This is a genomic window from Nonomuraea sp. NPDC052116 (assembly GCF_040680035.1).
Classification (GTDB): Bacteria; Actinomycetota; Actinomycetes; order Streptosporangiales; family Streptosporangiaceae; genus Nonomuraea; species Nonomuraea angiospora_A.
This window is the reverse complement of sequence record NZ_JBFAWA010000014.1, coordinates 57,026-114,086: the sequence shown is the minus strand read 5'-3', so window position 1 is coordinate 114,086 and position 57,061 is coordinate 57,026. Positions and strand designations below refer to the sequence as shown.

At 70.9% G+C, this 57,061-nt stretch carries 50 protein-coding genes (2 of these 50 cut by a window edge); 28 read left to right on the top strand and 22 right to left on the bottom strand.

The annotated features are described in order from the left end of the window. The 3 genes from AB0L65_RS26645 to AB0L65_RS26635 all read left to right on the top strand — a co-directional run. Positions 1-499: the end of an FAD-dependent monooxygenase gene (locus AB0L65_RS26645; RefSeq protein WP_364250083.1), read on the top strand. The gene continues 980 nt to the left of window position 1, outside the view; 499 of the gene's 1,479 nt are visible here — the last part of the coding sequence; its start codon lies off the left edge, out of view; the stop codon is at positions 497-499. An 82-nt stretch (positions 500-581) separates the two neighbouring features. Beyond that, positions 582-1,124 carry a hypothetical protein gene (locus tag AB0L65_RS26640; protein WP_364250080.1) on the top strand — a complete coding sequence of 181 codons (543 nt, stop codon included), beginning with the start codon at positions 582-584 and terminating at the stop codon, positions 1,122-1,124. Next, entirely contained in the window at positions 1,121-3,403 is a 2,283-nt protein-coding gene (locus AB0L65_RS26635; protein ID WP_364250077.1) for a bifunctional polysaccharide deacetylase/glycosyltransferase family 2 protein, read from the top strand. Before AB0L65_RS26640 ends, AB0L65_RS26635 begins: the two co-directional genes overlap by 4 nt. A gap of 6 nt (positions 3,404-3,409) precedes the next feature. Here AB0L65_RS26635 and AB0L65_RS26630 read toward each other — a convergent pair whose 3' ends face one another. Continuing rightward, complete coding sequence (locus AB0L65_RS26630; protein WP_364250074.1) at positions 3,410-3,934, bottom strand: helix-turn-helix domain-containing protein; 525 nt, start codon at positions 3,932-3,934, stop codon at positions 3,410-3,412. 82 nt (positions 3,935-4,016) lie between these two features. Here AB0L65_RS26630 and AB0L65_RS26625 point away from each other — a divergent pair, with 82 nt between their 5' ends. Further along, positions 4,017-5,384 carry an MFS transporter gene (locus tag AB0L65_RS26625; protein WP_364250072.1) on the top strand — a complete coding sequence of 456 codons (1,368 nt, stop codon included), beginning with the start codon at positions 4,017-4,019 and terminating at the stop codon, positions 5,382-5,384. Positions 5,385-5,447: 63 nt separating this feature from the next. Here AB0L65_RS26625 and AB0L65_RS26620 read toward each other — a convergent pair whose 3' ends face one another. Then, positions 5,448-6,383 carry an NADP-dependent oxidoreductase gene (locus AB0L65_RS26620; protein WP_364250069.1) on the bottom strand — a complete coding sequence of 312 codons (936 nt, stop codon included), beginning with the start codon at positions 6,381-6,383 and terminating at the stop codon, positions 5,448-5,450. 294 nt (positions 6,384-6,677) lie between these two features. Between AB0L65_RS26620 and AB0L65_RS26615 the strand changes: the two genes are divergently transcribed. From AB0L65_RS26615 to AB0L65_RS26605, 3 genes are all read left to right on the top strand, one after another. Continuing rightward, a complete protein-coding gene (locus tag AB0L65_RS26615; RefSeq protein WP_364250066.1) occupies positions 6,678-7,901 on the top strand; it encodes an MFS transporter in 1,224 nt (407 codons plus the stop codon). 117 nt (positions 7,902-8,018) lie between these two features. Then, a complete protein-coding gene (locus tag AB0L65_RS26610; protein WP_364250063.1) occupies positions 8,019-9,386 on the top strand; it encodes an ATP-binding protein in 1,368 nt (455 codons plus the stop codon). Positions 9,387-9,517: 131 nt separating this feature from the next. After that, positions 9,518-9,718, top strand: a complete 201-nt coding sequence (locus tag AB0L65_RS26605; protein WP_350739375.1) for a hypothetical protein — start codon at positions 9,518-9,520, stop codon at positions 9,716-9,718. Here the strand turns inward: AB0L65_RS26605 and AB0L65_RS26600 are convergent. After that, a complete protein-coding gene (locus tag AB0L65_RS26600; protein WP_364250060.1) occupies positions 9,701-9,964 on the bottom strand; it encodes a hypothetical protein in 264 nt (87 codons plus the stop codon). The two genes, AB0L65_RS26605 and AB0L65_RS26600, sit on opposite strands and share 18 nt — an antisense overlap. Before the next feature lie 20 nt (positions 9,965-9,984). Between AB0L65_RS26600 and AB0L65_RS26595 the strand changes: the two genes are divergently transcribed. From AB0L65_RS26595 to AB0L65_RS26585, 3 genes are read left to right on the top strand one after another with little or no spacing between them, the layout of a single operon-like run. Continuing rightward, a complete protein-coding gene (locus AB0L65_RS26595) occupies positions 9,985-10,521 on the top strand; it encodes a TlpA disulfide reductase family protein (protein ID WP_364250057.1) in 537 nt (178 codons plus the stop codon). Further along, the gene (locus tag AB0L65_RS26590; RefSeq protein ID WP_364250054.1) at positions 10,518-12,305 is read left to right on the top strand and encodes an ABC transporter ATP-binding protein; all 1,788 of its coding nucleotides are present in this window, start codon (positions 10,518-10,520) and stop codon (positions 12,303-12,305) included. Before AB0L65_RS26595 ends, AB0L65_RS26590 begins: the two co-directional genes overlap by 4 nt. Next, complete coding sequence (locus AB0L65_RS26585; RefSeq protein ID WP_364250051.1) at positions 12,302-12,754, top strand: S26 family signal peptidase; 453 nt, start codon at positions 12,302-12,304, stop codon at positions 12,752-12,754. The genes AB0L65_RS26590 and AB0L65_RS26585 overlap by 4 nt, the downstream gene beginning before the upstream one ends. Before the next feature lie 55 nt (positions 12,755-12,809). On the opposite strand, the gene AB0L65_RS26580 is transcribed toward AB0L65_RS26585, so the two are convergent. Together AB0L65_RS26580 and AB0L65_RS26575 are read right to left on the bottom strand one after the other, a co-directional pair. Next, positions 12,810-13,292, bottom strand: a complete 483-nt coding sequence (locus AB0L65_RS26580) for a hypothetical protein (protein ID WP_364250048.1) — start codon at positions 13,290-13,292, stop codon at positions 12,810-12,812. A gap of 57 nt (positions 13,293-13,349) precedes the next feature. Then, positions 13,350-14,870 (bottom strand): serine/threonine-protein kinase, encoded by a 1,521-nt coding sequence (locus tag AB0L65_RS26575; protein WP_364250045.1) that lies wholly within the window; start codon positions 14,868-14,870, stop codon positions 13,350-13,352. Between the two features lie 118 nt (positions 14,871-14,988). Between AB0L65_RS26575 and AB0L65_RS26570 the strand changes: the two genes are divergently transcribed. Continuing rightward, entirely contained in the window at positions 14,989-15,420 is a 432-nt protein-coding gene (locus AB0L65_RS26570) for a hypothetical protein (protein WP_364250042.1), read from the top strand. Between the two features lie 39 nt (positions 15,421-15,459). Beyond that, a complete protein-coding gene (locus AB0L65_RS26565; RefSeq protein ID WP_364250039.1) occupies positions 15,460-16,188 on the top strand; it encodes a winged helix-turn-helix domain-containing protein in 729 nt (242 codons plus the stop codon). A gap of 3 nt (positions 16,189-16,191) precedes the next feature. Here AB0L65_RS26565 and AB0L65_RS26560 read toward each other — a convergent pair whose 3' ends face one another. The 7 genes from AB0L65_RS26560 to lepB form a co-directional block, all read right to left on the bottom strand. Beyond that, on the bottom strand, positions 16,192-16,854 hold the full coding sequence (locus AB0L65_RS26560) for a class I SAM-dependent methyltransferase (protein WP_364250036.1): 663 nt from the start codon (positions 16,852-16,854) through the stop codon (positions 16,192-16,194). 292 nt (positions 16,855-17,146) lie between these two features. Then, positions 17,147-18,085 (bottom strand): cyclase family protein, encoded by a 939-nt coding sequence (locus AB0L65_RS26555; RefSeq protein ID WP_364250033.1) that lies wholly within the window; start codon positions 18,083-18,085, stop codon positions 17,147-17,149. Between the two features lie 195 nt (positions 18,086-18,280). Beyond that, positions 18,281-20,629: a WD40 repeat domain-containing protein gene (locus AB0L65_RS26550; protein WP_364250030.1), complete on the bottom strand. Its 2,349-nt coding sequence runs from the start codon at positions 20,627-20,629 to the stop codon at positions 18,281-18,283. 598 nt (positions 20,630-21,227) lie between these two features. Then, positions 21,228-21,569 (bottom strand): hypothetical protein, encoded by a 342-nt coding sequence (locus AB0L65_RS26545; RefSeq protein ID WP_364250027.1) that lies wholly within the window; start codon positions 21,567-21,569, stop codon positions 21,228-21,230. A 745-nt stretch (positions 21,570-22,314) separates the two neighbouring features. After that, positions 22,315-22,986 carry an HNH endonuclease family protein gene (locus tag AB0L65_RS26540; protein WP_364250024.1) on the bottom strand — a complete coding sequence of 224 codons (672 nt, stop codon included), beginning with the start codon at positions 22,984-22,986 and terminating at the stop codon, positions 22,315-22,317. 504 nt (positions 22,987-23,490) lie between these two features. Beyond that, positions 23,491-25,566: an NAD-dependent DNA ligase LigA gene (ligA, locus tag AB0L65_RS26535; protein ID WP_364250021.1), complete on the bottom strand. Its 2,076-nt coding sequence runs from the start codon at positions 25,564-25,566 to the stop codon at positions 23,491-23,493. Between the two features lie 317 nt (positions 25,567-25,883). Then, a complete protein-coding gene (lepB, locus tag AB0L65_RS26530; RefSeq protein WP_364250462.1) occupies positions 25,884-26,465 on the bottom strand; it encodes a signal peptidase I in 582 nt (193 codons plus the stop codon). Between the two features lie 409 nt (positions 26,466-26,874). Between lepB and AB0L65_RS26525 the strand changes: the two genes are divergently transcribed. The 3 genes from AB0L65_RS26525 to AB0L65_RS26515 all read left to right on the top strand — a co-directional run bounded on the left by AB0L65_RS26525 (position 26,875) and on the right by AB0L65_RS26515 (position 30,848). Then, positions 26,875-27,645: a hypothetical protein gene (locus AB0L65_RS26525; RefSeq protein ID WP_364250018.1), complete on the top strand. Its 771-nt coding sequence runs from the start codon at positions 26,875-26,877 to the stop codon at positions 27,643-27,645. Positions 27,646-28,696: 1,051 nt separating this feature from the next. Next, positions 28,697-29,377, top strand: coding sequence for a hypothetical protein (locus tag AB0L65_RS26520; RefSeq protein WP_364250015.1), 681 nt, complete (start codon positions 28,697-28,699; stop codon positions 29,375-29,377). A gap of 235 nt (positions 29,378-29,612) precedes the next feature. After that, entirely contained in the window at positions 29,613-30,848 is a 1,236-nt protein-coding gene (locus AB0L65_RS26515; RefSeq protein ID WP_364250012.1) for a hypothetical protein, read from the top strand. Between the two features lie 333 nt (positions 30,849-31,181). Here AB0L65_RS26515 and AB0L65_RS26510 read toward each other — a convergent pair whose 3' ends face one another. Further along, positions 31,182-31,937, bottom strand: coding sequence for a hypothetical protein (locus AB0L65_RS26510; RefSeq protein WP_364250009.1), 756 nt, complete (start codon positions 31,935-31,937; stop codon positions 31,182-31,184). A gap of 493 nt (positions 31,938-32,430) precedes the next feature. Between AB0L65_RS26510 and AB0L65_RS26505 the strand changes: the two genes are divergently transcribed. Next, positions 32,431-32,745 carry a hypothetical protein gene (locus AB0L65_RS26505; protein WP_364250007.1) on the top strand — a complete coding sequence of 105 codons (315 nt, stop codon included), beginning with the start codon at positions 32,431-32,433 and terminating at the stop codon, positions 32,743-32,745. Between the two features lie 329 nt (positions 32,746-33,074). Continuing rightward, complete coding sequence (locus AB0L65_RS26500; protein WP_364250004.1) at positions 33,075-33,818, top strand: Sir2 family NAD-dependent protein deacetylase; 744 nt, start codon at positions 33,075-33,077, stop codon at positions 33,816-33,818. A gap of 99 nt (positions 33,819-33,917) precedes the next feature. Here AB0L65_RS26500 and AB0L65_RS26495 read toward each other — a convergent pair whose 3' ends face one another. Both AB0L65_RS26495 and AB0L65_RS26490 read right to left on the bottom strand, forming a co-directional pair. Beyond that, entirely contained in the window at positions 33,918-35,303 is a 1,386-nt protein-coding gene (locus AB0L65_RS26495) for an SPFH domain-containing protein (protein WP_364250001.1), read from the bottom strand. 114 nt (positions 35,304-35,417) lie between these two features. Then, positions 35,418-36,641 carry an oxygenase MpaB family protein gene (locus tag AB0L65_RS26490; protein WP_364249998.1) on the bottom strand — a complete coding sequence of 408 codons (1,224 nt, stop codon included), beginning with the start codon at positions 36,639-36,641 and terminating at the stop codon, positions 35,418-35,420. A gap of 181 nt (positions 36,642-36,822) precedes the next feature. On the opposite strand from AB0L65_RS26490, the gene AB0L65_RS26485 reads away from it, so the two are divergent. Together AB0L65_RS26485 and AB0L65_RS26480 are read left to right on the top strand one after the other, a co-directional pair. Then, a complete protein-coding gene (locus AB0L65_RS26485) occupies positions 36,823-37,470 on the top strand; it encodes a helix-turn-helix domain-containing protein (RefSeq protein WP_364250459.1) in 648 nt (215 codons plus the stop codon). A 171-nt stretch (positions 37,471-37,641) separates the two neighbouring features. Continuing rightward, positions 37,642-38,487, top strand: a complete 846-nt coding sequence (locus AB0L65_RS26480; RefSeq protein WP_364249995.1) for an SMP-30/gluconolactonase/LRE family protein — start codon at positions 37,642-37,644, stop codon at positions 38,485-38,487. A 123-nt stretch (positions 38,488-38,610) separates the two neighbouring features. Here AB0L65_RS26480 and AB0L65_RS26475 read toward each other — a convergent pair whose 3' ends face one another. From AB0L65_RS26475 to AB0L65_RS26460, 4 genes are all read right to left on the bottom strand, one after another. Next, on the bottom strand, positions 38,611-39,123 hold the full coding sequence (locus AB0L65_RS26475) for an NUDIX domain-containing protein (RefSeq protein WP_364249992.1): 513 nt from the start codon (positions 39,121-39,123) through the stop codon (positions 38,611-38,613). Between the two features lie 69 nt (positions 39,124-39,192). Further along, positions 39,193-40,293 carry a serine/threonine protein phosphatase gene (locus tag AB0L65_RS26470; RefSeq protein WP_364249989.1) on the bottom strand — a complete coding sequence of 367 codons (1,101 nt, stop codon included), beginning with the start codon at positions 40,291-40,293 and terminating at the stop codon, positions 39,193-39,195. Between the two features lie 212 nt (positions 40,294-40,505). Further along, positions 40,506-41,054, bottom strand: coding sequence for an NUDIX domain-containing protein (locus AB0L65_RS26465; RefSeq protein ID WP_364249986.1), 549 nt, complete (start codon positions 41,052-41,054; stop codon positions 40,506-40,508). Between the two features lie 357 nt (positions 41,055-41,411). Beyond that, positions 41,412-44,387: a tetratricopeptide repeat protein gene (locus tag AB0L65_RS26460; protein ID WP_364249984.1), complete on the bottom strand. Its 2,976-nt coding sequence runs from the start codon at positions 44,385-44,387 to the stop codon at positions 41,412-41,414. 133 nt (positions 44,388-44,520) lie between these two features. Here AB0L65_RS26460 and AB0L65_RS26455 point away from each other — a divergent pair, with 133 nt between their 5' ends. The 6 genes from AB0L65_RS26455 (at position 44,521) to AB0L65_RS26430 (ending at position 50,897) form a co-directional block, all read left to right on the top strand. Beyond that, complete coding sequence (locus tag AB0L65_RS26455) at positions 44,521-44,973, top strand: carboxymuconolactone decarboxylase family protein (protein ID WP_350726930.1); 453 nt, start codon at positions 44,521-44,523, stop codon at positions 44,971-44,973. Then, entirely contained in the window at positions 44,967-45,671 is a 705-nt protein-coding gene (locus tag AB0L65_RS26450; RefSeq protein WP_364249981.1) for an SDR family oxidoreductase, read from the top strand. The genes AB0L65_RS26455 and AB0L65_RS26450 overlap by 7 nt, the downstream gene beginning before the upstream one ends. A gap of 31 nt (positions 45,672-45,702) precedes the next feature. Further along, entirely contained in the window at positions 45,703-46,998 is a 1,296-nt protein-coding gene (locus tag AB0L65_RS26445) for an FAD-dependent oxidoreductase (protein ID WP_364249978.1), read from the top strand. Positions 46,999-47,011: 13 nt separating this feature from the next. Continuing rightward, positions 47,012-48,217, top strand: a complete 1,206-nt coding sequence (locus tag AB0L65_RS26440) for an SGNH/GDSL hydrolase family protein (RefSeq protein ID WP_364249975.1) — start codon at positions 47,012-47,014, stop codon at positions 48,215-48,217. 424 nt (positions 48,218-48,641) lie between these two features. Further along, positions 48,642-49,829, top strand: coding sequence for a cytochrome P450 (locus AB0L65_RS26435; RefSeq protein WP_364249972.1), 1,188 nt, complete (start codon positions 48,642-48,644; stop codon positions 49,827-49,829). Positions 49,830-49,910: 81 nt separating this feature from the next. Next, positions 49,911-50,897 (top strand): aldo/keto reductase, encoded by a 987-nt coding sequence (locus AB0L65_RS26430; RefSeq protein ID WP_364249969.1) that lies wholly within the window; start codon positions 49,911-49,913, stop codon positions 50,895-50,897. 18 nt (positions 50,898-50,915) lie between these two features. Here AB0L65_RS26430 and AB0L65_RS26425 read toward each other — a convergent pair whose 3' ends face one another. From AB0L65_RS26425 to AB0L65_RS26415, 3 genes are all read right to left on the bottom strand, one after another. Further along, positions 50,916-51,569, bottom strand: a complete 654-nt coding sequence (locus tag AB0L65_RS26425) for a haloacid dehalogenase-like hydrolase (RefSeq protein WP_364249966.1) — start codon at positions 51,567-51,569, stop codon at positions 50,916-50,918. A gap of 36 nt (positions 51,570-51,605) precedes the next feature. Then, positions 51,606-51,746, bottom strand: coding sequence for a hypothetical protein (locus AB0L65_RS26420; RefSeq protein ID WP_364249963.1), 141 nt, complete (start codon positions 51,744-51,746; stop codon positions 51,606-51,608). 142 nt (positions 51,747-51,888) lie between these two features. After that, a complete protein-coding gene (locus tag AB0L65_RS26415; RefSeq protein WP_364249960.1) occupies positions 51,889-52,605 on the bottom strand; it encodes a GntR family transcriptional regulator in 717 nt (238 codons plus the stop codon). A gap of 308 nt (positions 52,606-52,913) precedes the next feature. Here AB0L65_RS26415 and AB0L65_RS26410 point away from each other — a divergent pair, with 308 nt between their 5' ends. The 3 genes in view from AB0L65_RS26410 to AB0L65_RS26400 are tightly spaced (each overlapping or abutting the next) and all read left to right on the top strand, a layout consistent with a single transcriptional unit that may run on beyond the window. Beyond that, positions 52,914-55,220 carry a LuxR C-terminal-related transcriptional regulator gene (locus tag AB0L65_RS26410; RefSeq protein WP_364249957.1) on the top strand — a complete coding sequence of 769 codons (2,307 nt, stop codon included), beginning with the start codon at positions 52,914-52,916 and terminating at the stop codon, positions 55,218-55,220. Next, entirely contained in the window at positions 55,210-56,739 is a 1,530-nt protein-coding gene (locus tag AB0L65_RS26405; protein WP_364249954.1) for a sugar ABC transporter ATP-binding protein, read from the top strand. The genes AB0L65_RS26410 and AB0L65_RS26405 overlap by 11 nt, the downstream gene beginning before the upstream one ends. After that, positions 56,733-57,061 carry the 5' end (the start) of an ABC transporter permease gene (locus AB0L65_RS26400; protein WP_364249951.1) on the top strand. Its footprint extends 685 nt past the window's final position, so the window shows 329 of its 1,014 coding nt (coding positions 1-329); it begins with the start codon at positions 56,733-56,735; its stop codon lies off the right edge, out of view. Before AB0L65_RS26405 ends, AB0L65_RS26400 begins: the two co-directional genes overlap by 7 nt.

Below are 57,061 nucleotides of genomic sequence, written 5' to 3'. Positions count from 1 at the left end.
ACGCCACCCCGTCGGCGCCGCCGTCCTGCACAACACGCGCGCCCAGTCCGCGCTGTCATTGCCGGGGGAGCACGTGGCGGCCATGCGCGACATCGTGTCGGACCTGCTCGACCTCCCGGACGTCAACCGCTACTTCGGCCGGATGCTGAACGGGCTCGGCGCCCGGTACGCGTTCCCGTACCCGGCCACGCACCCGCTGACCGGCCGCGCCTGCCCGGACCTGCGGCTGGTGACGAGTCCGGGGGAGACCCGCACGATCTCGGAGCTGTGCGGGGGCGGGCGGGCGCTGCTCGTCCACGCGCCGTCGCAGCCGGAGGTCGAGCGGGCGGCGGGGCCCTGGCGTGGGGCGCTGGACGTGGTCGAGGCCACCGTGAAGGATCGCGACGATCTGGCGGCGGCGCTCGTCCGGCCGGACGGAGCGGTCGCGTGGGCGTCCGGCCCCGGTCCCGCCGACACGGTCACGCTGACGGCCGCCCTCGGCACGTGGCTGAGGCCCTGACTGGACATGTCTGGTTGCTTTGGGGTTGATGTCAAGAATGCCCTAGTTTCTCTAGTTTGCTCCCTGTCACTACGATTTCCGCGTGCCTCCTGAGCAACAGAACACGACAGCCGTCTTCGTCAACCAGAGTGGACGGCGTCGAAGGCTGATCATGATCGGCTCGATCGGCGCGAGCGTCCTGGCTCTCGCGCTGCTCGCCGTCGTGCTCGCCGGAATGTTCTCCAGCACCACCCTCTCGGTGAACGGCTGGCCGGGCGACCGCTCAGGAGCGGCGGACGGCACGGCTTCGCCGGATCGCACGCCGACGCCTTCGCCGAAGCGGTCCGAGCGGCCGACCCCCTCCGCGACCCGCCCGGAGACGACCCGCCCGCCGTCGCGCCGGCCGACCCCCAAAGCCACCGGCCAGGTCCGGCCGTCGGCGACGTCCGGGCAGTCCTCGCCGCAGCAGGCGCGGCCCACGCCACGGCCCAGCACGGATCCGGCGCCGAGCAGCGACCCCACCACGGATCCCGCGTCCGATCCCACAGCCGATCCCACCACCGGCCCCGCGGACAACGAGGCGCCCGGCCAGACCAAGACGCCGCCGGGACTCGATCCGAACCGGACGAAGGGCCCGAAGAAGTGAACGGCCCACCCTGGCACGACAAGCTGGTCTGGCCGGCCGCGCCGCTGCCCGCCTGGCAGGACCACACCGCCCGGCAAGGCGACGAACGGCCGCACAACCCGCCCGCGCCGACCGCGAGACCCCCGGCCGACCCCAAGGGCCACTGGTTCCCGCTCGCCGTCTGCATGCTGCTGGCCGCCGCCGCGCTGGTGCTCAACGGGTACGTGACCAACGTCGGCGGTGAGACCCAGGCGCCCCCGCCCTCCACGGACTCCCCGACCCCGGAGCTGGAGAAGGTCCGGCGCGGCGGCCCCGTCCTCAACATCACGGCGAAGGGGCCCGCCAGCGCCCGCCTGCCGGCCAGGACCATCGCGCTGACGTTCGACGACGGCCCCGACCCGGCGTGGACCCCGCAGGTGCTCGACATGCTGAAGAAGTACGGCGCCAAGGCCACCTTCTTCACCGTCGGCTCCAAGGTGGCGCAATACCCCGACCTGGCGCGGCGCATCGTCGCCGAGGGGCACGAGCTGGGCAACCACACCTACTCGCACGCCGACCTCGCGGCGCTGCCCGCCTGGCGGCTCAAGCTGGAGCTGTCGCTGACGCAGCGGGCGCTGGCCGGGGCGACCGGGCTGCACACGACGCTGGCCCGCCCGCCGTACTCCTCGACCCCCGCGGCGATCTCCGGGCCGCAGTGGGCCGGCATGAAGGCCCTGGCGGCCGAGGGCTACCTCGTCACGCTGACGGACCTCGACACCAAGGACTGGAGCCGCCCCGGGACGGCGAACATCGTGGCGTCCTCGCTGCCGGCCAGAGGCCGGGGCGCCGTCGTCATGATGCACGACTCGGGTGGCGACCGGCGGCAGACCGTCGAGGCCGTCGGGGCCGTCCTGCGGGAGCTGAACGGCAAGGGCTACCGCGCCGTCACGGTGACCAAGGCGCTCGGCATGCCCTCGGCGCACCAGCCGGCCGGCGGCGCGGAACGGTTCGCCGGCTCCGCGCTCAACCTGGCCCAGCGGGCTTCGGAGGCGTTCGCCGGCGTGCTGGCATGGGTGCTGCTGGCCGCGGGAGCGCTCACGGTGGGGCGGCTCGGCTTCTTCGCCGTGCTCGCCTGGGTGCACGCGGCCCGCAACAGGGGCGGCAGGCGGCGCAAGGGCCGCGCGCCCGTGTGGTCGGCGCCCCCGCCGGTGACCGTGATCGTGCCCGCCTACAACGAGGCGGCCGGGATCCAGGCGACGGTGCGGTCGCTGGTGGAGACCACGTACCAGGGCCCGCTCGAGATCCTCGTCGTCGACGACGGCTCGACCGACGGCACCGCCGAGCTGGCGCAGGCGCTGGGGCTGCCCGGCGTACGGGTGATCCGCCGGCCCAACGGCGGCAAGCCGGCCGCGCTCAACACCGGCATCGCCCAGGCCGCCCATGAGCTGCTCGTCATGGTGGACGGCGACACCGTCTTCGAACCCGCCACGATCGGCCACCTGGTCCGCCAGCTCGCCGACCCCACGGTCGGCGCGGTGAGCGGCAACACCAAGGTCGGCAACCGGCGCGGCATGATCGGGCGCTGGCAGCACATCGAGTACGTCATCGGCTTCAACCTCGATCGGCGCGCCTTCGAGCTGCTCGACTGCATGGCCACCGTGCCCGGCGCGATCGGGGCGTTCCGCCGTTCGGCGCTCGTGGCCCTGGGCGGGGTGAGCGCGGAGACGCTGGCGGAGGACACCGACCTCACCATGGCACTGTGCCGGGCCGGATGGCGCGTGGTCTACGAGGAGAAGGCCCTGGCCTGGACCGAGGCACCGACCTCGCTCGGTCAGCTGTGGAAGCAGCGCTACCGCTGGTGCTACGGCACCGTGCAGGCGATGTGGAAGCATCGGCGCGCCGTCCTCGAACCAGGCCCGTTCGGCCGCCGCTGCCTCGGCTACCTGGCGCTGTTCCAGGTGCTGCTGCCGTTGCTGGCCCCCGTCGTCGACCTCATGGCGATCTACAACACGGTCCTGGGCGATCCGCTCCCGGTCGTCGCGGTATGGGCCGGTTTCGTGGTGGTGCAGGCGCTGACGGGCTGGTACGCGCTCCGCCTGGACGGCGAACGCGCCTCCGCGCTCTGGGTGCTGCCGCTCCAGCAGTTCGTCTACCGCCAGCTCATGTACCTCGTGGTCATCCAGTCCCTGGCGACGGCCCTGCTGGGCGTGCGGCTGCGCTGGCACACCGTACGGCGGGAGGGCACGTTCAGCGACTCCGGGCCGGCGGCGCCGGCCCCGCACGGGATCGACGGCGCCGAGCGGTTCGCGGACGCGAGGTGAGACACGTCAGGCGGTGTGCGGCAGGGGTTCGAGCATGCGGTGCGGGCGCCGTAGGGCGCGGCTGACGGGGTCGTCCCGGAGGAGGTCGGCGCCGGGGCCGGGGCGTACCTCGATCTCGGCCAGCTCGGGGCGGACGCCGCAGGCCGGGCACATGCCGTAGCCGTCGATCCTGGTGTCGCAGGGCACGTGGCAGAAGATCCGCCGCGGCTTGCCCGACAGGTGGCGTTCGCCCCAACTGCTCAGGGCGAGGGCGGCCGGCCAGAGCTCCTGCCCCATCTCGGTCAGGACGTACTCCTCGCGCGGCGGCGACTCCTGGTAGCGGTGGCGGCGCAGGACCCCGGCGTCCACGAGCGTGGTCAGGCGCTGGGACAGCACGGCCCGCGGGATGTCCAGGTGGGCCAGGAAGTCGCCGTAGCGGCGCACGCCGTACAGGGCGTCGCGGACGACGAGCATCGTCCAGCGCTCGCCGACCAGCTCCAGGGAGCGGGCGAGCGAGCAGTCCTGGCCGTCGTAGTTCTTGCCGAGCGCCATGACCCCCAGGGTAATTCATTCATTGAACCTTGGCGTGTTAGCGTGTGCCTCAATAGTTCAATGAATGAACCAAGGAGACGCCGTGACACTCACCCGATCGGCTCCCGCCCCGGCGGCCCCGCACGCGGCGGGCACGGTGGCCGTGGCGGCCTGCGCCGCCGCGCTGCTCGCCTTGGTCAACTACACGGTGCCGATGGTCACGCTGTCCCAGGCCGCCGCCGACCTCGGCTCGGGCCCCACCGGTCCCGCCTGGATGCTGAACTCGATCTCGCTCGGCCTGTCCGCGCTCCTGCTGGTCGCGGGCGGGCTCGCCGACGACCACGGGCGCAGGCGCGCCTACGTCGCCGGCACCTGGGCGCTGGCCGCCGGAGCCCTGCTGGCGGCGCTCTCCGTGAACACCGTGATGTTCGTCGGGGCCAGGTTGGTGCAGGGCGGGGCGAGCGCGGCCATGCTGGCGGGCAGCCTGGGCATGCTCGGCCACGCCTACCCGGGCGACCCGGACCGCGTCCGGGTGACCGGCCGCTACGGCGCGATGCTGGGGCTGGGCATCGCTCTGGGGCCGCTGCTGTCCGGCTCGATCGCCGCCGCGTGGAGCTGGCGCGGCGTGCACGTCCTGATCGCCGTCGCCGGCGCGGTCCTGGCCGTGGCGGCCGGCCGGGTGCTGCCGGAGTCGCGCAGCGACCGCCGCCGCCCGCACGACCTGCCCGGCGCGATCACCCTGGCACTCGGCACCGCCGCGCTGCTCGCCGGGGTCACCGAGGGCCGGCTGGGCTGGAACCGGCCCGTCGTGTACGCGTCGTTCGCCGCCGCGGTCGTGCTGCTGGCCGCGTTCACGCTGATCGAGAACCGCCGCCGCGAACCCCTCATCGAGCTCGGCCTGCTGCGCCGCCCGCTCTTCCTGGTGGCCACCTCGGGCGCGTTCGTCACCGGGATCGCCGTCATCGGGATGATGAGCTACCTGCCGACCGTGCTCCAGGTGACCCGCTCACTCACCCCGCTCACCAGCGCCGTGCTGTTCTCGCTGTGGTCGGGCATGTCGTTCCTGGCCTCCCTGCTGGCCCGGCACCTGCGCGTCCACTCGGGCGTCCGCCTCGCGCTCGGCCTGCTCCTGTCCGCCGCCGGAGCCCTGCTCACGCTCGGGGTCGCGGACGCCGCCCCCTGGACGCGGGTCGTCGCCGGCCTGGTGGTGGGCGGCGTCGGCAGCGGGCTCATCAACGCCTCGCTGACCCATCTGGCCATCGAGAGCGTGCCGCTCGCCCGGGCGAGCATGGGGTCGGGCGCCAACAACACCGCCCGGTACGTCGGCTCCTCCCTGGGCGTGGCCGCCATGGCCACCACGATCGGCGCGCTCGGCTGGCAGCACGGCACCGACGTCACCACGGTCGCCTACGCCGCCATCGCGGCCCTCGCCGCCGCCCTCACCCTCACCCTCGGCCGCTCCCGCACATGAGCGCGTCGCGCCACCGGAGCGTGGCGGGCTCAGGAGGGGTTGCGCCGTCGGACCGTGGCGGGCTCAGGGGACGAGGACCAGGCGGCCGCGCAGGCCGCCCTTGGCCAGGCGGTGGTGGGCGGCGGCGACCTGGTCCAGGGGCAGCGCCTCGGCCACGCGGAGGGTGAGGGAGCCGGCCTCGACCAGCGCGACCAGGTCCGCGAGGCGGGCGCCGTCGGCGCGGATCCAGTGGTCGAACACCTGGGTGCCGCGCAACGGCAGCGGCGCCCCGCCCGCGACCAGCGCGGCGAAGACGCCGCCCGAGCGGACGGCGTCCAGGGCCGCCGCCCCGGTCACCGCGGCGTCCAGCGCCCCGTCCACGCCGCCCGGCACGAGAGCGCGTACGGCCTCGCCCAGCCGCGCCGTACGCGGCACGAACCACTCGGCGCCGAGCCCGCGCACCAGCGGCTCGTCCTCGGCGCCGGCCACCGCGACCACCCGCAGCCCGCGCGCGGCGGCCAGCTGCACGGCGAACCCGCCCACGGCCCCGGCCGCGCCGGTGATCAGCAGCGTCCGCCCGGCGGCCAGCTCCAGCCGGTCGAGCGCCTGCACCGCGGTGAGCCCGTTGAGCGGCAACGTCGCGGCCTCCACCGGCGAACGGCCCGACGGCGCGCGGGTGACCGCGTCCGCGTCGAGGACGACGTACTCGGCCTGGGCGCCGAGCGGCACGTCGAGGCGGTCCGACAGGCCGATCACCCGCTCACCCGGCACGACACCGGTCACGCCGGGGCCCACCGCGTCCGCGGTCCCGGCCACGTCCCAGCCGATGCCGATCACGTCCCGGGCGGGCAGCAGGCCCGCCTCGGTGAGCGCCCCGGACCGGGTGGCCAGATCGACGGGATTGACCGTCGCCGCCTCGACCCGGACGCGGACCTGCCGCTCCCGGACCACGGGCACCGGCACGTCCACGATCTCCAGCACCTCGGGCCCGCCGAAAGCGTGAATGACGACTGCGCGCATCGATAACTCCCTCATCAGGTTTCGCTGCAACAAACCTACGGAGAGCTGCTCTCCATCGGGAAGTGCGCACTTCAGGGTGCGTACCGCACGCGTAGGAGCGCGGCTCGGATAACCTTTCCAGCCGAACCGGCCCCCTCCAGCACCTGCTGATCATGGTCTATCCCCGACGCGGCGACCAGGTCACAGTCCTGAAAGGCGGATGACGCACAACCGGCGGTTGTCCATCGGGCGCGTCGGTTGTTTGTTTCCCGGGCGCTTCCGGGTGTTGGATCGCCTCCGGCAAAAGGGGGCGGAATGGCAGAAGACACCGGGCTGGGGCGGGATTTCGGGTGGTTGTGGCGGGCCTTCGCGGTCAGCAGCCTGGGGACGATGCTGGCGCTGGACGCGATTCCGCTGATCGCCATCCTCGCCCTCGACGTGAGCGCGACCCAGGTGTCCTGGATCGCGGCGGCCGGCGGGGCGGCCGGCGCCCTGTTCGCGGTCCCGCTGGGGCCTTGGGTCGAGTTCCGGCCCAAGCGGCCGCTGATGATCCGAGCCGACCTGCTGCGCTTCCTCGTCCTGCTGACGGTGCCCGTCGCCTACGGCCTGGGGGTGCTGGGCTACGTACAACTGCTGGTGGTGGCCGTGGTGGTCGCCGCGGCCGACATCGTCTTCGTCGGGGCCAGTGGCGCGCACCTGAAGGCCCTCGTCCCCGAGCGGCACCTGACGCGGGCCAACGGCCGGTTCGAGAGCGCCATGTGGATCTCGACGGCGATCGGCCCGCCGGCGGGCGGCGCGCTCGTCGGCATGCTGGGACCCGTCGTCACGACCGTCCTGAACGCCACCAGCTACCTGCTGTCCGCGCTGGGCCTGCGCGCGATCTCCGCGCCCGAGCCCGCGCCGCCCGTGCGCGGCGCCGGCGCGTCGCGCCTGGCCGAGGTCGTCGAGGGCTGGCGCGTCATCGCCACGGACCCCGTGCTGCGCCTGCTGTTCGCCAACAACGCGCTCGTCTCCGCGCTCATCATGGCGACCGCGCCGCTGCTGACGTACCTGATGCTGAACGACCTGCACTTCACACCCCTGGAGTACGGGCTCGGCTTCGGCATTCCCTGCCTGGGCGGCCTGGCGGGCTCCCGGTTGTCCGCGCCGCTGGTCCGGCGCTTCGGGCAGCGCCGGATCCTGCTCGGCTTCGGCGTGGCCAGGGCCCTGTGGCTCGTCGGACTCGCCTTCGTGGGGCCCGGCACGGGCGGGCTCCTCGTCGTGATCGCGGTCGAGCTGGCGATGATCTTCTGCATGGGCGTCTACAACCCGGTCTACGTCACCTACCGGTTGCGCAGCGCTCCGAACGACGCTCTGGCCCGCGTTCTCACCGCCTGGACCATCAGCGGGCGCGCGGTCACCGCCGCCGCCACGGCCCTGTGGGGCGGGCTGGCCTGGTTGACGAGCGCGCGCACGGCGATCGCGGTGGCCGGGATCCTGCTGATCGGCACCGCCGCCCTCCTGCCCTGGCGGGAACGCGCGATGGCCGGTCACGTCTGAACACGGAGAGTATTCGCAAGCGACCCGGTACCCGTATATCCGCAGATCAGCCATCATGTTGCTAAGGGGGTACACGGGTGAGCGTCACTCGTGGTGATACGGGGAGGCCGGAATGAGATGGTGAAACGGCTGTTTCCACGCTCGATCCGGGCGCGGCTGACCACGGTCGCGACACTGGCGGCGGCGGTCGTCTTCACCATCACGGCCGCCATCACGCTCGCCACCGCGCCCGTCAATCTGCGCGGGGCCGTGCAGACCAGACTGGAGCTGGCCGTCCGCCGGGTGGCCAGCGAGCTGGAGTCCGGAGAGTTCCACACGGTGCTGCAGACGCCGTCGCGGGTCCAGCTCCTGCAGGTGGTCTCGGCCCGCGGCAACGTGATCGCGACCAGCCCCGGCGTGAGCAACATCCCGACCCTGATGAGGTTCCGGGCGGACCAGCCCGAAAAGATCTACATGACCGAGCTCACGCTGTCCCCCCACCTCACCGAACCCGAGGCCCACTACCTGGTCATGGCCCTGAAGGTGAGCTCGCCGATCGGCGTCACCACGGTGTACGGGGCGGCTTCGCTGACCGACGTGGACAAGGCCATCAAGTGGGTGGAAGTCCTGATGTTCCTCGGCATCCCGCTCATCCTGCTGAGCGTGGCCGGCATCGCGTGGGCCGTGGTCGGGGCCGCCCTGCGCCCGGTCGAACGCGTACGGGCCGAGATGGCCGAGATCACCGGCCAGGACCTCAGCAGACGCGTGCCCGTGCCCGACACCGGCGACGAGATCACCGACCTGGCCACCACCACCAATCACACCCTCGACCGCCTCGAACGCACGGTCGAGACCCAGCGCCGCTTCGTCGCCGACGCCTCCCACGAGCTCCGCAGCCCCATCTCGGCCCTGCGCACCCAGCTGGAGGTGGCCAGCGCCTATCCCGACGAGACGGACTGGAGGGCCACCGGCCAGCAGGCGCTGGCCGCCGCCGACCGCCTGACCGGCATCATCGACGAGCTGCTGATGCTGGCCCGGCTGGACGCCGGCGCGGTCGGCGAGCGCCGCGTGGTGGACCTGGTCCGCGTGGCGGAGGAGCAGGTCAACCGCCGCGCGGGCGGCCGGGTGCCGATCGTCGCCGACCTGTGCGTCTCGGCGCCGGTCTACGGCTCGCCCCTGCAGCTCGACCGGCTGCTGACCAACCTGCTCGACAACGCCACCCGCCACGCCGCCACCCGGATCGACCTGGAGGTGGCCGTGGAAGGCGACAAGGTGATCGTCACGGTGACCGACGACGGCGACGGCATCCCGCCGCAGGATTGGGAGCGGGTCTTCGAACGGTTCACCCGCCTGGCCCCCGCCAGGGCCAAGGACAAGGGCGGCAGCGGCCTCGGCCTGGCCCTGTGCCGCGACATCGCCGCGGCCCACGACGGCACCCTCAGCCTCGCCGACCACTCACCCGGCGCCCGCTTCGTGGCCGTCTTCCCGGTGCCCAAGCGCTCCTGACACCGCTGTTCGGAACTTTTCGGAACACGGCGTATTCCTTGTTAGGCCCGGGCACCCGGGTCAAGGTGAAGGTCATCCAGGTTCCCGTACCTCCAGCCATCCGTGCAGAGCACAGGGAAGGAATCACCCCGATGACCGCGACGATCGCAAGACTCGCCGACAACCTGCTCCAGCGCCTGGTCCCGCGCGCCGAGGCCGCGGCGGCCTGCCCCGGGTGCGGCTCCGACTGCCAGACGCGCTGCTGCACCACGGGGGCGCGCGTCATGTACATCACGTGCTGCCCGAGGATCGGCAGCACCGGCTGCAACTGCTACTCACGCGGCGACTGCTGACCGACGAGGGCGACGGCCGTCACCCGTGCCCCGGGCTCGCCGGCTCGCGGTGATCGTCGTCGCCGCCGAGGCGCTGGTGTGCGTGCTGTGCGTGCCGGCCGCCGTCTCGGTGGCGGGGCTGGTGGCCGTACCGTACGCGACCGGCTCCCTGCCCGCGCCCGCGCTGGCCGTCACGGCCGCGACCGCCGCGGTCGCGGCGCTGATCGTCTCCCGTCTCGACGAGCTCGTGGAGCTCTTCTCGCCCACCCACAACGAAGGGGAACAGCATGACCGTGCTCGTCGTCGCCGTGGTCCTGGTGGCAGCGCTCTGCCTGCTGGATCTGCTGCTGACGTTCGGGGTGATCAGACGGCTCAAACAGCACACCGTCCACCTCGAGGACCTGCTGCAGCGCCGGTACCTCGGCCAGGACATCCTGCCGGTCGGCTCGCGGATCGGTGAGTTCGAGGCGGTGACGGCCGACGGGCGGATCGTGTCGGGTAGCACGCTGACCGGCAACACCGTGGTGGCGTTCTTCTCGACGGAGTGCGGGCCGTGCAAGGAGGCGCTGCCGGGCTTCGTGGAGGCGGCGCGGGGGACGCCGGGGCAGGTCCTCGCCGTCGTCGCCGGTGACGCGGAGCGCGCGACCGAGATGGCCGAGCGGCTGGCGCCCGTGTCGCTGGTGGTGGTGGAGGAGATGGGCGGGCCGGTCAGCCGGGCGTTCGAGGCCAACGCCTTCCCCGGGTACTGCGTCGTGGACGCCGAGGGGTACGTGATCGCGACCGGGCCCGACATCATGCGGTCGCCGGTCGTGGCGATCGGGTGAGGTCGACCGCCGGACAGGCCCTGGCGCTGGTGTGGCGGGCCGCCTCCGGCACCCTCCTCGCCTACCTGGCGAGCGTGCTGCTCGCCTCGGCCGTGCCCGTGGTCATGGCGTGGCTGACCAAGCTGATCCTGGACGGCCTCGTCACGGGCGGCGTCCTCCTGCCGCCGGCGGCGGGCCTGGCCGCGAGCGGGCTGGCGGGGGCGCTCGCCCTGCAGGCGGGGCAGTATCTGCGGGCCGAGCTGGACCGGCGGGCCGGGCTGAGCGCGCGGGCCGGGCTGTTCACGGCGGTCGAGCGCTGGCGGGGGCTGGCCAGGTTCGAGGACCCGGCCATGCTCGACCGGCTGCGGCTGGCCGAGCAGAGCGCCGCCGCGCCGGGCCGCGTGGTGGACGCGCTGTTCGGCCTCGGGCGCGGGGCGGTGACACTGGCCGGGTTCGTCGGCTCGCTCCTGGTGATCAGTCCCGCGTTCACCGCCGTCGTGATCGGCTCGGCGCTGCCCGCGCTCGTCGCGGAGCTGCGGCTGGCGCGGGGGAGGGCTCGGGTGCAGTGGGAGATCGGCCCGGCCGAACGCCGCGAGCTGTTCTACGGCCACCTGCTCGGCAGCGTGGACGCCGCCAAGGAGATCCGCCTGTTCGGCCTGGGCGGCTTCCTGCGCGGCCGGATGATCGCCGAGCGACGCTCGGTGGACGCCGCCAAACGCGGCCTGGACCGGCGGGAGCTGGCCGTGCAGAGCGCGCTCGCGGCGCTGTCCACGCTCACCGCCGGAGCCGGGCTGATCTGGGCCGTGGGGAGCGGGATGTCGGTCGGCGACGTGTCGATGTTCATCGCCGCGGTGGCCGGGATCCAGGGTGCGATCGAGGGGCTGGTCGGCTCCACCGGCCAGGCGCACCACCAGCTGCTGATGTTCGGGCACCACGCCGCCGTGCTGCGCGCCGAGCCCGACCTGCCCTCACCGGGGGCGGGCGGGCCGCCGCCGCTGCGGCGCGGCATCGAGCTGCGTGACGTGTGGTTCCGCTACAGCGAGGAGCATCCGTGGGTGCTGCGCGGGGTCAGCCTGTTCATCCCGTACGGCCGGTCCGTCGCGCTGGTCGGCCGGAACGGAGCCGGCAAGAGCACGCTGGTCAAGCTGCTGTGCCGGTTCTACGACCCGCAGCGGGGCGCGATCCTGTGGGACGGCGTGGACCTGCGCGACCTCCCCGTCGAGGAGCTGCGCGCCCGGATCGGCGCGCTCTTCCAGGACTTCATGGCGTACGACTTCAGCGCCGCCGACAACATCGCCGTGGGCGACCTGACGGTGCTGGGCCGGGCGGCCCCCGTCGAGGAGGCGGCGCGGCGGGCCGGGGTCCACGACGTCCTGGCCCGGCTGCCCCGCGGCTACGACACGCCCCTGACCCGCATGTTCTTCGGCGAGAGCGAGGACGGCGAGCAGGAGACGGGCGTGCTCCTGTCGGGCGGGCAGTGGCAGCGGGTGGCCCTGGCCCGCGCCTTCCTGCGCGGCGACCGGGACCTGATGATCCTGGACGAGCCGAGCGCCGGGCTGGACGCCGAGGCCGAGTACGAGGTGCACAGCAGGCTGCGGGAGATCAGGGCGGGCCGGACCAGCGTGCTCGTCTCGCACCGGCTCGGCTCGATCCGCGACGCGGATCTGATCGCGGTGCTGGTCGAGGGGCGGGTGGGGGAGCTGGGGCGGCACGACGAGCTGCTCGCCCGTGGAGGTCTGTACGCGAGCTTGTGGGCGAAGCAGGCCTCGGGATACATCGACGCGGAGGAGCAGCGCATCCCATGATCTTCATTGTCGTCGCGGCACTCGCGGCCATGCTCTGGGTGCTCAGGAAGCGCTACCTGGTGGTGACGGTGCGGGGCTACAGCATGCGGCCCTCCTACGTGCCCGGGGAGAAGGTGCTGGTACGGCGGACCGCCGCGGCGAAGGTCCGGCGCGGCCAGACCGTCGTGTTCGAGACGCCGGGCCGTACGGGGGAGGGGGCGGTGGCGCAGGCCGCGCCGCCGCCTCCCGGCTCCTTCGTCGTGGACGTGGGGCTGCTGATCAAGCGGGCCGTGGCCACGGGCGGCGATCGCGTGGACTTTCCCGTTCCCGGGGCGGGGCCGGTCGTGCCGGAGGGGCATCTGGCCGTGCGGGGCGACAACGTTGACGAATCCTTCGACTCCCGAGATTTCGGATATGTCCCACCAGAGCGGGTGGTGGGCGTCGTGGTGCGCCGCCTCGGAGCACGTTAGCCACGCGGGTCGCCTTTGCGCAGGTCACTGCCCGCGCGGATCGCCTTTGCGCAGGTCACTGCCCGCGCGGGTCGCCGCCTGCGCGGGCCAGGTCGGCGAGCTCGGCGATGACCTGGCGGGCCGCGGCCTCGGTGATCGGGTCGGGGGTCCGGCTCGCCGCCGCCGCGATGAGCCGGTAGCCCAGGACGGCCAGCTCCTCGCCCAGCGGCCAGACCGGGTCGTCGGGCCGTGAGGCGGCCGGGGCGCGTACGGACCGGGCGGCGACGCGGCGGTGCGCGTCGAGCCAGGCCGCCGTCTCCTCCGCGCGGCAGCCGCAGGCCCTGGTGAAGGCCACGACCAGCTCCCGGCGGGGCAGCCGGTTACGGCCGAACGCCGAGGCCAGCGTGCTGTACGGCAGGAAGTCCCCGGCGGCCGCCGCGCGGGCTTCGAGCTGCCGGTACGTCAGCCCCGCCCACGCCTTGAGGCTGCGCAGCCCCGCGACGAACTCGGCGGGTGTGCGTAATCCGATGGACGGGACGGCGGCGGCATGGTCGGTCACGGGTGAAAGAGTCGATCAAGGAATGTTGAGCCCGCGTTGAGCATGCGTCGAGCGCCCTCAGCCCGGCCGGTAGTCGCGCATGTAGCGGGAGACCTTCTCGGTGTAGTCGCGCCACCGTTCGGGGATGCCGCCCGCCCGCTTCAGCGGGTCGACGCCGCTGCGGTAGAGGGCGGCGAGCTTCAGCGCCGGGTCGCCGGGCAGGTCCGCGACCCTGGGGCCCAGCGTGCACAGGAACCGTCCCATCGACAGGATCGACAGCTCCGGGCTGAACGGCGGCGCGGGCTTCGGGCTCTGCAGGCCGCCCGGCTGCCAGTACCACAGCACCGACGGGGTCCACCTGGAGATGCCGTACTCGTCCTTCACCGGATCGGACAGGCCGGGGTCGTAGCCGGACTCCGCCTTGAGCATCGCGGCGATCAGGGCCGGGCTGAGCCCGGGCTCCTGGCAGTACGTGCCCGCCTGCACGATCAGCTCGCGGTACTGGCGGGGGATGTCGGAGTCGTCCCGCAGCCACCGGCTGGTCGAGCCGATCGCGGGCGGCGTGCTCGCGGCCGCGCGGGTGCCGCCGGGCTGGTCCGGGCTCTGGGCGAGGTTGACGGCCACGACGGTGACGGCCGCCGCCGCCACGGCGGCTGCCGCACCCCCGGCGATCGCCCTGCGCCGGCCCTTTTCGGGCGGCCGCATACGCGCTTCCCCACCCGGCGACCGCCCCCGTGCTTCTCCGCCCGACAGCTGCCCCTGTGCTTCTCCGCCTGACGGCCGCACCTGCGGTTTCCAGTCCGACGGCGGCACGGCGGTGGACGACGACAGGGCTGAGGCGTAGGCGGCGGCGTCGGGCCAGCGGGCCTCCCTGCCGGGATCCAGGGCGCGCATCACGGCGGCGTCGACCGCCTCCGGCACCTCGGGACGCAGCGCGCTCGGCGGCACCCGCTGCTCCGGCTTGGCGGGCACCCTGCCGGTGAGCATGTGGTAGGTCAGCGCGCCCAGGCCGTGAACGTCGGCGCGCGCGTCCGGCGCGCCGTCGAAGTAGAGCTGCTCGGGAGCCTGGTAGCCGGGCGAACCCGCGGGCAGCGTCAGCCCGCTCAGGTGGTCGGTGGACCGCGCGATGCCGAGGTCGGCCACCATCACCCGCTCACCGCCCTCGGGACGCGAGCAGAACAGCACGTTCGACGGCTTCAGGTCGCGGTGGACCACCCCGATGCTGTGCAGCACGGCCACGCCCTGGCAGATGTCGCGCATCAGGCCGAGCGCCACGTCGACGGTGAGCGCCCCGCCGGACAGGCGGTCCTCCAGCGTGCCGCGGTCGGCGTAGGTCATCACGAAGTACGGGCGGCCGTCGTCGAGCTCGCCCACGTCGAAGACCTGCACGAGCAGGTGGGAGTCGGCCCTGCGCAGCAGGCGCGCCTCCTGGAGGAAACGCCCGCGCACGTCGGGCCGGCGGGCCCAGTTGTCGGCGAGGATCTTGACCGCCACCGGCGAGCGCAACTCGTCGTCATGGGCCAGATAGACGGAGGCGAACCCCCCGACACCGATGAGCTGCTCGATCCGGTAGCGACCTGCTTGGGACGGAGCCGTCATTCAGCTCATCATCGCCGATCATCGTGGATCCGTCCACGCGCCCTGGTAGCTACCAGGTTACGGAAACGGCCCCGCGCCCAGGAGGATCGACGCGGATACCGACATCGGGAGGAAAAGCATGATGAGTATCCGACGGGCCGCGCTCGCCGCGGCCTTCGGGCTGGCGATCGCGGGGGTCGCCGGCCCGGTTGCGGGGACCGCCGCGGGCGACGCCAGCCCGTGCGGGAAGCCGTTCCGGCACGGTAATGACACGGTCCAGAACTGCCCCGACTGGTCGCCGAGCGGGAGCATCCCGGTCTACGAGTCGCCGGCCAAGGGCAAGATCGTCGGCTACATCGATCCGGCGGGGGACGACTGGTACCTGTGCGAGAAGGCCGGGGCGAGCTACACGCTGGGCTCGTACCGGAACTACTGGTGGGCGGCCACCATGGCCGACAACGACAGGTGGGGGTACGTCAGCGAGGTCTACTTCCGCGGGGGCGGCAACGACGAGTCCGACGGCGGCCTGCGGGAGTGCAGGCGCCCGGGTGGCAAGCCGTTGCCCGTATGACCTGGACACCTTCACCGGCACGCGAGTAGGGTCCCGCGGATGCACAGCACCATCTTGATCCAGATGGCGGCGGCGCCGACCGACGACCGGCCGTACTCGCTGGAGCTCGCGCCCGGGGAGCAGGCGCTCTTCGGGCGCGGGGCTCCCGGCTCTCCCGTGGACCTCCGGCTGGACGACGCCGCGGTCTCCCGGCGCGCCGGCGAGATCGTCGCGGTGGGGGACTACTGGCTGCTGTCCAACCTCAGCACGTCGAAGACGTACGTCGTGGAGAACCCGGAAGGGGGCGGGGAGTTCGTCAAGGTGCCGCCGGGGCGGATCGGGGCGCCGATCCCGTTCGAGTTCTCCAGGGTGAGCCTGCCCGCGGTCGACGGCACGGTCTCGTTCCTGGTGTTCGCGCCGCAGCACGTACATGTGCCGCCGCACCGCGCCGACGAGGGCGCGGCCACGCAGGTCGCCTACCCGCTCGACCAGAACGCCAAGTACTTCCGCATCCTGGTGGCGCTGTGCGAGCCGCGCCTGCGCGACCCCTCGACGTCGCGCATACCGACGATTCCCGAGATCGCCGAGAGGCTCCCCGACCTGGAGCTGAGCCGTACCGCCATCGGTTTCCACATCGGCTATCTGGCCGAGAAGAAGCTGCACGTCAAAAGCCCGCAGGGCGGTGAGGGCAAGGCCGACTGGCAGCGTCACGCGCTGGTGTCGCTGGCGCTGAGGTTCGACCTCGTGACCAGCGAGCACCTGGCCCTGCTGCCGGTGCCCGGCCGCTGAGCGTCAGCCCGGCCGGAACGCCCTGACGGCCAGGACGGACGGTACGGGCCGCTCCTGCGGCTCGTACACGCGCCCGACGGCCAGCCCGGCGTCGACGAAGGCGTTCATCAGGTCGGACAGCGGCAGGTGGCTCATCCCGACCCGGTCCCGGACCCCGCCCTCGCGCCACCACGGCGAGCGCTTGTGCCACCCCTTGATCCGGTACGTGGGATGGATGATCACCGCGCCGTCCTCGCGGGATTCGATGTGGGGGCCGTTGAAGCACGGGTGCACCCCGTAGAACAGCAGTTGGCCGCCCGGGCGCAGAACCCTGGCCGCCTCCCGCAGCAGCCCGGCGAAGTCGGGGATGTCGGTCGAGACCCAGATCGCGGTGACCGTCCCGAACGTGCCCGTGGCGAACGGCAGGACCGTGGCGTCGCCCTGGAGGAGGGGCGCGGGGTCCCGGCGGCGGGCCAGGCGCAGCTGGTCGGCGGAGCGGTCGAGGCCGATGACGGTCCGGCCGGTGGAGCGGATGGCGTCGAGATAGAGGCCGGTGCCGCAGCCGACGTCCAGGCACGGCCCCTCACCGGGGCCGAGGAGGTCGACGATGTCCTGCGTGGTGACGTGGGCGCTGGAGCCGATGTACTCGTCGTACCAGTCGGCCTGGCCGTCATAACGCGCGGTCATGGTCTATGCATACCTGCCGCGGCGGGGCGTCGAGGGCGTCCTTGCAAGGGCGGTCAAGGAAAATTACTCACCAAAGCTATACAAATCGGACTTAAGGCCATAATCTCGACATGCCCCAGCCCGGGGAGCTGGCTGGGGCACCAAAACCTCATGGTGCGTCGGGAAGCACGGCGGGCCGCCGTCAGCTGTCGCAACACCCTGCCTTGAGGTGCTCGTGCCGCCTGGTTTCCGGCCGGCACGGCGTGTCCTCACCGACCACCCTTCATGGCGTCGCACCCCTCGTGAACCGCGGTCAGAAGGTGGCGATCGGGTTGACCGGACTGCCGGACGTACCGGCGAAGCGGACCGGCGCGACCGCGAGGTGGAAGTCCCACTGGCCGAGCTCGGCGGCCGTCGTCGCGCACGCCTCCAGGTCGCAGTTGTCGAGCATCCACAGACCCATGGCGACGAGGCTCACGGCGTGAACCGGCATCAACACGTCTTCGTACCCCGACGGCTGGACGTCCTGGGGGGTGTCGGCGCCGATCAGCGCGACCTGCCGTTCATGCAGCCACGGCAGGCAGGACGCGTGCCACCCGGCCTGCGTGAAGCCGTTGACCGCGCCGGTCTCGTGCCGGACGCGGCCATAGCCGGTCCGCAGGAGTACCGCGTCGCCGGATCGCACCCGCACACCCTGGCGACGCTCGGCCTCCTCGAGATCGTCGGGAAACACACCCTGCCCCGGTTCCAGCCACGGCACATCCCGCACGCTCGCAATGTCCAGCAGGACACCACGCGTGATGATCCCGTTCGCCGCCGCCGTGACGGATGCCCACGCCGATCCCGTTGCGGCGTCGACCAGCGAGTGCGACCGCCCGTTGTACATCGTGCCGTCCCAGAAGATGTGGCACGGCGAGTCGATGTGGGTGAGGGTGTTGCCGTGGAACGTGACGCCGAGCCGCTCGGACGAAAAGCCCCAGCGCCGGTCGTTGTGGAATGCGGCCACCGGCATGTTCTCGGCACCCGGCATGTCGGCGGCGCACGGGCACGTCGTCGTCGACCGCTCCATGTCGTCCGGTACGGCGACCTCCCATGCGCACGACACGCTCCTGCCGTGGCGCACGGCCCGCGCCGCCGCCAGCCGGACGTCGTCGGTGATGTGGTTCAGAGTGCCGAGCTCGTCGTCGTCGCCCCACCGTCCCCAGTTCGACAGCGTGTCGAAGTACCCGAGCACGTCGTCCTGTGTGGGCATCGGTCGCCCTGCCGTCATCCCAGCATCGACTCCTCCGGTCACGTGGTTCGAGGCACCGCAGGCAGGGTATCCCGCCCTCTCCTTCGACACGACCTGGCTGGAGCCGGAGAGACGGTGTGACCTCGATTCGCACGGAGTCCACATCTCGGCTGAAGGTCGGCGCTCAGTGGATAGAGCTGGATGAACCCTGACACCTCACCGCTCCGCCGCCAGGTGCTGGGGGGACATGACGGCGATGTCGTCACCGAACGCGACGACCAGCCGGCCGCCCGGCGCGACGGCGACATGCGACACCGCGCCGGGCAGATCCGCCCGTCGCAGCCGGCGTCCGCTGTCCAGGTCCCACGTCCGGACGGTCCGATCCGCGCCGCCGGTCACCAGGGCGGGGCGGCCGTCCAGTTCGGTTACGGCCACGGCCAGGACCGGTGCCGTGTGCCCGGTCAGGGGGTCTCTGACCAGTTTTCCGCTGTTCAGGTCCCACACCCGGACTGTCTGATCCGCGCCGGCGGTCACCGCGACCGGGACGCCGTCCAGGTCACTGATCGCGACGGCGTTCACGGCTCCGCTGTGACCTGGCTCCGGCTGACAGACCGGGCGGCCGCTGGACAGCCACCACACCCGGATCTCGGGCGTGTCGGATCCGTGTCCGGCGGTGACCGCCACAGCGCGGCCTCGAAGCGAGCCGACGGCTGCGGCGGTGACATGGGTGTACCCGCCGCCGCGCCCGGTGACGGCCGTACACATGGAGCCGCTGTCCAGGTACCACACGCGCGCCTGGTTGTGCCTTCCGCCGGTCACCACCACGGGGCGGTCGGCCAGCCGGCCGGTGGCGAGCGCGGTGATCCGGCCGTTGTGGTCCTGCCGGTAGTGCGAGGTGGTGAACGTGATGTCCAGCTCCTGACCCTCAGGCAACCGCAGCAGCCGCGGCACGAATCGCTGATTGCAGGTGATCACCGCCACGGGGTCCCCGTGGAAGTCGGCCAGGGCGAGCTGTGCCCGTCCTTCCCCGGTGGGGATGGCGGGTGTCACCGCAGTGCCGCCGGCCAGGTCGGTGACGCACACGTACCCCTCGCCCCATCTGGGGTCGTCGGCGGGGCCGTCGTGGTGAGCCGTGACGATGACCTCGCGGCCGGCGACCTCGCAGACCGTCAGGGCGGTGACGTCGCCCGGCAGGCCGCGCGGCGCTCCGGCGACCGGTGCGGCGCATGCGGCGGTCAGGTCCCACGCCTGCACCACGGACGAGAGCATGCCGCTGGTGACGGCGATCGGATTGCCGCCGGCCTCGGCCACGCGGATCGCATCAGGTTTTCCGCGCCCTGGAGGCAGGGGAGCGCACAGCGGCTCGCCTGTGGCGAGGTCCAGCACTCGTACGTGCCCGTCGCGGTCGAGGGCGACCACGATCGAGCGGCCGTCGAGTTCGGCGGCGGCGAGCGAACCGCTGCCACGCGCCAGCACGTCCTCGGGCAGCAGTTCGCGGACGAGAGTGCCCTCGCGCAGATCCCGCACTTCGACCGGGCCGTCGTAGCCGCCGGTGACCACGACGGGGCGGCCGTCGAGAGACAGGGTGAGCAGGCTTTCCGGCCGGCCGGAAGTCTCTGTCGGCGCCGCGACCTCCGTCCCGTCGAGGGGATCCCACACACGCACGAAGCCGTCGTAGTCACCGGTGACCGCGACCGCGCGGCCGTCCAGGGTCGTCGTGGCGATCGAGACCACCCTCGTGTCGCCGTGCGCCTCGAACGGCGTGCCCAGAGGGCGCTGCGCGAGCAGGTCCCAGACTTTCACCGCCGATCCGCCGGAGATCGCCACCGGACGGCCCGCCACCGTGGTGACGGCCAGCGGATCGCTTACGTGACCTTCGGTGACGAACGGCGAACCGACGCGCTCCCCGGAGCCGACGTCCATCACCCACACGCTCGCCCGTACGAGGTCGTCGACGACGCTGTACCCGCTGACGACCAGCGATCGACGGCCGTCGAGCACCACGCTCTCCAGGGCTTCGACTCCTCCGTCGTCGAACACGGGCCTGCCGAGGCAACTGCCCGACGCCAGGTCCCAGGTCCAGCCGTCACGGCCGAAGGCCGCGACCGTCACCACGGCTTGGCCCGGCGGCCCGCCGACCGTCATCGCCCAGACTGCGGCCGGCCCGAGTCTTTCGTGGTCCGGCAGATCGGCCGCCCACAGCAGCGCGCCCTTCAGCGACGAGCCCGTCGCCCACTCCACCCGGTACGGAGCGGCCGCGCCGTGCTCGTCCGGCGCCTCGGCGAGCCGCCGTCCCAGATCATCGGCTTGCCACCGGGCGGCGTCCACGGTCAGGACCTGACGGCGCGCGGCGGGAGGCAGGTCACGATGCCGGCCGGCGGACGTGCGGTAGACCGCCGCGGCCAGCCGCGCCTCGGCGCTGTCTGCTCGCGACGCGAGCGCCATCACCTCGTCGGGGTCGGCGTGGATCAGGAAACGCGGATCGCCCAGCATCTCGTCCGCCGACGCCTGGCCCGTGGCATGTGCCTGGCCGGGGCCGCGTAAGTCATGATCGCCAGTAGACACGACGAGCAGGCTAACACCGGCCCGCGCCGGTGGTGCCCGGATGCGGCAACCACACCTCGTCCACGACCTCGACGATCGACTCGCCCGGCACCGCGCGCAGCCGGATCACGATCCCTTGCCCTCGCCCGTGGCGCGCCTACACCATCAAGACCCCCTGCGCCTGTGCTGTGCGAGCAGTCAGCACGCCTTACGCGCCAGAAAAGATCGTCCCGCTTTGATCTCGTGTCCTCATCAAGGCCGCCGACCCAAGCCGCGACACCCGCTGTACGGCGGTGCCGGAGAACCTCGGCGAGACGATCACCATCGCCGATCAAGACCTGCGCCTGCAAGGCAGTAGTGCCGCTACGACATCATCTCGCGCTGACGCCGACCGATGCCGGGTGATGGCTGCCGCGCGAGTGGCAGCCATCACAGGGTGACGCCCGCGCCCGGCCGACCTCGCCCATCCGCTCCAGAATCGTGGCGGGGATCATGGCGTTCGCCTCGGCGCGGTTACTGGCGTCCAGGTCCTCCAGCGTCGTGTGGCCGAGCGAGTTCAGCTCCTCGTCGGGTTGGGCACGCCCGGGCTGCGCCGGTTCATGACGCCCCGAGAGTGAGTTCAGCCCGCTATGCCCTCCTCCTCACCCGTGGGCTCGGTGCCCGTCATGAGCCCGGCGTTCGTGGTGCCGAACTCGTACAGATAGACCGGCTTCTCCTCGCGCAGCAACTGCAGGATCCCGGTGAGCTGCGACAGGTTGAGATGGATGAAGATCTGGCCCGCGGCCGCGTCGATCACCGGCGGCGCCAGCGGGGTGCCGTCAGGGTAGAAGTAGGCGTAACCCCGGTAGGTGCCGCCCTCGTACAGGTAGATCCCGGTGACGGCGACGCCGGGGCTGAGGTTCGTGGTCGGCCTGGAGGACCAGACTCGCACGCTGTAGCTGTCGATCGTGTAAGTGGCCATCGTCTCGCTCCTTTCCGCTCCTTAGGAGGGACGCCCACGACGGCTGATACGTGATGCGCGTCCGCATGCGGCCAGGACGCGCGGCCCTGGACGTCTGTGGCGGCAGCGCGCGGGGCGGCGCAGGGCGACCTCGGAGATGCCGACCGCGGTGACCTGCCAGCCACGGTGGGTCAGCCACGGTGGGCCGGCCGTGGTGGGCTGGCTCCAGTGGGTTGGCTGCGGTGGGCTGGCTCCAGTGGGTTGGGTGCGGTGGGCTGCCCGGAGCGCGTCGCCGCCCTCGCCGCATCCCACGGCGAGTGTCTGGCACGGCGGCAAGATCCTCGGGCCTGGCTACGAGCACGCCGTCGGGTTGGCACTGAATACCTGGTCACGGCTGCGGTGCATCGTGTCCGAGTGCTGGGCGTCCATGCTGCGTGGACCTTGCGAGGGACGTCGGGGGCTCGCGTGTGGTGCCCGCTACCGTCCCGACGACCCTCGTTTCCCCTGAACAGGCCCCGCAGACGCATGCGACAAGGGCACCCGAGCCCCGGACGTCCCCCTGCCAAGGGGAGCTCCCCGCCGAGCGCCTGGTAGAGGCCTTCCTTGGGCCTGCTTCCCTGGACACCACCGCCCCGTAGTTCCGCCCCGGTACCGTCGAACAGGCCACCGTCGCCGACCGCATCTCGGGCAGCAACAGCCCCTCGGGCCGCACCGCCAGTTCCTGCGCGGTTCCTCCTCGACCCCGAGCCAGGTCACAGGCGATATGTCAACGTCCCCGGCAGGTGCGGAGCATGTTGAGCAGAGCTTTCTTCTCCTTTTTTGTCACGAAGAGCCGGTAGTGGTGCTTCACGGTGATCCATGAGGTCGCGTAGCGGCACCAATAGGCACGGCGCGCCGGACGCCAGCTCTGCGGCCCCTGGCCACCCTTGGCGATGTTGGCGGAGTGGCTGACGACGACCAGTTCTGGTCGGGTGAGATCGTTGGCGAAAGCGCGCCTGCGTGCCTGGCTCCACCTGCTGGCGCCGGAACGCCAGGCATACGACAGTGGCACGACGTGGTCGACGTCCACATGCTTCTCGCTCTTCAGCCACTTGCCGTCGTACGGGCTGTACCAGAGGCCCTTGACGGGGTAGCACGTGGCGTTCCTGTGCACGCGTCGCCCATCGCGGGCCAGCACGGTCTCCCGGGTGTCGCACTTACCCCTGTGGTGCGCCCATCGGGGCAGGAAACGCCGGTGTGCATAGCCGCGGAGCGATAACGCCCTGGCGACCTTCAACTGGGACAACATACGGCGGGCGAGTGCGGCGCCGGCTTCGGCCTGCGGCCGCTTGCGGGTGTCGGCCGCCGCCGGCGGGATGGCGATGATCGGGAGGACCAAGAGGGCAGCGAGTACGGTCACGTGGATTGTCCGCCTCAAAAGGATCATGGTTCCATCCATACCCGCTAACTCCCCGTTGCGGGCGGCGCTACTCAGTGCGTCACGTTCATGTGGCGCGGCGGCACACTGTGCCCTGCGAGGCTGATCAGTACGGCCCGCCGAAGACGGCTCCAGGACACGTGCGCAGCCCGCATCCTCGCTGAGCGTGCGACTTTCCGGCTGCTGCCCGCCAACCGTGCCCAGCACCCCCCACGCCGCCCCGAGCGCTCCAGCCAAGGAGGTGCCGGTAGCGCATCAGCCTGGCACGCCGGCTCGTCGAGATCACCAAAGTTCATGTCCGTATCGGGCACTTCTGCGTTGATGGGCAGCCGGGTTCGGGGCGGCCCAGGTGAGGTTCACGGGGGTGTGCCCTCGGTGAGGGCGACGCCGACGCTCCAGCTCGCCCCGCCGAGGACCGGGCTGCGCTGGGCGCTCATCCAGTCAGTCGTAGCCGCGGCACAAAGAACCGTACGGCCCTGGAGCCGGCCAGCCGGGACACCGCGTCCCGGCGTGCCGCCAGGGCGCTCACAGGAAGGCGCTGACCTGGGTGGCGAACTCCTCCGGATCGACGATCCGCACGCCCAGGCTCTCGGCCTTGGCCCGCTTGGACCCGGCCTTGTCGCCCGCCACCAGCAATGATGTCTTGGCCGACACGCTGGAGGACGCCTTGCCGCCCGCGCGCTCGATCAGCTCGTTCATCTGGTTGCGGCTCAGCGCCTCCAGCGCTCCGCTCATCGCGCCGGTCACCACGACGGACATCCCAGCCAGTGGCAGCTCGAACGCGCCGTCGGCCTCCGCGTCACCAGGCTCGGCGGGTGGTGTCCAGCCCGGCTCCGTCATGGTGACGCCGGCCTTGACCAGCTTGTCGATCAGCGGGGCCAGCTCGATCAGCTCGGCCACCACGACCGGGGCCTTCTCCGGGCCGATGCCGTCCACCTGCTGGATTGCCTCGGCGTCGGCGGCGCGAATGGCCTGCATGCTGCCGAAGTGCTTGGCGATGCGGCGACTCATGGACCGGCCGGTGCCACGCACGCCGAGCGCGCAGAACACCCGGCTGAGCGGCTGGCCCTTGGCCCGATCGAAGGCGGCCAGCAGGTTGTCGGTGCTGGTCTCGCCCATGCGCTCCAGGCCGAGCAACTGATCGCGGGTCAGGAAGAACAGGTCCGCGAAATCGGCGATGAGGCCCGCGTCCAGCATCTGCTTGATGCGGTTCTCGGCCAGGCCCTCGATGTCGAGCTGGTCGCGGCCCACGGCGTAGACGATGGAGGCGATTGCGCGGCACTGGCGCCCGCGCACGCACCTCCAACGCTCCTGGGAGCTGTCGATGGCGTCGCCACAGGACGGGCAGGCCGCCGGGATCTCGATCGGCTGCTCCTCACCCGTGCGCAGATGCACGACCGGCGCTTCGACCCTCGGGATGACGTCGCCCGCCTTGTAGACGGTCACGCTGTCACCGAGCATGAGGCCACGCCGGGCGATGTCGGCGGGATTGTGCAGGGTGGCGTAGGTGACGATGCTGCCGTCGAGCTCGACCGGCTCCAGCACGGCGCGTGGGGCGATGATGCCGGTGCGGCCGGTGTTCCACTCCACAGCGAGCAGCTTGGTGATCTTCTCCGTGGCGGGCAGCTTGTAGGCGATGGCCCAGCGGGGTGCTCGGGAACTGAATCCGGCCTCGGCCTGGTCGGCGGCCAGGTCACACTTGATCACGATACCGTCGATGCCGAACGGCAGGCCGGCTCGCGCCGCCGCGATCTCCCCCACCCGCTCCTGCACGCGCTCAACGCTGTCGGCCACGATGCCGGCGACTGGCGTGGCGGCGGTGGTCTGCACACCCTGCGCGGCCACCCAGCCCATGATCTGGCTGTGCGGCAGCTCGCGCAGCCGTACGGCCAGCTCGGAGTGGTCGTCGGGCGGCGGCAGCACGCCGTAGCCGAAGAAGGTCAGCTCGCACACGTACGGCCTGTCCTGCGCGCGCAGCGTGCCCGCCGCCGCGCTGCGCGGGTTGGCGAACGTGGTGCCGTCGTGGGCTTGCCGCTTGGTGCAGGCCTCCTCGAACTGGGAGGTGGTCATCATGACCTCGCCGCGCAGCTCCACCGTGACCGGCTCGGCCAGCCGATCGGGCAGCCCGACGATGGTGCCGATGGCGTGCGAGACATCCTCGCCCGCGCTGCCGTCGCCCCGCGTGACCAACTGGGCCAGGCGGCCATGCCGGTAACGGGCCGAGATCGCCAGCCCGTCGAGCTTGGGCTCCACGCTCCACGCCGTCACCGGGCGGCCCAGCCTGCGCTCCAGCGAGGCCGCCCAGTCGGCGAGCTGCTCGGCGCCGAACACGTTGTCCAGGCTCAGCATCGGCACCGTGTGCGGCACGTCGCCAACCACGGCCCCGCCGGCCACCTTGCCCGTCGGCGAGGACGGCAGCACCGCCTCGGGGTGGGCCTCTTCGTACGCCTGGATGCCCCGCACCAGCCGGTCGTAGGCGTCGTCGTCAAGCGTGGAGGTGCCGTCGGCGTAGTAGGCGGCGGCGGAGTCAACGGCGAGCTGAACGGCCTCGGCGTAGGCCGTGTCATCGGCGAGGACGGTGAAGGGCGGCGTCTCGGTCATGGCACCACCATGCCGGTAGCCACCGACAATTCCGAGACCCAGATCCCTTCCAAACCGGCGATCGCACTCCGGCACCTCGGACGCTGCCCCGGCACGGATCGGCGGTCATGACGGCGCAGCGGCCGCCAGGCCACCCCGCCCCCTACACCGAGCCCGAACAAGTCTCCTCATGCACCATGAAGTGGTTTGCGATGGTGACACGGCGCGAGCGAAGTGGGTGCGTTCCGAGACCCCGGAGATGTCATCAGGCTGATGACAACCGACCGCGACGCAGCCGGGCCCGGCTGCGTGCCGACCGGGGCAGGTGGCGAGGACGCTTACCGTCTCGCGGGATCCACCACCCCGGCGACGTCGGAGATGTCGATGGTCCCGTTGCCGGGATCGGCGAGGTGGGTGCGAGAGTCCAGAGCGGCGTGACGATTGTCGCTCATCACCCAGAGCCGGCTGGGCGGCACCTGAACCTCGAACCGCAGATGCGAGGCCGGAGGAGCGGCAAGGTAGGGCTCGTCCAGCGCCTTGCCGTTCACCTGGAGCCGCCCCTGGGGATCGCAGCAGTTCACCGTGCTCCCCGGTACGCCGATGACCCGTGATACGTGTAGCTCACCTGGCGTGGCATTGGCCCAGTTCTTGGGGGTTCGATAGACGATGACGTCGCCGAGGTGGGGAGCGTACTGTCCATCGGTGCTGCGTGGCGACAGGTTCGCGCCCGCCTTGATCGTCGGCTCCATCGACTCACCCGACATGGTGATGGTGAACGTGCCGACACCTCCGCAACCAGCAGTGGAAGCCAGTAAGAGGAAGAGGGATAAAGCGGTTGTACGTACGCGAATCACCGGGGCATTATCCCGAACGGTGAGCCCCGCGAGGGCTATGCCACGGCCACGCCTGCCGAACCGCATGGTGACTGGCTCACGACCGCGAAAACCCACAGCAACCTGGCCGTGGCCAAGCTCAGCGCCCGTGACCGCGCCCAATTTGCGGTTTTCGCATTCAACGCCTGATATCCCGGGCACGGCTCGGCAGATCCGCGCGGTACGACAGCGATCATGGGAGCGAACAGGTCGGCTGCGACGGCGGCCTCGTGGTGCTCGGCCGCAGGTACCGGGACGCAGGGTGACGGCGGTGATCAAGCCGGTGACGAATTCAACGGCTGGGCGGGCTGCTCGTGACCGTGCAGAAGTCTGCCACCGACAGGATCGACCAGCCCGTATCTGGTGCTCGAGTGCGATCTGCCGATGAAGGACTCCGCGTTCACCAGGTCGTGATCAAGAAACGGCAGAATCTGCGATCTCCATGGAAAGGAATCTCATGAATCGGATGATCGTGGGGGCCGTCGTGTCCGCCATGACCATGCTCATAGCCACTACTCCCGCCCAGGCCGCCTCGGCGGACCCGGTCAAGGCGTTGCAGGGCAAGCTGAAGGTGGGCAAGGGGGTGAAGTTCACCGACGTCACGTCCTTACTGCAGGACTCGGAGAAGATCACGTTCCTTCGGCGGTCCGGGAAGTGGCAGTTCGGCAAGAAAGGCATCGCCGCGTCCGACATCACCACCGACTACAACAAGCACACCGGCGGCATCTTCGACTACATGTACTCCCTGAGCGGCGGGCGTACGATCTGGGTCGACGGCAAGAGCTGGACCACGCACCCGATGTACGGCGAGGTGCCCAATGGCAAGAAGTACCTCGTGGACCCCCTGCGCATGACAGGCAGCTACATCGGCACCTTTTCGCAGCTCGTGAACCCGGCCGAGCCCGCCACGCTGAAGGTCCTGCTCAAGGGCAAGAAGCAGGGCCGTACGTACTCCGGCAAACTCACCTACGCGGCGCTGGCGAAGGCGTCACCCTGGTTCCGCGCGTCGTCGCCGCTCAGCGAGGGCGACAAGACCGTGGTGGAGTACAGGCTCATGCTCGGCCCTGACAATCTCCCTCGCAAGCTCCTCACCTCGCACCTGGCCTCCTCCCACGTCGCCGACGGCGTCGAGGTAGGGGACGGGCGCTTCAGCACCGAGACCAGCTACTCGGGATGGGGCTCGAAGGTCAGCGTCTCCGCGCCACCGAAAAGCCAAGTCGCCGGCTGAGCCCGGAACCGGCTTCGCTACTTCCGGGTACCACTAAAGGCCACTTACCAGTACGAATCCCGGAGAACGTCCGCCACAACGGCCACGCCGGGACATCGCGCCTGCTCGGCCTGGCGTCCACGTGTATGGACCGGCCACGCCGAGCTCAGCCGGCTCGGCGTGGCCCGGTTCGCTGCGCGACCGCGACGGGTCCACCCTCAAGGTCCGTCACTCCTTCAGCAACGGTCAGCCGCCGCTGGGTCGATCGTCCAGGCGGCACTGCGTGGGGGACGGTTGGCGGGGTGGTACTCGGCAGCGATGCGGGCTGAGGCCTCCTCACCCAAGCGCATGTACCGGCCCAGACCAGTCAGGCCCTGGTGGGGACTCTTGGCCTGCAGACCGGGATCAGTGCCAGCGCCGCGTGGGTCGCTCGCGCCCGCGAGGGGAAGGCCGCTTCCGATTCGGGCAGATGCCGACCGCGCTTCCAGCCGCTGACCCGGCGATCTGACACCGGGCGACCTCGCCCGCCGTGACTCAACCGGTATCACCCGTCACGTAGTGGGGTGCGTCAATCGGCGGTAACTGGCACTCACGTCCGCGACCACCCACCTGCCGACAGGAGCACCCTGTGTCCACGACCATCCTCAAACCTGATCGGCGCCCTCGCCGCCGCTGCCTGTCTTCCCCGCGCCGCCACCCACCTCATCAAGGCCCGCGTCCCGCTCGTCGCCGCACTCACCGAACTGCGCGCCGCGATCATCCACACGACCCGTCAGGACGCTTCCACCGCCTCCAACAGCCGGGCCGATCTGCCGGCAGGCGGTAAGCCTCAAGGCCCCAAGGTGTGAACGTCTGCGCACCCGGGCTCGTCAGCCCGCAACGCCACCTCGAGAGCCTGGCCTCCCGCGGGTCCATAGCGGCCACCACAGGTCGGCGTCACACGGCGTACGCACGAGTCTTGACGCATGAGCAGAACCCACAGCTCCAACTCGACGCTCTGCGACGGACTCAGGCGTGCGGTATCACGGCGGAGGGCTTGCCATGCGCTGTCCCCGGATCGCACTCTGTAGCAATGACGTCGCCCTCTGAAGACGAGTCTCCGGCCGACAATCCGTCCAGCGGCCAGCCCGGCGCTTCTGCCGAGAAAGCGCAGCATGGGTCTGCGGCTGATGACGACACCAAAGTCGGCCTCTGGCTTGTGGGCGGCCTCATCGCATGGGTGGTGGTGGGCACGCCGTTCGTCATCAGCCTGGTCGGGTCGCTGGCAGGCGTTGACATGGAGAAACCGGCGGGGCAGGCGCTGCTCGACAGGTTCTACTGGTGGGTCGCGCTCGGCGTGCCGGGAGTGATCGCCGCGGTCGGCGGTTCCTTCTGGGGGGTGACCACGCTGCTGGCCCGTCGCCGGGAACGGGTGGCGCGGCGGGAACTTATCCTGACCGAGCGCGTCAAAAGGCTGCAGGACATGGTCAAAGAGGCGCAGGCGGTCTCGCGCGAGCTCGAGCGCTACCTGCAGGAGCGGCTGGTCGCGCTTCAGCAGCTCAGCGCGCAGGTGGACAGTACCGAACGGCTGGCGGCGCTCACGCCCGAACAGGTCAAGGCGCTCGACGACGTCTTGCGACGCCAGTTCACCGGACAGAACCGCAGGGGGTTCGTCACGCAAATCGTCTTCTTCCTCTTGGGCATCCTGGTCGCATTCGTCGTCAATTGGCTGTCCAGCCCGATGCTCGCCCTCGTACGAAACTGGCTGTCCTGAGCAGCTGGTGCAGGCGTGGCGCTACGAGCCGACCAGGTATGCGGGTAGGTTTCGCGCTGCAGATCGCCGATGCGTACGGCGCGTTGTCGCACGGCCGCGACATGCCTTGAAGGCCGGTCCACGTGCTTACGTACCTGAAAAGATCATCTCGCTCTGACCTGCGAGAAGGGACCTCGAACCCGAGGAGGAGCTGAGCTGCCCTTTTTCTGTGTTGGAGACCTCTACAATGCCGCGGGTGGATCGTGACCAGATTCTCCTGACCCATCCCGGTACCTCGAAGCCCAAGTACCTGGAACTCCGGATCGACGGGGCTGAGCTGCACCGGAATTGGTGGGCCGGCACTGGGAAGCCTCAGGGGCGCACGAAGTCGTTCGATCACGGAGACGCGGCGCGCGAGGCCCTGGAGAAGGTCGTCGCCGAGAAGATGCGCGACGGGTACGCCCTGCTCCGCGACGTCGCGGCAAGCGAACCGGGCGACGTCGTCGTACAGTGCGTGACACGGGCGACGAACGGCGTCGTGGCCATCGCTCTGCACCCGGACGGCCAAACCGTCGCGGTCGCCCGCGGCATCCCCGACCGGATCGGGGCGGCCGGCTCCGATGTGCAGACAGTCGACGTACGGACCGGCGCGCGCCAGGTGGTGTACACCGATGCGTATCAGTACTCACTGATCCATACCGTGATGTTCGAACCGGACGGATCGCACCTGACGTTCACCGTCCGCGACACGATCTCCATGGCGGAGGTGAGCTACACGGTGGCGCTCGCCACCGGTCATGTCCAACGCCTGCCCTACACCCGACCCGGGTGGGACGCCGCCCGCCGGCGGATGCTGGTGGTCGACAACGATCACGCGCTGCGAGTGCTGGGCCCGGACGGCGATTCGTGCCTCGATCTTCCGGCAGGCAAGCGCTTCCAGACCACCGCCGCGCTGTCGCCGTCGGGCCGGCTCCTCGGCCTCGCCCACGACCCGGACAACCGCGATACGGAGTACGACCTCGAGATCTGGGATGTCGACGCCGGTCAGCGAGTGCTCGCCGCCCCGTTCCCCTTCCCGGCGGGCTTCCAGGGGATCAGCCACCGGTTCGACAAGCTGGCGTTCGACGGGGCCGAACAGATCCTTGTCGCGAGCGGCGCGACGTCAGGATGCTTTGGCGTCTCGGTGGAATCCGGTGACTTGTGCTGGGCGATCGAGGACGAGTGGGAGGGGTGCGAGCGGTTGGGTGACTTCGCGCTGTCACCCAACGGCACGCTGCTCGCCGGCGTTCTTCACCGCGGCCCGGTCGTCGTTTATGACGTTGCGACCGGACAACCGCTGGAGCCGCACTTCGCCGTACCCGGCGAGCGGTCGGGCTGGTACCAGGAGGTTGGTTTCTCCGCCGACGGCCGGCTTCTGGCGGTCAGCGACTACCCCGGCCGCACCACGGTGTTCCGGTTCGACGGCGTGGAGTTCACCAAGCCCGGCGGCTGATCGCCGGCACCCGGGCGACTGCGGTCGTAACCGCATCCGTTGACTGTGTGGTTGCCGTTCTTGGCGAGCGGTGGGCGATCTGCTTCCTCCTGCGCAGGTCCGCGAGACGTGGATCCATCTCGACCCACCACCAGACGAGCACGCAAGCCGTTCGGTCCACGTCGCGGGCACCCGACCGGAAAGCTGCCGTCCGGCGCGGAGGCGGTGGTGCCGCTGGCCGCCGAGGTGTGGACGCATCTGGCCTTCCATCGCGCCCAGCTCGGCGATCCCATGGCGGAGCCTTATGCAGTGGGTGCGACCGGGCCGGTCAGCTGGCCCGGTCGCGGAGGAGGATCAGCCGGGCGGCACGATTCCGTTCTTGGAGACGGGGACGGCCAGTTGCGCGGCGCCGGTGAGTCTGAGCTCCTCGGGGGGCAGGCTCCCCAGCACCGGGTTCAGGTGTCTCAGGGTCAGCGGCACCGGGGAGATGGCCGGGCTGCCGATGTCGAACTTCTCCAGGTCGACCCACCGTACGACGTCGAGCACGTCCGACGGGATATCGTCACGGGCCTTCTGCACCGGGACGCAGAGCTGGCGGGCGGCGGTGACCTGGACGGTCTGGGTGGGGATCTGGTTGACCAGCACGGGGTTGAGCTGGGTGAGGGTCAGGGGCAGGTTCATGGACGGGTTCGGCTGGTGCGCGTAACACAGCAGGTCGATGTGCGAGATGACCCGCAGGATGTCCGGGGCGGGGACCACGCCGTTCTTGGCGACCGGCACGCACAGGTGCTGGGGCGCGTTCAGCGTGACACTGATGCCCGGCACGTTCTGCAGGACCGGGTTCAGGTGGCGCAGCCCCAGATTCTGGTTGATCGAGGGCCCGGTCACCCGGTAGCACGACAGGTCGACGAACCTGACGTAGTCGAGGACATTCGGCGGTGGGATGACGTTGTTCTTGGCCACCGGGACGCAGAGCTGCTCGCGCTGGCCCAGCGTGACCTGCACCGTCGGCAGGTTGCCGAGCACGGGGTTGAGGTGGCGCAGCACCAATGTGGTGGCCGGCGGCTGGTACGCGGTGGTCTTGAAGCACTCCAGGTCGAGGTTCGACACGAATTCCTTCGGCGTCGGCAAGGCCAGGGCCGCTGCGGGCGGCGCGACGAGGAAGGCGGCGGCGAATATCGCGAGGCCAGCGGATAAGAGACGTCTTATTGCGATTCTGCTGCGGGGATTTGGTGCGCCCTTTTTGTTCATGTGTCCTCCGAGGGCCGGATTGTTTGCTTTGACTGTGCGCTTGTGAATCCGGCTTGACAAGGCTCGTGTCCGCAATGTGCCACGGGTTTGTAAGCATGCATATCCGGCAATTTAGAGCGACCTAAAATTTCAGCCGTCCACTTCCCCCAATCCCTCATTTCGCCTGCCATTGTTTACTGCTCGGACATGGCAGCCGTGGCCCGGCTGAACCCGACCGCCGCCAGGGAGACCCGGCCGACGGCGCCTGCCAGAGGAGATCGGTGCAGGACGGCGTTCGGCTGCTGAGCGACCAACTGGACATTCGGGGCGTGATCGCGCCGGGTCAGGGAGATCGCGGCGCTCCACGGGAGTCGTGCTCGCCCTCTGGGAGCAGTTCGATGGCACGACGGGGGTGGACCAGAGTGCCACTCGCGGGCCGGCCGTCGGCTTCTCGGGTCAGCCCGACGCGATCGAAGCAGTCGCGTCCACCAGGCGCCGCGCGGGCCGGGCACGCCGGGCTACGGCGGCCGATCGGCAGGATCTCGATCTCGATGGGAGGCGTTGTAGGGGCTGCTCGCCGATGGACTGGTCTTCATCGACCACAATCAGCCCGGAAAATCACCTGCATCCGATCGCCCACCAGAACCTGCAGGAACAATTAGGCGCGCCACTCCATTGCGGCTGGTAGTTGTCGTCGATGATCGGCTGCTTGCACAGCCTGACTCCACTGTATGAAGCGAGTTTGCGAGGACGCCTTTTTCGAAGTCGATGCCACTCGCGGTTGCCGCCATTACCAGGTCATACTGATCCATCACGGTCAGCCCTCCTTCGAGGTAAGCGCTGCCGCCGGCGGTCAGCGTGCTGTCGGTCGTGAAGCTGCCCGTGTTGTGCGTGGTGTTTGCCTCGAGGTGGTTCGTGATACTGGCGGTGCTCGCTTCGAGGTTGTTCGCGACGGTGAGGTCGCTGAGCTATACAAATGCGGTGGTATGAGACATCGCCAAGGCCGACAATGATCGCATGCCTGACGCTGCCATCGCTGAGCGCAAACCTCGGCTCGCGGTCCTCACGGGAGCCGGGATCTCCGCCCCCTCGGGGCTGCCCGTGTACCGAGGTGGCAACGGCATGTGGGACCGCAACCCTGACATCGCGAAGCTCACGACCGCCTCCCGCTGGCACGGCAAGGCCCAGCAGGCATGGGAGCACTGGAACGAACTACGCCACGCCGCATCCATCGCCCAACCGAACCCGGCGCATGAGGCGCTGGTCGCCGCCGAAGCCCATTTCGACGTGCACATCGCCACCCAGAACATAGACGGGCTCCACACCCGGGCCGGATCCGCGAACGTCACCGAACTCCACGGCAACGCATTCGCCACCCGCTGCTCCCGGAAGGCATGCCACGCTCGCAACGGCGCCTGGTTCGACGACGACATCCACGAAACCGTGCCCACCTGCCCGCACTGCGGACGCATCGCGCGTCTCGACGTCGTTCTGTTCGGAGAGCAACTCCCCGCCAAGAAGATGCGCGCCTCGATCGAGGCTTCCCGCCGCGCCGACGTCTGGATCGCCATCGGCACTTCCGGCACGGTGTTCCCTGCCGCCGGGCTCATCGAGTTCTGCCGACCCGGCACGGTCCGGGTGCTCGTCAACGCCCAACCATGGAGCGACAGCGCTTCGACGTTCGAGAAAGAAGTGCTCGGCGACGCCGCCGCCGTTCTCGGTGATGTGCTCCGCGAACTGCACGTCGCAGCCCTGCGGTGACTGGCTGGTCGGCGTGCGCCCGCTACCGGCACCGAGCCGGTCGCGGCGGTCGGCGGACCGGGGCCCGCCACAACAGCGAACAGCGGGGAACCTCGCCGATCAGGAAGCCGGAGTGTCCCGGTCGATCGCGGAACGCAGCACTCCGACCATGGCGGCGAGCTCGGCCAGCAGGCCCGACACGGTGGTCCGGTCGCTGCCGTTGATCGACACCATGCGCAGCTCCTCCGGCTTGGGGAGCTGCGCCATGATCTCGGGCAGCAAGCCGATCAGCTTGGCCTGAAGGCTGGCCGGAGACTGCTGGTTGTCGATGTCGGCCCGCATCCGCAGCCGCTCCACGTCCAGCAGCGCCCGCTCATGGTCGGCCAGCGCCCGGGAACGCGCCAGCTCCAGCTCGCCGGCGAGCTCCAGGCTCTTGAGCTCCCGTTCCCGCTCGATCCGCAGCCTGCCGGTCTCGGCCTCCTCGGTGTGCCGTTCGCGCTCCATCCGCAGCGCGTGCAGGGTCGTCTGGGTCTCCAACTCCGCCACCGCCCTGGAGTCGTCGTGCCGGCGCTGGGTGCGCCGCAGCCGCTCGGCCACCTCGGTGTCGAACTGCCACGCCTCATTACGGGCCCGCAGCCCGGCGAGCTCCCGCTCGTTCTCCAGGCGCTGGGTCTCCTTGAGCCGTTCGGCCGCCATCTCGCGCTGGGTGATCGCCTCTTCGGACTGCAGCTCGGCCAGGCGGGCGAGCTGCCCCTGCTCGGCCCGGTAGGGCTTCTGTAAGTTCTCCCAGAGCCGCGACGAGCTGACCACGGCCTCCTTGATCTGGACGGTGACGATGCGCAGACCGAGCCCCTGGTCGCTGTCGTCCTCGCCCTCGGCCACCGCGCGCAGGCGGGCGGTCAGCTCCTCGATGATGGGCTGCTTGTCGCTGAGCACGTCGCGCACGCCCATGGTCGCGACCTTGTCCTTGATGGCCGCCTCCGCCTGCTCCCGCAGTTGGAGGTTGACCAGCCGCATCGGGTCCTGCGGGTCGCTGAAGTCCAGTTTGCGGTACGCGACGGGGAAGGTCTGGATGATCCACTGCACGTACCCCTGCACCAGCACACCCTGGAGCTCGCGGCAGACGCAGTAGGCGTTGATCAGGATGGTCTGGGTGGCCCCCGGCACGACCAGGAACGAGTCGGTGGACGGGTTGAAGCGGAACGACACGCCCAGGCCGACGTCCAGGGGCTTCTCGCGGCCACGCCGGGTGTGCACCACGAAGGCGTTGGGCGGGACGAGAACGTTCTTCCAGCGCCAGAACCCGGTGATCCGTACGTCCACCGGGCCCGGGGCCGCCGTGTCGGGCGCCGCCCCGCCGATGGCCCGCTCGCGCTTGGCCAGCGGCCCCGCCGGGGGCGCCGGCTCGCCGGGGGCGGCGCGGCGTGCCCTGAGGTCGTCCTCGAGCACCGCCTGCTGCGCGACGACCCGTTCCAGATAGGCGTTGCCCTTGTCAGCGGTGCTCATCGTCCCCTCCGCCCACCTCACGACTGCCGCCGAGTCTTGCCTACGCCGCCGGAGCACCGCAACCCGCGATCCGCTCGCGATGCCCTACGCCGTTCCGCGCGGCGACGGCCGTGATCAGCCGGGCCGGTTGCCCGTCGGAATCACGATCTTGGTCTGTGCCCCCTTGGTGAGGTAGTACGTGGTCCACTTCTTGACCGCCTCGTCGAGGAGCCAGGCGGCGGCGGGCACCAGCGGCAGCCCGATCAGACCCTCCCGGAACTGCACCAGCAGCGGCCAGGCGGTCTTGACCACCGGGTCCCACAGCGGCTCGCGCCGGATGCCGTTCCAGTCGGCCACCTGGTTACCGGTGAGGTACCTGGAGAACGCGTTGACGAGAGGCTTGTCGACGCCGCCGGGGCTGGTCAGCTCCGCGAGCATGTCCCGCAGGATGGCGTTGAGTTCCACCCCCTCGGTGGTCGGCCCCATGTTCCTGGGCAGGACCAGGTCCGACTGGGTGTAGGAGGTGTCCCAGGTGGCGGGGAGGAACTCGTCCCTGATGCCGAGCATGTGCCCCAGCATCTGCACCGAGTGCAGGTACCCCGCGGCCTCGGTGGAGGAGATGCGCACCTTCCACTCCCGCATCCCGCGCATGGAGTACGTCGCCAGGGTGTGCCACGTGACGAGCATGTCCTCCTGGCTGATCGGGATAGGGCCGGACCAGTGGGGAGACGACTTCAGCAGGTGCCGCACCGCCGCGTGCACCAGCCGGGTCTTCACGGCCTCGACCACGGCCGTGCCGCCGGCGCCCCAGGCGTTCTGGGGTCTGACCGCGTACGCCAGGATGTTCGTCTTGGCGATCCGGTCCTTCAGATCCGCACCGCCCGCGGAGTAATAGACGGCGCGGGCCTCCTTGGGGATGGCGGTGGCCAGCATCCCGGCGCCGACGATGGTGAGGACGACGATGTAGTTCCCCTTGAGCGCGTGGAAGCGCGCCCCTGCATCCAGCAGGGCGGGGTCGGCCCACGACGGGAGCTGACGCGCCTGCTCGATGAAGGCCCGCAGATCCTCCGGCAGCCCCGCGGGCAGGGGCTGGTCGTTGCGGTTCCAGTCGTACAGCAGCCGGTTGACCTCGGGTATGACACCGCGGTCGAACAGTGAGGCGAGGAGCGGATCGGCCACGTCGTCCCACACCCATCGGGGGTCGGCGCCGCTGCCGGAACCCGCGATCGAACCGCTGGCCGGCCAGGTCCAGTCGCCGGACAGGGAGTCCGCCTGGGCCGGGGAGATCATCCCTAACGCGCCGAGCGCTCCCATGGCGGTGCCCGAGATCAGCACCTTGCGCCTGCTCAACTCTGCCATGCTCTGCACTCCTTCGAGGTGGGGGGTTCCGCTCCGGGCATGCGAGAAATGGATGATACTGAGAAACAAATCATGAGTCTGTGTATCATCATCAGAGCACAGTGTGACGAGCATCACAAGACCCACGTTTGAGGCAGAATTCCTACAGGAGGCGATCGTGGAATCGGTGCTGTCCGGATTCATGGCGCTGTCGGACTCGGATTCGTTGCTCCAGCGCGCCTATGTCGATGCCGTCGAGCGCGTCGACGACAGCGACGAGCTGCGGACGCGCATCCTTGACGCGGCGTACGAGCAGTTCTGCCGGATGGGCATCAGACGCTCCACCATGGAGGACGTCGCCCGGCTGGCGAAGGTGTCGCGGATCACGGTCTACCGGCGGTTCGACACAAAGGACACGCTGATCGAACACGTGGTACGCCGGGAGTTCCGCCGCTATTTCGACCAGTTCCTCATCGACATCGAACAAGCCGGCACCGCTGCCGACAGGGTGGTGCTGGGCTTCGTGAGCTCATTGCGGGCAATTCGCGGCAACCCGCTGATCGGCGGACTCATCGCCACGGAACCGGACCTGCTCGTCCCCTCCATGACGGCTGACGGGGGACAGACCCTCGCCACCGTGCGGCATTTCGTCGCCGGCCAGCTCCGCAGCGAGCAACGCGCGGGTAACGTGTCGAGCGGCCTGGACATCGACCTCGTGGCCGAGATGATGGTGCGGATCTCCACCTCTTTCCTGACGATCCCCAGTGCCGTCATCAACCTGGATGACGACGAGCAACTGGCCGCGGTGGCCCGGCGGTTCCTCGTCCCCATGCTGGAGCCACCAGCCTGAGCTTCGGTCCCGCGCCGGCTTCGACGCGGCTGAACGGCCCGCCCGTCGAGCATCTGCCGGAAACAATCGCAAGGTTTGAGGTCATCGTGTCGATCGGACAGGGGGTCGTTCGTGTAAGGGGCAGGAAAGCCGGGCTGCGGTCGGTGCGGTCGGGCGAAGTGAGGAGGCGTCATGTCCAAGCCGAAGGTGCTGCTGACGGGCCTGGGGATTCCCGAGTCGCCGCGGTGGCACGAGGACCGGCTGTGGTTCTGCAACTGGATCGACAGGGAAGTCGTGGCCGTCGACCTTGACGGCAAGTCAGAGGTCGCATCCGTACGGGGCCCGGTGCCGATGGGATACTCCATCGACTGGCTGCCCGACGGCAGGCTGCTGATGACCGGGGACAAGTTGCGCCGTCAGGAGCCGGACGGGTCGACGGTCACCGTCGCCGAGCAGGGCGGCAACGAGATCGTCGTGGACGGGCGCGGCAACATCTACATCAATGGGGCGGACTTCGACTTCGCCGGTGGCGGCGCGCCCAAGCCCGGCTACATCAAGCTCGTCACGCCAGACGGCGAACTGCGCCAGGTCGCCGGCGACATCCAGTTTCCCAACGGCATGGTCATCACGCCCGACGACCGGACGCTGATCGTTTCCGAGTCGTTCGCCGGGCGGCTCACCGCGTTCGACATCGATGCGGATGGAGGGCTGTCCAACCGGCGGATCTTCGCCGACGGCGTCGCCCCGGACGGCATCTGCCTGGACGCCGAAGGCGCGGTATGGGTCTCCACCGGCGGGTCCTCGATCGCCCGCGTCGCCGAGGGCGGCAACATCCTCGAACGCATCGAACTGCCGGAGGACCGGGCACCGTTCGCGTTGATGCTCGGTGGTTCGGACCGGCGTACGTTGTTCGTCCTGACCGCCGAGTGGCGCCAGTCCGATGGCGTCACGGACAACCTCCAGCGGCTGACCACCGGACCTCGTACCGGACAGATCCTGACCTGCTCCGTTTCTGTGCCTGGTGCCGGCAGGCCCTGATCGTTCCCCGCAACCACGCGAGTGGCCGAGCGTCCCGGATGTCGAGTTGCCCCGCTCTCGGGTGCGGCGCCCGGGCTCAGCGCCGTGGCCTCGCGACACCGTCTGCGTTTCCCGCTTAACCGATCATCCCAGTAGGTGCCACGGCAGGACGGTCGGCGAGGTCGGGACGTCCCCGACCGCGAGCCGCGCCACCAGTGGGCCGAGATCCCGGGGCACGACCTCCTCTCCGTCCGGGGGCGGCCCGGCCAGTTCGGCCTGGGTCCACCAGTGGAAGCGGTCGGTCACCGCCCGCTCCTCCTCATCCATGCCGGAGGTATCCACGTCCAGCCCATTCACACGCAGCAGAAAGTAGAAGTCGCGGGAGAAGAAGCGCCGCCTGCCCTCGGACCACGGGCCCTCGCTCGTCGCCACCACCGGGCCGAGTGCTTCCGGGGCCACGACATGGCCGAGTTCCTCTCGCAGTTCCCTGGCGGCGGCCTGCTGCGCGCTCTCGCCAGGATCCACGCCTCCTCCCGGCGTGAACCAGGCGTAGCGCAGACCCTCTACCTGCAGAAACCTGCCCCGGTAGAGCAGGATCCGGCCGGCAGGGTCGATCAGCAGAACCCGGGCTGACGCCCGAGAGATCACGTCGCTCATCGCGTCATCTCCACACGGATGTTCAGGATGGTGATACGAGGGTGCGAGAAGACCCCGGTCAGGGTGGGATCAGCGCATTGCGCTCATGGCGCGTTCGATCTTCTCGCTCGGGTACGGCGTTGTCCTGCGGGTGCCGTACAGGTCCCAGTAGAAGTCGTTCATGGCCGCCGCCACGGGTGCGTACCGGCGGATCACTGCGGCTACAGCCGGCGGGGCACCGGCGGGGTCCGTGCCGTCCGCGCATGCGCGGATGTACTCGTTGCGTTGTGCCGGTATGCCGTTCTGCGGCACCGTCACCCCGCAGATATTGGTGACGAGCCAGTTGACCAGCCGCATCAGCGCGTAACCGAGATCGTGGGTACGGTTGCGTTCCAGGAATTCGATCTCCTGCGTGGACAGGTCGAACCGAGAGGAGGTCGCCAGCCCGAGGTCGGCGATGTACAGGCGTTCACCGTCGGTGAGGATGTTGCCGAAGTGGCCGTCGAAGTGCATCAACTCCTGGCCGTTCATGAAGGCCACGTCGGTGCGCAGGCACGACTCGACCATGGCGCTCGCCGCGATCGCGGCGTCCTGGCCGGCGGTGAGCTGAGTGGCGAGCCAGTCGTCGAGGTTGTAGGGGATGAACTCCTGGAACAGCACGATGCCGGCCGAGGCCCGGGCAACGGCGTGGAGACGATCCCGTACCGCCGGCGATCCTTCCCAGTACCGTACGACCGCCTCGACGTCGGCGTGCTCATCGATGGGTGGCGGCGCACCCGGCAGCACCCGCCAGTGATACAGCAGCGGAAAGGCCGCACTGCGCCCGGCCAGGACCCAGTTGGTCGTCATGACGCCGGCCGCGAGTTCACGCCAGGCGCCGAAGCCCGGCGTGCCGACAGCGGCGAGTCCGTACTGGCAGAACGGAGGCAGCCCGAACAGGTTCGCGGTGGACATCACGTTGCCCCCGCGGCGCTCCAGGTCGGTCAGGGGGATTCGCTTGGCGAAGACCGGCACGCCGTCGATGTCCAGCAGCACCGAGGTACCGCCGATCCCCGAACCCAGAGTCTGCGCCTGCTCCAGTGACTCGCCGAGCTGCCGGTCACTGTGCAACGCCAACGCGCTCGCGACCTCGCTGTATCTCCTGACACGCTCACCGTGAGACATGTCCAGCCGCGTGTCTTGCAGGTCCAATGGCAGGCACCCTTCGTGATCAACTTCGCGTGTCAGACGCTACACCTGTCGGGGATGGGCCTTTCTGGGTTCATTCCGCGGCGATCTTGAGTGTCGGAGAACAGTGATGCCGGTCGTGGAGGCTTGGGCGGAGGTGGCGCTTCGGTGGGTGCCGCGGACGACGTAGGTCTCGATGGGCGCCCCTGCGCAGGACAGGTCCTGTCAGGGTCGCGTCAGATCCAGGAGTACTCGTCGTCCGTCACCGCAGGCAGTCCGACGGTGCTCGGCCTCGCGGTCGGACTGGCCAACTGCGCAAGCGCCGCCCCTATGGGAGGGAACATCGGCAGGTCGGCGGCCTGCCGGTAGTCGATCCACTGCACATGGCCAACCTCGTGGCCGCCCTCGGCGAGTTCGTCGAACTCGAGGGTGGCGAGAGCGCGGCGAACGTCCGGGCTGACGTGGAGGCGATAGATCAGGTGGAGCTTGCGGGGCGAAGGCGTGTTTCCCGGCCGGGTTACCCTCGCATCCATCAGCCACAGCAGTTCCGGCTCCGTTCCCGAGCCCGGAGCGAGGGCGAGCTCTTCCTCCAGTTCCCGGGCGAGGGCGGAATCGAGCGGCTCACCTGCGGAAACGTTCCCACCGATCGTGGTGAAGAAGTGGATGTCGTCGGGGCGGTCCCTGCGCAGAAGTGCCACCTCGTCGCCGCAGAACACCAGGGCGCTGACACGGATCTTGATCCTGCCGAACGGGGCCTCGGGCGAGTAGGACTGATCGTCGCTCACGTGCATGCCCTTCCCAGCGCATTTGCCAGATCGGGGGTCATCTCGACGAGGCGAGGTGAACCCTACAGATCCATTCCCGGCCTCTACCCGGCCTAATGAGCACCGGGTGGGGTGTGGTGCGAGCCGGTGGGCCGGTCGCGGCGGATCAGTGCCACGTCGCCGCAGAACACCAGAGTGCCGGTGCGGATCTTCATGTGGGGGAAGGGTCGCGACCACACCCGCGACGCGCGGCGGACCAGGCACACCGCGGCCGCCGTCAGCGAGTCCCTCGTCGCGGTGGGCCCGCCGGTCAGTGGGATGAGCGGATTGTCATCGCGATCATCGGTTCCGTGTTGGGGTATGGGTGACACGTGCCGATCACGTGCGGTCGGAGGGTTCCGATGTGGGGAGGAGCCGGGCGAGGGCCTGGCGGGCGCGCTTTTCCTCGCCCCGGTTGTTCAGCTCCACGGCCAGGTCGAGGGCGGCAGTGTGCAGGCGTACGGCCCGGCCGGGGTCGCCCGTGGTCGCCGCGACCTCGGCCAGGTTGTTGAGTGCCTTGGCCTCGCCTCGGCGGTAGCCGAAGCGCCGATACAGCTCCAGCGCCTGCTCGTGATGGTCACGGGCCTCGGCGTGGCGGCCCAGCCGCGTGCAGGCCACGCCGAGATTGTCCAGGGCGTCGGCCTCACCGCCTCGGCTGTCGATCTCCCGGGACAGCTCCAGCGCCTGCCGGTGCAGGTCGGCCGCGCGTGCGTACTGGCCCAGCCGCTCGTGGACGATGCCGAGGTAGTCCAGCGTCACGGCCTCGCCGAACCGGTCGCCGATCTCGCGGAACAGTTCGAGGGCGCGCAGGTTCGCCTCCCTGGCCCGCTCGTGCTCGCCTTCGTCCGTACTCACCTGGCCCATGCCGACCAGCGCCCGAGCCTGACCTCGCAGGTCCTCGGACGTACGGCAGGCGGCCAGGGCTTGTTGGAAATGGTCACGGGCGACGTCATGGCTGCCCTGCACCTGGTGTACCCAGCCGAGATCGGTCAGTGCCCGCCCTTCGCCGGTCGGATCCTCGCGGCGGCGGGCGGCCTGCAGTGCCTTGCCGTAGAGAGCGAGGGCATCGTCGTGGTGGGCGTGGTCGTAGAAGTAGCGATACAGCGTGGTGGCCAGCAGGCCGGTGTGCGTCAGGTCGCGATCGGCGGCCAGGACGAGGTTGGCCCGTTCGGCGTCCAGCCAGGCCAGTGCCTGCGGCGCGTCCTGGAGGGGGACCGGCGGCGGTGCGGATCGCTCGATGCGCGGTCGCCGGTGGGCGCTGTCGGGGTAGAGCACGTCCATGGCGGCCGACGCCGTGGACAGCTGGTGGCCGAGCAGCCGGGTCAGCGCCGCCTGCCCGACATGCGGCGGCTCCTGCTCGGCGGCGAGCTGCGCGGCGTAGTGACGGAGCAGGTCGTGGAAGGTGTAACGGCCGAAGGCGCGCTGCTGGAGCATGTGCGCATCCAGCAGGTCCTCCAGCAGATCCTCGGTGCGTTCCACCGGGAGATCGGCGAGCGCGGCGGCCGCGTGGGGTTCGGTGTCGCGGCCGGGGTGCAGCCCGAGCAGGCGGAAGAGCCGCTGCTGGTCGGCGGTGAGCTGCCGGTACGACAGGGTGAACGCGGCCGCCACGCCGCGCTCCGACCTGGCCAGCTCGGTGAGCCTGCGGCGCTCGTCCCGCAGGCGTTCGGCGAGGTGGGCGACGCTCCAGCGGGGGCGGTGCCGCAGGCGGGTGGCGGCGATCCGGACGGCCAGCGGCAGGAACCCGCACAACAGCAGGACCTCCGTGACCGCCTCGGGTTCGGCGGCCGCGCGCTCGCCCACGATGCCGGTGAAGAGCGCGACGGAGTCGGGCAGGGGCAGCACGTCCATGGACAGGGTTCGCGCGGCGTCCAGGTCGGTGAGCCGCTGGCGGCTGGTGATGAGCACCAGGCTGTTCGAGGCCCCGGGCAGCAGGGGGCGGATCTGGGCGGTGTCGGTGGCGTTGTCCAGGACCAGCAGCACGTGGCGGCCGGCCAGCTCGGCCCGCCATAAGGCGGCCCGTTCCGTCATGGACGCGGGGATGCGCTCGGTCGCCACACCGAGCTGCCGCAACAGCGCCTCCAGCGCTTCGGCGGGCCCGAGCGGGCGCTGGCCCGCCGTGTGGGCGTGCAGGTCGATGAAGAGCTGGCCGTCGGGGTAGCGGTCGGCGAGCCGGTGCGCGGCGTGGACGGCCAGTGCGGTCTTGCCGATGCCGGCCATGCCGTCGATGGCGGCGATCGTCACCGCCTGGGAGGCGTCGCCCTCGCACAGCTCCACCAACTGGACGGAACGGCCGGCGAAGTCGGCGATGTCGTACGGAAGGAACGCCGCCACCGGCCTGGCCATCACCGGCCCGGCCGCCACGGGCCTGGTCGCGGTGGCGGGCGGTTCGGCCTGCGCTGGCCGGATGCCGGCAGCCGTGGCGGGCTCCGCCGGCCGGATGTCGGTGGACGTGGCGGGCTCTGCGGGCCGGATGGCGGTAGCCGTGGTGGGCTTCGCGGGCCGGATGGCGGCAGCCGTGGGTGGGTCACCGCGCAGGACGGTCTTCTCCACAGCCAGGAAGGCGTGGCCCGGGTCAAGTCCCTGCTCCTCGGCCAGCCTGCGGCGGTAGTCGCGGCCGACGGCGAGCGCGTCCGCCTGACGCCCGGCGCGGTGCAGGGCCAGCATCAGCTGCCCGGCCAGCCGTTCCCGCAAGGGATGCGCGGCCAGCTCGGTGGCCAGCAGGTCGATGAGCTCCGCGTGCCTTCCGGCGGCGAGCTCCAGCTCCACCAGCCGCTCGATCGCGGCCAGCCGCTGGTCCTCCAGCCGGGCCCTGGCACCCTCGGCGAAGTAGGCCTGAACGTCGGCGAAGGCGGGCCCGCGCCACAGGGCGAGCGCTTCCCGCAGCGTCCGCACGGCCGCACCCGGCCCGGCATCCGCATCCGCATCCGCATCCGCATCCGCCACGAGCCTGGCATCCGCATCCGCCACGAGCCCGGCGTCCGCCTTGGCCACGAGCCTGGCGAACTCCCGCAGGTCGAGCTGCCCCGGCTCCGGGCTGATCACATATCCCGCCGGCCGGGTCTGCACCAGGTGGACCGCGTCCGCGGCGCGCAGCGTACGCCGGATCGCGGTCAACGCGGCGTGCACCTGCGCACGGGCCGTGTCCGGCGGCGTCGGCCCCCACATCGCGTCGATCAGCCGCTCGACGCTCAGCACGACGTCGGCATGCAGCAGCAGGTAGCCCAGGAACGCGCGGTGACGCGGGGCCAGGGCGGGAAGCGATCGGTCACCGGCTGACACCTCGACCGGGCCGAGGATCGTCAGCCGCACATCCACCCGCGAATCATACATTTGCCCCTTTGGTAACAGAGGCCCCCATAGGCGATGCATCGACATCGCATCGCGATCGTATGGATCGCCCTCCCCATGCTGGTCACATCAGCTGATCACCACACATGAGGAGGCTCCCATGCAGGCACGCATGAAGAACCCCGCCCTCGTCCTCCCCGGCGCCATGAAGGCGCTCCTGGACCTCGGAAAGGCCGCTGACCAGGCCGGGCTGCCCAAGGTCACCGTGGACCTGGTGCTGCTCAGGGCCAGCCAGATCAACGGCTGCAGCGTCTGCGTCGACATGCACGCCAAGGACCTGCGCAAGGCAGGCGAGAGCGACGAGAGGCTGTTCGCCGTGGCGGCGTGGCGCGAGGCGCCGTACTTCACCGACGCCGAGCGCGCCGCGCTGGCACTCGCCGAGCAGGTCACCCGGCTCGCCGATGGCGGCCAGGTCGGCGACGAGCTGTGGGACGAGGTCGCCGACCTCTACTCCGAGACCGAGCTCGCCGCGTTGATCATGACGATCTCCACCGTCAACCTGTGGAACCGCCTGAACGCCTCCACCCGGCAGATCGCGGGTGCGGCATGGTAACGGTCGCGCTCGTCACGGGCGCGAACAAGGGCATCGGCACCGAGATCGCACGCCAGCTCGCCGACGCGGGCGTCACCGCGATCATCGGCGCCCGTGACGAGGAGCGGGGGCGCGCCGCGGCCGAGCGGCTCGGCCTGCCGTACGTACGGCTCGACGTCACCGACGCGGCCTGCGTCCGAGCCGCGGCACAGTGGATCGAGCAGGAGTACGGCAAGCTCGACATCCTGGTCAACAACGCCGGGATCACCTTCGACGACGGGCCGCCCAGCCAGGCCACCACCGCGCAGGCCCGCCAGGTCTACGAGACGAACGTGTTCGGCGTCATCGAGGTCACCAACGCGATGCTGCCGCTGCTGCGCCGCTCACCCGCGGGACGCATCGTGAACGTCTCCAGCGAACGCGGCTCGATCGGCCGCACCCTGGACCAGGCCCATCCGCTGTGGCCGATGCTCAACCTCGTCTACTGCTCCTCCAAGGCCGCCCTCAACATGATCACCGTGTCCTACGCCAAAGAGCTGTGGGACACCCCGATCAAGGTCAACGCGGTCGACCCGGGCTGGGTCAAGACCGACATCAACCACAACGAAGGCATCAAGCCCCCTGAAGAGGGCGCCGCCCCGATCGTGGCCATGGCGTTGCTGGACGCCGACGGCCCCACCGCCGCCTTCGTCCAGCACGAAGGCCCTCTTCCCTGGTAACCCCAGGTGATCCCGTAAGGAGACGACAGCTATGGATCTACGTCATGCGGTCCGGGGGCGTGTGCTGCTTCCCGGCGAGGACGGGTTCGACGAAGCGGCCCGCCCGTGGGCGGTGGGCGTCCACCAGCCGGTGTCCGCCGTCGTCGAGGCCGAGGACGCGGCGGATGTGGCGGCGCTGGTGCGCTACGCCCGCGAAGCCGGGCTGACGGTCACCGCCCAGCCGTCGGGCCATGGCGCCTCGGGTGACGCGCAGGGCGTGATCCTGCTGCGCACCGGCCGCCTGGACCGGGTGGAGGTCGATGCGCGGGCGCGCGTCGCCCGGGTCGGCGCCGGAGTGCGGTGGGGCCGGTTGCTGGCCGAGACCGGCAGGCACGGCCTCACCGGCCCGGCCGGCAGCAGCCCGGCCGTGACGGTCGCCGGGTTCGTCGCCGGCGGCGGCGTCTCGTGGTTCGGCCGCATGTACGGCTGGGCCGCCGACTCGGTGCGCGCCTTCGAGATCGTCGACGCCGACGGCGAGCAGGTACGGGTCACCGGCGACTCCGACGCCGACCTGTTCTGGGCGCTGCGCGGTGGTGGCGGCGACTACGCGCTGGTCACCTCGATCGAGCTGGCGCTGTACCCGGCGCCCAGCGTGTACGGCGGGCGCATCACCTGGCCGGCCACCCGCGCCGGAGCGGTCTTCGACGCCTTCCGCCGGATCACCGCGGACGCGCCACGCGAGCTGTCGGTGTGGATCAACCGGATGGCGCCGCCGCCGCCCGCGCCGCCGCTGGTCACCGTGGACGTGACCTACCTCGGCGGCGACGCCGAGGCCAAGGCGCTGCTGACCGCGTTCGACGAGATCGGCGGCAGCCTCTCCGACAGCCGCGGCTCCATGGACATCGCCGACCTGGGCACGATCGCGGCCGAGCCGGTCGAGCCCAGCCCCATGCTGGCCCGGACCGAACTTCTGACCGACCTGCCGGTGCGGGCCCTCGCGGAGGCCGAACTCGCACCCTTGCTGAACCTGCAGGTCCGGCATCTCGGCGGGGCGCTGGCCGAGGCCGATCCCGCCGGCGGCGCGGGTGGCGCGCTGGCCGAGCCGTACATGCTCTACCTGCTCGGCCTGCGGCTGCCCCACCTGGCCGACGCGGTACGGGCCAGGCAGGCGGCCCTGGTCGAGGCGCTGGGTGAGGCGGTCAGCGGGCGCAAGCCGTACACCTTCCTGGCGCCGGCGGACGACGCCGCGCAGGCCTTCCCCGCCGACACGCTGGCCCGGCTGCGCGAGATCAAGCGCCGGCGCGATCCCTACGGCGTCTTCCGCGCCAACTTCCCCGTCCTGGACTGAAAAGAGCACCAACATGCTGAAAATCGCGACTGCCGCCGCGCTGGTGGCCGCCCTGGCGGCGGCACCGGCACCCGCCGACGCGGCGACCGGCAGGTGGGCGGCGGCCTGGGCGACCGGCGTCCAGCAGCCGTCCCCCGACGTCTGGTATCCCACCTGGGCGGAGAAGGGCTTCGCCGACCACTCCGTACGGCAGGCGGTTCGGGTCACCGCCGGCGGCTCGGCGGTCCGGATCCGGCTCTCCAACGCCTACGGCACCACCCCGCTCCGGCTCACCGGCGCCAGCGTGGGCAAGGCCGGCGCGGGCGCCGCCGTACAGGCGGGCACGCTCCGCCCGCTGACCTTCGCACACGCCGCCTCCGTCACCGTCCCCACCGGCGGGCAGGCCGCCAGCGATCCCGTCCGGCTCGCGGTCGAACCGGGAGAGCGGCTGACCGTGACGCTGTACTTCCAGGGCGCCACAGGACCGGCCACCTACCACAACCTGGCCATGGCCACCTCCTACCGCGCCTCCGGCGACCACACCCGCGACCTCGGCGCGGCCGCCTTCGGCGAGACCAACAGCTCCTGGTTCTACCTGTCCGGAGTGGACGTGTACGGCGGCGAGGCCGCGGTGGCGACCTTCGGCGACTCCATCACCGACGGATACGCCGCCACCCAGGACGCCGACGACCGCTACCCGGACGCGCTGGCCCGCAGGCTGAACGGCAGGCGGCCGGTGCTCAACCTCGGCATCGCCGGCAACCGCCTGCTCAACGACTCGGCGTGCCTGGGCGAGCGCGGGCTGACGCGCTTCCGCTGGGACGTGCTGGGCCAACCTCGCGTCAAGACCGTGATCGTGCTGGAAGGCATCAACGACATCCTCCTGGGCATGCAGGACCCCACCCCCTGCACCACCCCCGCGGTCAAGGTCGGCGCCGCCGACCTGATCGACGGCTACCGGCGGCTCATCCGCACCGCCCACGCGCGAGGAGTCCGGATCATCGGCGGCACCCTCCTGCCGGCCGGTCTCCCCGGCGAGGCCGAGGCCGTCCGCGACGCGGTCAACGCGTGGATCCGGACCGGCGGCGAATTCGACGCGGTCGTCGACTTCGAACGCGCGGTCGCCGACCCCGCCGACCCCGATCGGATCCGGCCGGCCTTCGACAGCGGAGACCACCTCCACCCGAACCCCGCCGGCTACCGGGCAATGGCCGACGCCGTCGACCTGCACACCCTGTGAGGGCTGGGTGATCAGCGCCGGGGAAAATGCGCCTTGGCGTAGTCTTTCGCACGTCTGAACCTCCGCCCCCGGACGGCTGGATGTCGCCTTCGATACAGAAGCGGCGAGTGACCTTCGCGCCGTTGACGCTCCGCGTCCGGCAGGGCTCCGCGGTTCGTCCGTGCCGTGACTGAGATATACGGAAGCCACGGCCATTATTGCGAGGACGCCGTATGAGCGGGCCCGCCGGCGACGGCTTTCGATTGTCATCGTCATGCTTTTTTGGATAGCCCGCTCGATTCCCTTGCTTGCAGCGAGACCGAGCCCTTGATTTCGGGCGGCCGAAAACGGGGACTGGTAAACGGAAATAGCCTGGGGCCGATCCCGAACATAAGGTGGACACCTGTTCATTGCCGTGCGCGAAAGGGCGACGATGATCGAGACAATGTTCGATGAGGACTATTTCCGTGACCCGCATCCCGTATTCGCGCGGCTCCGCGAAGGGCGCCCCGTCTATCGCACCGCGACCCCGCAGGGCGTACGGGTCTGGGTGGTGAGCCGGTACGAGGACGTCAAGGCGGCCTGCACCGACCCGCGCCTCAGCAAGGACTTCACGAACAACCCGGACATGATCAAATCGAACGAGCTGGAGGGCGGCGACAGCAGCGGCTACGAGGCCGTGGTGCCCCACAACATGCTCTTCGTCGACCCGCCCGACCACGCGCGCCTGCGGCGGCTGGTGGGCAAGGTGTTCACGGCGGGCCGCGTCCAGGCGTTGCGGCCCCGCGTCGAGCAGATCAGCGCGAGCCTCCTCGACAAGGTGGGCCCGGAGTTCGACCTGCTGCACGACTACGCCGTGCCCCTGCCCGCGATGGTGATCGGGGAGCTGCTCGGCATCCCCGAGAACGACTGGCCGCAGCTCATCAAGTGGTCCAACACCACCATCGAGGGCGCCGTACTGGATCCGCAGGTGGTGGTGCGGGCCGCCACCGAGTTCATCACCTACCTCGGCGAGCTCTGCGAGGCCAGGCGGGCCGCGCCGGCCGATGACCTGTTCAGCGCGATGGTGCAGGCCCAGGACGAGGAGGGCGCGCTGAGCGGGCGGGAGCTCGTCGACACCGCGTTCCTGCTCACGGTCGCCGGCCACGAGACGACCGTGCATCTGATCTGCAACGGGGCGCTCGCGCTCCTGCGCCACCCCGACCAGATCGCCAAGCTCCGCGCGGACCCCGGGCTGCTGCCGGCGGCGGTCGAGGAGTTCCTCCGTTACGACGGGCCGGTCAGCACGTCCACCCTCAGGTTCACCAAGGAGCCGGTCACCATCGGGGGCACGGAGATCCCGGCGGGACAGCTCGTGCTGGTGTCCTTCCTGTCTGCCAACCGGGACGCGGCGCAGTTCGCCGACGCCGATCGCCTCGACGTCACCCGCGCTCCGGGCCAGCACGTCGCGTTCGGGCACGGCATCCACTACTGCCTCGGCGCCCCGCTGGCCAGGACCGAAGGCGTGGTGGCCTTCCGCCACCTGCTGGAGCGTTTCCCCGGCCTGCGGCTCGCCGTCCCCGAGGAGCGGCTGGCCTGGCGTCCGGGGCTGCTCATGCACGGTCTGGCCAGCCTGCCTGTACGGAGCTCATGAGGCGCGGTGAAGCACGCCGCATTCGACGCTTGTGTCCGGGTCGTGAATCATGGAGGGCCGAGTGGCTGAAAGGTGCTGTGCATGCGTTACCGTCTGCTGGGCCGGACCGGGCTCAGGGTCTCCGAGCTGTTCCTCGGCGCGATGACCTACCGCGAGGTGTCGCCGGAGGCGCGGCGCATCCTCGACCTGTACGCCGAGTCCGGTGGCAACGTCGTCGACACCGCCTCCATGTACGGCGAGAGCGAGAACGTCGTCGGCGAGCTGCTCCAAGGACGCCGTGACCGTTTCGTCCTGGCCACCAAGTACACCGGCACCCGCGACCGCACCGACCCCAACGCTGCCGGCAACCACCGCAAGAACCTCGTGCTGTCGCTGGAGCAGAGCCTGCGCCGGCTGCGCACCGACTACGTCGACCTCTTCTGGGTGCACGTCTGGGACCGGCACACCCCAGTCGAGGAGACGATGCGCGCGCTGGACGACGCCGTCCGCGCCGGGAAGATCCTTTACGCCGGCATCTCGGACGCCCCGGCCTGGCTGGCCAGCCGGGCCAACACGCTGGCGGAGTGGCGCGGGTGGACGCCGTTCGCGGGGTTGCAGGTGCCGTACAGCCTGCTGCGGCGGGACGCGGAGCGGGAGCTGCTGCCGATGGCGCAGGCGTACGGGATGAGCGTGACGGCGTGGGGGACCCTCGAACGCGGCGTGCTGTCGGGCAGGTACAACGAGCCCGGCGCGCAGGCCTCCCGGGTGTCGCCCGACACCCTGAGCGAGCGGGACCGGACCGCGGCGCGCGCGGTCGTCGAGGTGGCCGGCGAGCTGGGCGTCACGGCCTCGCAGGTGGCGCTGGCCTGGGTGCTCGGGCGTGGGGTGCATCCGATCGTCGGGGCGAGCAGCGTGGACCAGCTCAAGGACAACCTGGGGGCCTCGGGGCTCGTGCTGCCGGAGGAGGCGGTGCGGCGGCTGGAGTCGGCGGTGGACTTCGAGCTCGGCTTCCCGCGTGACTTCGTCGAGGAGGTGGATCGGAGCCCGGCCATCTACGGCGATGCCGTCCACCTGCTGGACGGCCGCTGACCGCCAGGCCCCCGTGGCTCAGGGCGTCGGGGTGGCGGTGGGGAGCAGGGTGCGGGCCAGGCGGTAGGCCTCGGTGAGGTCGTCGCCGCGGTAGTCCAGAGCGGCGAGGTCGGCGAGGTGGTGGTCGGCGTTGACGGCGACGGTGTGCGGCAGGTGGCGGAACAGCGGCGCGTCCGACATCGAGTCGCCGTAGGCCAGGCACTGCTCGCGGCCGAGCCCGAGCCGGGCGCGGGTGCTGTCGGCGATGCGGACCTTGTCGGCGGGCGTCAGGACGCCGCCGGGGTCCAGGGGCGCGGTGAAGGGCAGGGGCGGGAAACTGGAGGCGGCGACCTCGTCGAAGCCCAGCTCCAGCAGGTGGCGGGCGAAGAAGTCCGGGGCCATGGTGATGACCAGGGAGTGCTCGCCGCGGGCCCGGATGTCGGCGCAGACCTCGGCGATGCCGCCGAGCCAGGGGGCGGCGGCGTAGGCGGCGGCCACGACCTGGGGGGTGAGGTCGGCCCAGAGACCGGGGAGGGCGGCGGAGAAGCCCCGGGTGTCGAGCTCGCCGGCGGCGAAGCGGGCCTCCATCTCGAGGAGCCGCGGCGTGGTGCCGGTGTGGCGGGCGATCTCGAGGCTGGCGGTGGATCCGGCCAGGAGGGTGCCGTCCATGTCGAAGATATGCAGGATGCCCATGGTTGTCCGATTATGTCAGGGCACCCCGCTCGGAGATCAGACGGTGTTCAGCTTGCGGAGGGCCCGGGAGATGCCGTCGAGCGCGGCGTAGCCCGGCGCGGTGGCGTGCGGCGGGATGACGGACAGGTTGCCTGGTAAGTTGCCAGCCAGACTTTCTTGCCAAATCGAGTGTGCCAAGAGAGGGAAATGTAAATTACGCCGCACTTGTCCTGTCAGGCGTGCCGGAACCTGTCAGACAACCTGACTTCGCGACATCGCATGCGGGCACGACGAAGACCCGCCTGTCGCTACAGGCGGGTCATTGTCGTGCGGACGCGGGTCAGCCGTCGGTGGCGGCGGTCCCCAGGATCTCGTTGCGGTAGGTCAGGAGGTGCCGGCGCCATACCTCGGCCGCCTCGGCGGCATTGCCCTCCCGGATGTGCCTGATGACCGTGCGCGACTCCTCGACGTGGCCGTCGCGGGCACTGGCCTCGGCCGGCGCGCGACGTCGCAGCTCCTGCCACAGCGGCCCCGCGACGTGCCGCAGCGCCTCTTCGAGGGCCTGTTCGAGCAGGGGGTTGCGGGCGGCGCGGGCGATGGCCCGGTGCACGGGCAGGTCGCTCGCGTAGGCGCCGGTCTCGGCGTACTCGGTCTCCAGCTTGGCCAGCGTGGCCTCGAGCAGCTCCAGGTCCTCCGGGTAGCGCTTCTCCGCGGCCAGCGCGGCCAGGGCGGGCTCGATCGCGAGCCTGGCCTCGAACACCTGCGGCGGCAGCACCTCCACACCCCAGGTCGCCACCGTGGCCGCGGTGCCGGTGATCACCGTGCCCCTGCCCTTGTGGGACTTGGCCAGCCCGGCGAGCTCCAGGGCGGCGAGCGCCTCCCTGATGGTGGGCCTGCTCACCGCGAAGTTCTGCGCCAGCTCGCGCTCGGAAGGCAGCTTGTCGCCGGGTTTGAGCTGCTCGTCGCGGATCGCGGCGACGAGCTGGTCGGCGACTTGGACGGCCGCGCTCCTCTTGACCACCGGAGTCACCGAGAACCCCGCGCTGCCACTTGCCACTACTCGATGCTCCTCTTTTGTGACCATTTGTGCGCTCGTTCGCATCCTATCAAGCGGCTAGGCAACCTGACATGCTGACCAGCGACCACCGTCATACGGAGCTCAGCACGGCATCTCACCAAGGTCAACCACCGTGGCCGTGGTCGGCATCATGCCCAAGGGCGCTTGGGACGGGCATGACCGGCCCGATCGCGGCTGGCGCAGGGTTTGCGTCCGCACTGCCATGACGTTGCCTGCCACGGGTAGCAATAAGCCGAGGCCTGCGAGGGCGCGCACGGGTGACGAGGTTTGTGGAAGCTATGGGGGCGATGGCGCGGTCACGTGCGGGGAATCTGCCACTGGAGCTCACGAGCTTCGTCGGTCGCAGGAACGAGATCGCCGAAGGCAAGCGCTTGCTCACCTCCGGCCGGTTCCTGACGCTCACCGGAGTCGGCGGGGTGGGCAAGACGCGGCTGGCGCGGCGGATCGCCGCCGAGATGTCACGCGAGTTCGGCGACGGGGTCTGGCTGGTCGACCTGGCCCCGCTGGTGGCGGGTGCGCTGCTCACCGAGACGGTCGCCGACGCCGTCGGATGCCCCCGGCAGGATCCGGCCTCCCTCGCCGAGTACCTGCACGACAAACGGCTGCTGCTGGTGCTGGACAACTGCGAGCACCTGCTGCCCCAGGTCGCGGCGCTGGCCGGCGACCTGCTGGCGATGGCCCCCGAGCTGCGCGTCCTGGCCACCAGCCGGCAGGCGCTGCACGTCCCGGGGGAGCTGGTCCTCGAGGTCCCGCCGCTGAACGTGCCGGGGACGTCCGAGATGTCGATGGACGGCGCCCTGGAGAACGAGGCGGTGCGGCTGTTCGAGGACCGGGCCGCCTCGGCCGTGCACGAGTTCAGGGTCACCGAGGCCAACAGCGCGGCGGTGGCGCGGCTGTGCCGGCGGCTGGACGGCATCCCCCTGGCCATCGAGCTCGCGGCGGTGAGGGTGCTGGTCCTGTCCGTGGAGCAGATCCTGGAGCGCCTCGACGACCGGTTCCGGCTGCTGACGACCGGGCCCACCACCGCGCCGCCGCGCCAGAAGACGCTCCGCGCGCTGGTGGACTGGAGCTATGACCTCTGCTCCGAGGAGGAGCGGACGCTGTGGGAGCGGCTGTCGGTCTTCTCCGGCGGCTGCGGCCTGGACGCGATCGAGCACGTGTGCTCGGAGGGCGGGATCGCCCCGGAAAGCCTCATGGACCTGCTGACCCAGCTGGTGGACAAGTCGATCGTGCAGCGCCGCGGGCAGGCCTCCAACGTGCGCTTCGAGATGCTCGACACGCTGCGCCAGTACGGATGGAAGCGGCTCGTCGCCTCCGGCCAGGACCAGGCCCTGCGGCTGCGCCACCGCGACTGGTGCCGCCGGCTGGCGGCGCGGGCGGAGGACGAGTGGTTCGGCGAGCACCAGATGGACTGGCTCGGGCGCCTCATCCAGGAGCAGGGGAACGTGCGCTCCGCGCTGGAGTTCTGCCTGGGCGCGCCGGGCGAGGCGTGGGCCGCGCTCGAGATCGCCGCCGCGATGTGGAGCCACCGGCTCTCGTGGAGCTCCCCGAGCGAGGGCCACCACTGGCTGGAACGGGCGCTGGCGCAGGAGTCCGGCGCCAGCGCCGGGCGGGCCAAGGCCCTGTGGGTCGACGCGTGGCTCGTCCTGCTGCGGGGCGACCCGCAGGCCGCCAAGCCGCTGCTGGAGGAGTGCCAGGCGCTGGCGGAGCGGCTCGGGGACGAGGCCCAGCTCGCCGGGGCGCTGCACATCACCGGGTTCGCCGCGTTGCTGGCCGGCGACTTCTCCCGGGCCATGAAGCTCCTCGACGAGGCGCTGACCCGCCGCCGTTCCCTCGGTCACCGGGGGCACGCGTGGGTGGCCCTCTTCCAGCTGGCCATGACCGCCGTCCTCATGGACGACCCGCGGTCCACGCCGCTCTGCGAGGAGGTGCTGGAGACGGCCGAGCGCGCGAACGCCGAATGGTCGATCTCGTACGCGCTGTGGGTCGCGGCCCTCGACCGGCGGCGCCAGGGCGCGCTCCGGGAGGCCGTGACCATGATGCGGGACGCCGTGCGGCTCAAGGTGCGCTGCAACGACCACCTCGGCCTGGCCCAGTGCCTGGAGGGGCTGGCCTGGATCCTGGCCGACGACGAGCAGTACGAGCAGGCCGCCCAGATGCTGGGCGCCGCCCACATGGTCTGGCAGTCGATCGGGACGTCGCTGCCCGGGCTCGGGCACCTGGTCGGCGCCCACGACCGGTGCGAGTCCGGCCTCCGGCGGAATCTCACGGAGCGGGCGTTCAAGGCGGCCTTCGACCGCGGCGCGGAGCTCACCCTCGAGCAGGCCGCCGCGTACTCGCTGGACGAGAAGCCCGCACGGCGCGCGGAGAGCGCCCAGCCCGAGTCCGACGCCACGTCCCTCCTGACCCGCAGGGAGCGGGAGATCGCCGGCCTGGTCGCGAAGGGCCTGAGCAACAAGCAGATCGCCGAGACGCTGGTCATCGCCCAGCGCACCGCGGAGTGCCACGTCGAGAACGTCCTGCGCAAGCTGAACTTCTCGTCCAGGTCGCAGATCGTCAAGGCGTGGGAATCGCGCCGCCCCGATGGCGAGTGACCCGCGTCCCCGGCCGGGAACGGCGGCGGACCCGGATCCGCTCGTCCGGATCCGGGGGCTGCGCAAGAGCTTCGGCGGCATCCGCGCGCTGTGCGGAGTGGACCTCGACCTCCGCCGCGGCGACGTGCTCGCCCTGCTCGGCGCCAACGGCGCGGGCAAGTCGACGCTGATCAAGATCCTGGCCGGCGTCCACCACGCCGACGGGGGAGAGGTCGTCGTGGCCGGCCACCCGCTGGGCAGCCAGGCCGCCTCCGCCGGCATGGCGTTCATCCATCAGGACCTCGGCCTCGTGGAGTGGATGACCGTCGCGGAGAACATCGCCCTCGGCAGGGGATACGCCCGGCGCGGCGGCCTCATCTCCTGGCGCGCGGTACGCCGCCGCTGCGTGGACGCCCTCCGGATCGTCGCCTCCCGCCTCGACCCGGACGAGCCGATCGCCCACCTGACGCGGGCGGAGCGCTCGCTGGTCGCCATCGCCCGCGCGCTGGCCACGCACGCGCGGATCATCGTGCTGGACGAGCCGACCGCCTCCCTGGCCGCCGCCGAGTGCGAGCGCCTCTTCGACGTCCTGCGCACGCTCCGCGATCGGGGTCACGGGATCCTGTACGTCAGCCACCGGCTGGACGAGGTCTACCGGATCGCCGACCGGGTCGCCGTCCTGCGCGACGGACACCTCGTCAGCCAGGGCCCGCTCGCCGGCCGCGACCCGGCCGATCTGGTGCGCGAGATCGTGGGGCGCGAGGAAAGGGCCCAGCGGCGCCGGGTCCGCCGGCCGGGAGAGGTCCTGCTGAGCCTGGACGGCGTGCGCGCCGGCCGGGCGGGCCCGGTGGGGTTCGACCTGCGGGCTGGCGAGGCGCTCGGCCTGGTCGGGCTCACGGGAGCCGGGCACGCGGACCTCGGCCGCGCGCTGGCCGGCGCCTACCCCATGGCGGCGGGCCGCGTGCTGCTCGGCGGCGGCCCGTACCGGCCGGCCTCGGTCGCGGCGGCCGTCGGCGCCGGGGTCGGCTTCGTGTCCGGCGACCGGCAGGAGGAAGGGGCCGCCGCCGACCTGAGCGTGCGGGAGAACCTGCTGGCCAACCCCGGCGCGCGCGGCCGATCGCCGCTGAGCCCGCTGAGCCCGCGCCGCGAGCGCGCCGAGACGGCGGCGATCGTCGAGCGCCTGCGCGTCCGCCCGGCCGACCCGGAGACGCCGTTCGCCGCCCTGTCCGGCGGGAACCAGCAGAAGGTGCTGATCGGCCGCTGGCTCGGGGCCCGCCGCCGGCTCCTGATCCTGGAGGAGCCCACGGCCGGCGTCGACGTCGGCGCCAAACCCGAGATCCTCCGGCTGCTCGACGAGGCCCTGGCGGCCGGGGCCGCCGCGCTCCTGGTCTCCGCCGACTTCGAGGAGGTCGCGAACCTGTGCGACCGGGCGCTCGTGTTCGCGCGCGGGACGGTGACGGCCGAGCTGAGCGGCGACGCCCTCACCGTCGCCGCCCTCACCCGGGCGGCCACGGCCACCCCAGGGACGGGCCGTTGCTGACGGACGACCGCACGCCCCGGAGACGGCCCTCCGCCGGCCGGCTGATCGGCGGGTACGGGCTGCTCGCGCTGGCCGTCATCCTGTTCGCCGCGTTCGCGCTCGTCCTGCCGGACACGTTCCCCACCATGGCCAACCTGACCGCGATCGTCTCCGCCTACTCGATCATCGCGGTCCTGGCGCTGGGCTCCATGATCCCCATCATCACCGGGAACTTCGACCTGTCCCTCGGCTACGGCCTGGGCCTGTGGCACGTCATGACGCTGCTGCTGATCGTGAACGCCGGCTGGCCGTGGCCCGCGGCCTGCCTGGCCGTGCTCGCCGG

Excerpts from the sequence above, each read along its gene's own strand:
- AB0L65_RS26585 (WP_364250051.1), top strand. The coding sequence starts at position 12,302 with ATGATCTTCATTGTCGTCGCGGCACTCGCGGCCATGCTCTGGGTGCTC.
- AB0L65_RS26450 (WP_364249981.1), top strand. The coding sequence starts at position 44,967 with ATGGTAACGGTCGCGCTCGTCACGGGCGCGAACAAGGGCATCGGCACC.
- AB0L65_RS26435 (WP_364249972.1), top strand. The coding sequence starts at position 48,642 with ATGTTCGATGAGGACTATTTCCGTGACCCGCATCCCGTATTCGCGCGG.
- AB0L65_RS26445 (WP_364249978.1), top strand. The coding sequence starts at position 45,703 with ATGGATCTACGTCATGCGGTCCGGGGGCGTGTGCTGCTTCCCGGCGAG.
- ligA (WP_364250021.1), bottom strand. The coding sequence starts at position 25,566 with ATGACCGAGACGCCGCCCTTCACCGTCCTCGCCGATGACACGGCCTAC.
- AB0L65_RS26410 (WP_364249957.1), top strand. The coding sequence starts at position 52,914 with ATGGCGCGGTCACGTGCGGGGAATCTGCCACTGGAGCTCACGAGCTTC.
- AB0L65_RS26545 (WP_364250027.1), bottom strand. The coding sequence starts at position 21,569 with ATGGCCACTTACACGATCGACAGCTACAGCGTGCGAGTCTGGTCCTCC.
- AB0L65_RS26525 (WP_364250018.1), top strand. The coding sequence starts at position 26,875 with ATGAATCGGATGATCGTGGGGGCCGTCGTGTCCGCCATGACCATGCTC.
- AB0L65_RS26430 (WP_364249969.1), top strand. The coding sequence starts at position 49,911 with ATGCGTTACCGTCTGCTGGGCCGGACCGGGCTCAGGGTCTCCGAGCTG.
- AB0L65_RS26620 (WP_364250069.1), bottom strand. The coding sequence starts at position 6,383 with ATGCGCGCAGTCGTCATTCACGCTTTCGGCGGGCCCGAGGTGCTGGAG.
- AB0L65_RS26630 (WP_364250074.1), bottom strand. The coding sequence starts at position 3,934 with ATGGCGCTCGGCAAGAACTACGACGGCCAGGACTGCTCGCTCGCCCGC.
- AB0L65_RS26615 (WP_364250066.1), top strand. The coding sequence starts at position 6,678 with ATGGCAGAAGACACCGGGCTGGGGCGGGATTTCGGGTGGTTGTGGCGG.
- AB0L65_RS26490 (WP_364249998.1), bottom strand. The coding sequence starts at position 36,641 with ATGGCAGAGTTGAGCAGGCGCAAGGTGCTGATCTCGGGCACCGCCATG.
- AB0L65_RS26520 (WP_364250015.1), top strand. The coding sequence starts at position 28,697 with ATGACGTCGCCCTCTGAAGACGAGTCTCCGGCCGACAATCCGTCCAGC.
- AB0L65_RS26440 (WP_364249975.1), top strand. The coding sequence starts at position 47,012 with ATGCTGAAAATCGCGACTGCCGCCGCGCTGGTGGCCGCCCTGGCGGCG.
- AB0L65_RS26500 (WP_364250004.1), top strand. The coding sequence starts at position 33,075 with ATGCCTGACGCTGCCATCGCTGAGCGCAAACCTCGGCTCGCGGTCCTC.
- AB0L65_RS26485 (WP_364250459.1), top strand. The coding sequence starts at position 36,823 with ATGGCGCTGTCGGACTCGGATTCGTTGCTCCAGCGCGCCTATGTCGAT.
- AB0L65_RS26575 (WP_364250045.1), bottom strand. The coding sequence starts at position 14,870 with ATGACGGCTCCGTCCCAAGCAGGTCGCTACCGGATCGAGCAGCTCATC.
- AB0L65_RS26455 (WP_350726930.1), top strand. The coding sequence starts at position 44,521 with ATGCAGGCACGCATGAAGAACCCCGCCCTCGTCCTCCCCGGCGCCATG.
- AB0L65_RS26540 (WP_364250024.1), bottom strand. The coding sequence starts at position 22,986 with ATGGATGGAACCATGATCCTTTTGAGGCGGACAATCCACGTGACCGTA.
- AB0L65_RS26495 (WP_364250001.1), bottom strand. The coding sequence starts at position 35,303 with ATGAGCACCGCTGACAAGGGCAACGCCTATCTGGAACGGGTCGTCGCG.
- AB0L65_RS26610 (WP_364250063.1), top strand. The coding sequence starts at position 8,019 with ATGGTGAAACGGCTGTTTCCACGCTCGATCCGGGCGCGGCTGACCACG.
- AB0L65_RS26555 (WP_364250033.1), bottom strand. The coding sequence starts at position 18,085 with ATGCCCACACAGGACGACGTGCTCGGGTACTTCGACACGCTGTCGAAC.
- AB0L65_RS26475 (WP_364249992.1), bottom strand. The coding sequence starts at position 39,123 with ATGAGCGACGTGATCTCTCGGGCGTCAGCCCGGGTTCTGCTGATCGAC.
- AB0L65_RS26560 (WP_364250036.1), bottom strand. The coding sequence starts at position 16,854 with ATGACCGCGCGTTATGACGGCCAGGCCGACTGGTACGACGAGTACATC.
- AB0L65_RS26605 (WP_350739375.1), top strand. The coding sequence starts at position 9,518 with ATGACCGCGACGATCGCAAGACTCGCCGACAACCTGCTCCAGCGCCTG.
- AB0L65_RS26425 (WP_364249966.1), bottom strand. The coding sequence starts at position 51,569 with ATGGGCATCCTGCATATCTTCGACATGGACGGCACCCTCCTGGCCGGA.
- AB0L65_RS26570 (WP_364250042.1), top strand. The coding sequence starts at position 14,989 with ATGATGAGTATCCGACGGGCCGCGCTCGCCGCGGCCTTCGGGCTGGCG.
- lepB (WP_364250462.1), bottom strand. The coding sequence starts at position 26,465 with ATGCGGTTCGGCAGGCGTGGCCGTGGCATAGCCCTCGCGGGGCTCACC.
- AB0L65_RS26595 (WP_364250057.1), top strand. The coding sequence starts at position 9,985 with ATGACCGTGCTCGTCGTCGCCGTGGTCCTGGTGGCAGCGCTCTGCCTG.
- AB0L65_RS26480 (WP_364249995.1), top strand. The coding sequence starts at position 37,642 with ATGTCCAAGCCGAAGGTGCTGCTGACGGGCCTGGGGATTCCCGAGTCG.
- AB0L65_RS26565 (WP_364250039.1), top strand. The coding sequence starts at position 15,460 with ATGCACAGCACCATCTTGATCCAGATGGCGGCGGCGCCGACCGACGAC.
- AB0L65_RS26405 (WP_364249954.1), top strand. The coding sequence starts at position 55,210 with ATGGCGAGTGACCCGCGTCCCCGGCCGGGAACGGCGGCGGACCCGGAT.